The sequence below is a fragment of the Streptomyces sp. x-19 genome (genome assembly GCF_046549115.1).
Classification (GTDB): Bacteria; Actinomycetota; Actinomycetes; order Streptomycetales; family Streptomycetaceae; genus Streptomyces; species Streptomyces albulus_C.
The window spans coordinates 1-54,933 of record NZ_JAJPWK010000016.1; the positions used below are offsets into that span (position 1 = coordinate 1).

The 54,933-nt window shown below is 74.5% G+C and carries 54 protein-coding genes (1 of these 54 only partly in view); 27 read left to right on the plus strand and 27 right to left on the minus strand.

Annotated elements, in window-relative coordinates; all coding sequences use genetic code 11:
- Positions 1-323: 323 nt before the first annotated feature.
- Positions 324-1,037 (minus strand): lysophospholipid acyltransferase family protein, encoded by a 714-nt coding sequence (locus tag ACLJT4_RS28725; RefSeq protein ID WP_411126597.1) that lies wholly within the window; start codon positions 1,035-1,037, stop codon positions 324-326.
- A gap of 246 nt (positions 1,038-1,283) precedes the next feature.
- On the opposite strand from ACLJT4_RS28725, the gene ACLJT4_RS28730 reads away from it, so the two are divergent.
- From ACLJT4_RS28730 to ACLJT4_RS28745, 4 genes are all read left to right on the plus strand, one after another.
- Positions 1,284-1,664 carry a TlpA family protein disulfide reductase gene (locus ACLJT4_RS28730; protein ID WP_411126599.1) on the plus strand — a complete coding sequence of 127 codons (381 nt, stop codon included), beginning with the start codon at positions 1,284-1,286 and terminating at the stop codon, positions 1,662-1,664.
- A gap of 231 nt (positions 1,665-1,895) precedes the next feature.
- A complete protein-coding gene (locus ACLJT4_RS28735; RefSeq protein ID WP_016574898.1) occupies positions 1,896-2,402 on the plus strand; it encodes a flavin reductase family protein in 507 nt (168 codons plus the stop codon).
- A 212-nt stretch (positions 2,403-2,614) separates the two neighbouring features.
- On the plus strand, positions 2,615-3,403 hold the full coding sequence (locus ACLJT4_RS28740) for an electron transfer flavoprotein subunit beta/FixA family protein (RefSeq protein WP_411126601.1): 789 nt from the start codon (positions 2,615-2,617) through the stop codon (positions 3,401-3,403).
- Positions 3,404-3,549: 146 nt separating this feature from the next.
- Positions 3,550-4,512 (plus strand): electron transfer flavoprotein subunit alpha/FixB family protein, encoded by a 963-nt coding sequence (locus ACLJT4_RS28745; RefSeq protein ID WP_411126603.1) that lies wholly within the window; start codon positions 3,550-3,552, stop codon positions 4,510-4,512.
- A gap of 95 nt (positions 4,513-4,607) precedes the next feature.
- On the opposite strand, the gene ACLJT4_RS28750 is transcribed toward ACLJT4_RS28745, so the two are convergent.
- Positions 4,608-5,123: a DinB family protein gene (locus ACLJT4_RS28750; RefSeq protein WP_411126605.1), complete on the minus strand. Its 516-nt coding sequence runs from the start codon at positions 5,121-5,123 to the stop codon at positions 4,608-4,610.
- Between the two features lie 205 nt (positions 5,124-5,328).
- Here ACLJT4_RS28750 and ACLJT4_RS28755 point away from each other — a divergent pair, with 205 nt between their 5' ends.
- Positions 5,329-6,639, plus strand: a complete 1,311-nt coding sequence (locus ACLJT4_RS28755) for a DUF6986 family protein (protein WP_411126607.1) — start codon at positions 5,329-5,331, stop codon at positions 6,637-6,639.
- Between the two features lie 160 nt (positions 6,640-6,799).
- Here ACLJT4_RS28755 and ACLJT4_RS28760 read toward each other — a convergent pair whose 3' ends face one another.
- The gene (locus ACLJT4_RS28760) at positions 6,800-7,840 is read right to left on the minus strand and encodes a LacI family DNA-binding transcriptional regulator (RefSeq protein WP_411126609.1); all 1,041 of its coding nucleotides are present in this window, start codon (positions 7,838-7,840) and stop codon (positions 6,800-6,802) included.
- A gap of 186 nt (positions 7,841-8,026) precedes the next feature.
- Between ACLJT4_RS28760 and ACLJT4_RS28765 the strand changes: the two genes are divergently transcribed.
- From ACLJT4_RS28765 to ACLJT4_RS28775, 3 genes are all read left to right on the plus strand, one after another.
- The gene (locus tag ACLJT4_RS28765; protein WP_411126611.1) at positions 8,027-8,983 is read left to right on the plus strand and encodes an ROK family protein; all 957 of its coding nucleotides are present in this window, start codon (positions 8,027-8,029) and stop codon (positions 8,981-8,983) included.
- A gap of 130 nt (positions 8,984-9,113) precedes the next feature.
- Positions 9,114-11,186 carry a serine/threonine-protein kinase gene (locus ACLJT4_RS28770; RefSeq protein ID WP_411126613.1) on the plus strand — a complete coding sequence of 691 codons (2,073 nt, stop codon included), beginning with the start codon at positions 9,114-9,116 and terminating at the stop codon, positions 11,184-11,186.
- Positions 11,187-11,473: 287 nt separating this feature from the next.
- Positions 11,474-12,508 (plus strand): NUDIX hydrolase, encoded by a 1,035-nt coding sequence (locus tag ACLJT4_RS28775; protein ID WP_411126615.1) that lies wholly within the window; start codon positions 11,474-11,476, stop codon positions 12,506-12,508.
- A gap of 679 nt (positions 12,509-13,187) precedes the next feature.
- On the opposite strand, the gene ACLJT4_RS28780 is transcribed toward ACLJT4_RS28775, so the two are convergent.
- The gene (locus tag ACLJT4_RS28780; protein WP_411126617.1) at positions 13,188-14,546 is read right to left on the minus strand and encodes a dipeptidase; all 1,359 of its coding nucleotides are present in this window, start codon (positions 14,544-14,546) and stop codon (positions 13,188-13,190) included.
- Between the two features lie 180 nt (positions 14,547-14,726).
- On the opposite strand from ACLJT4_RS28780, the gene ACLJT4_RS28785 reads away from it, so the two are divergent.
- Positions 14,727-16,007 carry a geranylgeranyl reductase family protein gene (locus ACLJT4_RS28785; RefSeq protein WP_411126619.1) on the plus strand — a complete coding sequence of 427 codons (1,281 nt, stop codon included), beginning with the start codon at positions 14,727-14,729 and terminating at the stop codon, positions 16,005-16,007.
- On the opposite strand, the gene ACLJT4_RS28790 is transcribed toward ACLJT4_RS28785, so the two are convergent.
- On the minus strand, positions 15,973-16,854 hold the full coding sequence (locus ACLJT4_RS28790; RefSeq protein ID WP_411126621.1) for a class I SAM-dependent methyltransferase: 882 nt from the start codon (positions 16,852-16,854) through the stop codon (positions 15,973-15,975). The two genes, ACLJT4_RS28785 and ACLJT4_RS28790, sit on opposite strands and share 35 nt — an antisense overlap.
- Positions 16,855-17,021: 167 nt before the next feature.
- Between ACLJT4_RS28790 and ACLJT4_RS28795 the strand changes: the two genes are divergently transcribed.
- From ACLJT4_RS28795 to ACLJT4_RS28805, 3 genes are all read left to right on the plus strand, one after another.
- The gene (locus ACLJT4_RS28795; RefSeq protein ID WP_411126623.1) at positions 17,022-17,636 is read left to right on the plus strand and encodes a TetR/AcrR family transcriptional regulator; all 615 of its coding nucleotides are present in this window, start codon (positions 17,022-17,024) and stop codon (positions 17,634-17,636) included.
- Between the two features lie 90 nt (positions 17,637-17,726).
- Complete coding sequence (locus ACLJT4_RS28800) at positions 17,727-18,977, plus strand: sensor histidine kinase (protein WP_411126625.1); 1,251 nt, start codon at positions 17,727-17,729, stop codon at positions 18,975-18,977.
- Entirely contained in the window at positions 18,974-19,639 is a 666-nt protein-coding gene (locus ACLJT4_RS28805) for a response regulator transcription factor (protein WP_233662067.1), read from the plus strand. Before ACLJT4_RS28800 ends, ACLJT4_RS28805 begins: the two co-directional genes overlap by 4 nt.
- A 121-nt stretch (positions 19,640-19,760) precedes the next feature.
- Here ACLJT4_RS28805 and ACLJT4_RS28810 read toward each other — a convergent pair whose 3' ends face one another.
- Complete coding sequence (locus tag ACLJT4_RS28810) at positions 19,761-20,516, minus strand: maleylpyruvate isomerase family mycothiol-dependent enzyme (protein ID WP_411126627.1); 756 nt, start codon at positions 20,514-20,516, stop codon at positions 19,761-19,763.
- 198 nt (positions 20,517-20,714) lie between these two features.
- Positions 20,715-22,046 (minus strand): MFS transporter, encoded by a 1,332-nt coding sequence (locus tag ACLJT4_RS28815; RefSeq protein WP_411126629.1) that lies wholly within the window; start codon positions 22,044-22,046, stop codon positions 20,715-20,717.
- A gap of 17 nt (positions 22,047-22,063) precedes the next feature.
- Here ACLJT4_RS28815 and ACLJT4_RS28820 point away from each other — a divergent pair, with 17 nt between their 5' ends.
- Together ACLJT4_RS28820 and ACLJT4_RS28825 are read left to right on the plus strand one after the other, a co-directional pair.
- Positions 22,064-23,278, plus strand: coding sequence for an ROK family protein (locus tag ACLJT4_RS28820; protein ID WP_275465624.1), 1,215 nt, complete (start codon positions 22,064-22,066; stop codon positions 23,276-23,278).
- Positions 23,279-23,562: 284 nt separating this feature from the next.
- A complete protein-coding gene (locus ACLJT4_RS28825; protein WP_375926487.1) occupies positions 23,563-24,087 on the plus strand; it encodes a MepB family protein in 525 nt (174 codons plus the stop codon).
- 87 nt (positions 24,088-24,174) lie between these two features.
- Here the strand turns inward: ACLJT4_RS28825 and ACLJT4_RS28830 are convergent, their stop codons facing one another.
- On the minus strand, positions 24,175-24,429 hold the full coding sequence (locus ACLJT4_RS28830; RefSeq protein ID WP_016575911.1) for a hypothetical protein: 255 nt from the start codon (positions 24,427-24,429) through the stop codon (positions 24,175-24,177).
- 300 nt (positions 24,430-24,729) lie between these two features.
- Between ACLJT4_RS28830 and ACLJT4_RS28835 the strand changes: the two genes are divergently transcribed.
- Complete coding sequence (locus ACLJT4_RS28835) at positions 24,730-25,128, plus strand: hypothetical protein (protein WP_411126631.1); 399 nt, start codon at positions 24,730-24,732, stop codon at positions 25,126-25,128.
- A 53-nt stretch (positions 25,129-25,181) separates the two neighbouring features.
- Here ACLJT4_RS28835 and ACLJT4_RS28840 read toward each other — a convergent pair whose 3' ends face one another.
- The 3 genes from ACLJT4_RS28840 to ACLJT4_RS28850 are packed head-to-tail and all read right to left on the minus strand — an operon-like array spanning position 25,182 to position 27,408.
- Complete coding sequence (locus tag ACLJT4_RS28840) at positions 25,182-26,159, minus strand: phosphotriesterase (RefSeq protein WP_411126633.1); 978 nt, start codon at positions 26,157-26,159, stop codon at positions 25,182-25,184.
- Complete coding sequence (locus ACLJT4_RS28845; RefSeq protein WP_411126635.1) at positions 26,156-26,743, minus strand: DUF4865 family protein; 588 nt, start codon at positions 26,741-26,743, stop codon at positions 26,156-26,158. The genes ACLJT4_RS28840 and ACLJT4_RS28845 overlap by 4 nt, the downstream gene beginning before the upstream one ends.
- Positions 26,744-26,778: 35 nt before the next feature.
- Entirely contained in the window at positions 26,779-27,408 is a 630-nt protein-coding gene (locus tag ACLJT4_RS28850; RefSeq protein ID WP_411126637.1) for a TetR/AcrR family transcriptional regulator, read from the minus strand.
- 234 nt (positions 27,409-27,642) lie between these two features.
- On the opposite strand from ACLJT4_RS28850, the gene ACLJT4_RS28855 reads away from it, so the two are divergent.
- Positions 27,643-27,960, plus strand: a complete 318-nt coding sequence (locus ACLJT4_RS28855; protein WP_411126639.1) for an SHOCT domain-containing protein — start codon at positions 27,643-27,645, stop codon at positions 27,958-27,960.
- Between the two features lie 16 nt (positions 27,961-27,976).
- Here the strand turns inward: ACLJT4_RS28855 and ACLJT4_RS28860 are convergent, their stop codons facing one another.
- Complete coding sequence (locus ACLJT4_RS28860; RefSeq protein ID WP_411126641.1) at positions 27,977-28,477, minus strand: ATP-binding protein; 501 nt, start codon at positions 28,475-28,477, stop codon at positions 27,977-27,979.
- 175 nt (positions 28,478-28,652) lie between these two features.
- Positions 28,653-28,940, minus strand: coding sequence for a hypothetical protein (locus ACLJT4_RS28865; RefSeq protein WP_020963768.1), 288 nt, complete (start codon positions 28,938-28,940; stop codon positions 28,653-28,655).
- Positions 28,941-29,264: 324 nt separating this feature from the next.
- Here ACLJT4_RS28865 and ACLJT4_RS28870 point away from each other — a divergent pair, with 324 nt between their 5' ends.
- Positions 29,265-30,362 carry a PLP-dependent cysteine synthase family protein gene (locus ACLJT4_RS28870; protein WP_233659692.1) on the plus strand — a complete coding sequence of 366 codons (1,098 nt, stop codon included), beginning with the start codon at positions 29,265-29,267 and terminating at the stop codon, positions 30,360-30,362.
- A gap of 19 nt (positions 30,363-30,381) precedes the next feature.
- Here ACLJT4_RS28870 and ACLJT4_RS28875 read toward each other — a convergent pair whose 3' ends face one another.
- On the minus strand, positions 30,382-30,855 hold the full coding sequence (locus ACLJT4_RS28875) for an SRPBCC family protein (RefSeq protein ID WP_411126643.1): 474 nt from the start codon (positions 30,853-30,855) through the stop codon (positions 30,382-30,384).
- Positions 30,856-30,916: 61 nt separating this feature from the next.
- Positions 30,917-31,765 (minus strand): DeoR/GlpR family DNA-binding transcription regulator, encoded by an 849-nt coding sequence (locus ACLJT4_RS28880; RefSeq protein ID WP_411126645.1) that lies wholly within the window; start codon positions 31,763-31,765, stop codon positions 30,917-30,919.
- Between the two features lie 283 nt (positions 31,766-32,048).
- Between ACLJT4_RS28880 and ACLJT4_RS28885 the strand changes: the two genes are divergently transcribed.
- A complete protein-coding gene (locus tag ACLJT4_RS28885; protein WP_411126647.1) occupies positions 32,049-34,457 on the plus strand; it encodes a hypothetical protein in 2,409 nt (802 codons plus the stop codon).
- On the opposite strand, the gene ACLJT4_RS28890 is transcribed toward ACLJT4_RS28885, so the two are convergent.
- The 6 genes from ACLJT4_RS28890 to ACLJT4_RS28915 form a co-directional block, all read right to left on the minus strand.
- Positions 34,427-36,850 (minus strand): right-handed parallel beta-helix repeat-containing protein, encoded by a 2,424-nt coding sequence (locus ACLJT4_RS28890; protein WP_411126649.1) that lies wholly within the window; start codon positions 36,848-36,850, stop codon positions 34,427-34,429. The two genes, ACLJT4_RS28885 and ACLJT4_RS28890, sit on opposite strands and share 31 nt — an antisense overlap.
- A gap of 167 nt (positions 36,851-37,017) precedes the next feature.
- On the minus strand, positions 37,018-37,620 hold the full coding sequence (locus ACLJT4_RS28895) for a hypothetical protein (RefSeq protein WP_411126651.1): 603 nt from the start codon (positions 37,618-37,620) through the stop codon (positions 37,018-37,020).
- A gap of 169 nt (positions 37,621-37,789) precedes the next feature.
- Positions 37,790-38,248, minus strand: a complete 459-nt coding sequence (locus ACLJT4_RS28900) for an ATP-binding protein (RefSeq protein WP_020931230.1) — start codon at positions 38,246-38,248, stop codon at positions 37,790-37,792.
- Positions 38,242-39,132 (minus strand): MEDS domain-containing protein, encoded by an 891-nt coding sequence (locus ACLJT4_RS28905; protein ID WP_411126653.1) that lies wholly within the window; start codon positions 39,130-39,132, stop codon positions 38,242-38,244. Before ACLJT4_RS28905 ends, ACLJT4_RS28900 begins: the two co-directional genes overlap by 7 nt.
- A gap of 117 nt (positions 39,133-39,249) precedes the next feature.
- Complete coding sequence (locus ACLJT4_RS28910) at positions 39,250-40,074, minus strand: MOSC domain-containing protein (RefSeq protein WP_411126655.1); 825 nt, start codon at positions 40,072-40,074, stop codon at positions 39,250-39,252.
- 46 nt (positions 40,075-40,120) lie between these two features.
- On the minus strand, positions 40,121-40,576 hold the full coding sequence (locus ACLJT4_RS28915) for a DUF6643 family protein (RefSeq protein WP_411126657.1): 456 nt from the start codon (positions 40,574-40,576) through the stop codon (positions 40,121-40,123).
- 264 nt (positions 40,577-40,840) lie between these two features.
- Between ACLJT4_RS28915 and ACLJT4_RS28920 the strand changes: the two genes are divergently transcribed.
- On the plus strand, positions 40,841-42,211 hold the full coding sequence (locus tag ACLJT4_RS28920; RefSeq protein ID WP_411126659.1) for a TerD family protein: 1,371 nt from the start codon (positions 40,841-40,843) through the stop codon (positions 42,209-42,211).
- A gap of 4 nt (positions 42,212-42,215) precedes the next feature.
- Here ACLJT4_RS28920 and ACLJT4_RS28925 read toward each other — a convergent pair whose 3' ends face one another.
- Positions 42,216-43,364 carry a glycosyltransferase gene (locus ACLJT4_RS28925; protein ID WP_411126857.1) on the minus strand — a complete coding sequence of 383 codons (1,149 nt, stop codon included), beginning with the start codon at positions 43,362-43,364 and terminating at the stop codon, positions 42,216-42,218.
- 136 nt (positions 43,365-43,500) lie between these two features.
- Between ACLJT4_RS28925 and ACLJT4_RS28930 the strand changes: the two genes are divergently transcribed.
- The 3 genes from ACLJT4_RS28930 (at position 43,501) to ACLJT4_RS28940 (ending at position 45,579) form a co-directional block, all read left to right on the plus strand.
- Positions 43,501-44,298 carry a glutamate racemase gene (locus ACLJT4_RS28930; protein ID WP_411126661.1) on the plus strand — a complete coding sequence of 266 codons (798 nt, stop codon included), beginning with the start codon at positions 43,501-43,503 and terminating at the stop codon, positions 44,296-44,298.
- Between the two features lie 70 nt (positions 44,299-44,368).
- Entirely contained in the window at positions 44,369-44,983 is a 615-nt protein-coding gene (locus tag ACLJT4_RS28935; RefSeq protein ID WP_411126663.1) for a hypothetical protein, read from the plus strand.
- 98 nt (positions 44,984-45,081) lie between these two features.
- Complete coding sequence (locus tag ACLJT4_RS28940) at positions 45,082-45,579, plus strand: NUDIX hydrolase (RefSeq protein WP_411126665.1); 498 nt, start codon at positions 45,082-45,084, stop codon at positions 45,577-45,579.
- A 12-nt stretch (positions 45,580-45,591) separates the two neighbouring features.
- Here ACLJT4_RS28940 and ACLJT4_RS28945 read toward each other — a convergent pair whose 3' ends face one another.
- Entirely contained in the window at positions 45,592-46,116 is a 525-nt protein-coding gene (locus ACLJT4_RS28945; RefSeq protein ID WP_020931233.1) for a hypothetical protein, read from the minus strand.
- 169 nt (positions 46,117-46,285) lie between these two features.
- Between ACLJT4_RS28945 and ACLJT4_RS28950 the strand changes: the two genes are divergently transcribed.
- The 3 genes from ACLJT4_RS28950 to ACLJT4_RS28960 all read left to right on the plus strand — a co-directional run bounded on the left by ACLJT4_RS28950 (position 46,286) and on the right by ACLJT4_RS28960 (position 48,875).
- On the plus strand, positions 46,286-47,098 hold the full coding sequence (locus tag ACLJT4_RS28950) for a 3-hydroxybutyrate dehydrogenase (protein ID WP_037636984.1): 813 nt from the start codon (positions 46,286-46,288) through the stop codon (positions 47,096-47,098).
- Positions 47,099-47,215: 117 nt separating this feature from the next.
- A complete protein-coding gene (locus tag ACLJT4_RS28955) occupies positions 47,216-47,413 on the plus strand; it encodes a CsbD family protein (protein WP_411126667.1) in 198 nt (65 codons plus the stop codon).
- Between the two features lie 241 nt (positions 47,414-47,654).
- Positions 47,655-48,875: a 4-hydroxybenzoate 3-monooxygenase gene (locus ACLJT4_RS28960; protein WP_411126669.1), complete on the plus strand. Its 1,221-nt coding sequence runs from the start codon at positions 47,655-47,657 to the stop codon at positions 48,873-48,875.
- Positions 48,876-48,939: 64 nt separating this feature from the next.
- On the opposite strand, the gene ACLJT4_RS28965 is transcribed toward ACLJT4_RS28960, so the two are convergent.
- Positions 48,940-49,374: a CBS domain-containing protein gene (locus ACLJT4_RS28965; protein WP_411126671.1), complete on the minus strand. Its 435-nt coding sequence runs from the start codon at positions 49,372-49,374 to the stop codon at positions 48,940-48,942.
- A 466-nt stretch (positions 49,375-49,840) separates the two neighbouring features.
- Between ACLJT4_RS28965 and ACLJT4_RS28970 the strand changes: the two genes are divergently transcribed.
- Positions 49,841-50,956 carry a chemotaxis protein gene (locus ACLJT4_RS28970; protein ID WP_411126673.1) on the plus strand — a complete coding sequence of 372 codons (1,116 nt, stop codon included), beginning with the start codon at positions 49,841-49,843 and terminating at the stop codon, positions 50,954-50,956.
- Between the two features lie 135 nt (positions 50,957-51,091).
- Here ACLJT4_RS28970 and ACLJT4_RS28975 read toward each other — a convergent pair whose 3' ends face one another.
- The 3 genes from ACLJT4_RS28975 to ACLJT4_RS28985 all read right to left on the minus strand — a co-directional run bounded on the left by ACLJT4_RS28975 (position 51,092) and on the right by ACLJT4_RS28985 (position 53,932).
- Entirely contained in the window at positions 51,092-52,417 is a 1,326-nt protein-coding gene (locus tag ACLJT4_RS28975) for a phosphoribosyltransferase family protein (protein ID WP_411126675.1), read from the minus strand.
- Between the two features lie 83 nt (positions 52,418-52,500).
- The gene (locus tag ACLJT4_RS28980; RefSeq protein WP_411126677.1) at positions 52,501-53,214 is read right to left on the minus strand and encodes a histone deacetylase; all 714 of its coding nucleotides are present in this window, start codon (positions 53,212-53,214) and stop codon (positions 52,501-52,503) included.
- Between the two features lie 112 nt (positions 53,215-53,326).
- Positions 53,327-53,932, minus strand: a complete 606-nt coding sequence (locus ACLJT4_RS28985; RefSeq protein ID WP_411126679.1) for a TetR/AcrR family transcriptional regulator — start codon at positions 53,930-53,932, stop codon at positions 53,327-53,329.
- Between the two features lie 158 nt (positions 53,933-54,090).
- Between ACLJT4_RS28985 and ACLJT4_RS28990 the strand changes: the two genes are divergently transcribed.
- Positions 54,091-54,933 carry the 5' portion of a purine-cytosine permease family protein gene (locus tag ACLJT4_RS28990; protein ID WP_411126681.1) on the plus strand. 618 nt of this gene lie beyond the right edge of the window, so the window shows 843 of its 1,461 coding nt (coding positions 1-843); it begins with the start codon at positions 54,091-54,093; its stop codon lies off the right edge, out of view.

The window sequence follows — 54,933 nt, forward strand, 5'->3', positions numbered from 1 at the left end:
GGGGGGGGGGGGGGGGGGGGTGGGGGCCCCCCCACCCCCCCCCCCCCCCCCCCCCCCCCCCCCCCCCCCACCCCCGGCACCGCACCCGACCAGCCCCGCGCAGCGGCCCCGCGCCGCAGGCGCAAACAGAAAACCCCACGGCGGGATAGCCGGAGACGTACGACGACGCCCCGCGCAGCGGCCCCGCGCCGCAGGCGCAAACAGAAACCCCCACGGCGGGACAGCCGGAGACGTACGACGACGCCCCGCGCAGCGGCCCCGCGCCGCAGGCGCAAAACAGCAACCCCCACGGCGGGACAGCCGACAACGTGGGAAGCAAAAACTTACGCACCGCGTCCCGGCATAGGCGCCGAGCCGCCCAGGTGGGCCGGGATCCACCAGGTGTCGTCGGCGTCCCGGGGCCGGACGGGGTAGGCGCGCTGGGCCGCTTCGAGGAGGTCCTGGACGCGGGCCCGCAGTCGGTCGGTGATCTTCTCGGCCTGGTCGGCCGGGTCGGCCTCCACGGGTTCGCCGACCCGGATCGTTATGGGGAAGTGGTGGCGGCCCAACTGCCGCTTGTGCCCCTTGGTCCACAGCCGCTGGGTGCCCCACAGGGCCATCGGCAGCAGCGGGACGCCGGCCTCCTGGGCCAGGCGCGCGGCGCCCGACTTGAAGTTCTTCAGGGTGAAGGATTCGGAGATGGTCGCCTCGGGGAAGACCCCGATGATCTCGCCGGAACGGAGCGCGGACAGTGCGTGCTTGTAGGCGTGCACGCCCTGCGTCCGGTCCACCGGGATGTGCTTCATGGCCCGCATCAGCGGTCCCGACACCTTGTGCCGGAAGACCGACTCCTTCGCCATGAACCGCACGAGTCGCTTGGCCGGGCGGGCCGCCATTCCGCAGAAGACGAAGTCCAGGTAGCCGATGTGGTTGCTCACCAGGACCGCTCCGCCGCGTTGCGGGATGTTCTCCGTACCGGCGACGTCGAACTTCAGGTCCAGCGTCTTGAAGAGCGTACGGGCCGCGCCGATGACGGGCGGGTAGACGAGCTCGGCCATGTGCGGGGGACCCCTTCTCTGTGCCTGGGGAGGGTTCTCCCGGCGGAAACCTACGCAGTCGTAACTGTGCGGCTCCGGGAGATCGTGCCCGATGCGCGCGCCGGCGGCCAGCGTGCGGGGCCCTCGGGGCGCGAGATCCTCGTCACGTGCGGGGCGGAACCGGCAGGTGGGGCGGCTTCCACTGGCCGATGGGGGTGGTTTTCGGCCCGGGGAATCTTTGCGGTGGCGGGAGCGCTGCACCCAGGGATGGCGGGACGGACGGTGCGCCTCGTAGGGGCCGCGGTGACGGGAAGGACGACGGTGCGGGACGACCAGGTGCGGATGGGCGCTGCCGAGATCGGTGCGGAGCTGGGGGAGCGGGCCACGCTCGTCCAGTTCTCCAGTGCGTTCTGCCAGCCCTGCCGGGCCACCCGGCGCGTGCTGACCGAGGTCGCCGGGATGGTCGACGGCGTGGCGCACGTCGAGATCGACGCGGAGGAGCGGCTGGAGCTGGTGCGGCGCCTGGAGGTGCAGAGCACGCCGACGGTGCTGGTGCTCGACGCGCGTGGCACGGTCGTCCGCCGGGCCGCCGGCCAGCCCCGGAAGGTCGACGTCATCGCGGCCCTGGGGGAGGCGGTCCGTGATTGATCTCCCAGATGCCGGGCGACACTTGACGCTTCGGGTCACACGTCGTCAGCCTGACGTCATGCGGCCAGGTATTGATCTCCTTCTCTACGGACGCGCGCACGTCGATCTGGTGCGGACCGCCAGCGCGCGTTGTCCCGGCGTGTGAGCAGCGACGACACCTCCGCCGCCGAGTGCCGTTCGGCCGCCGGCGGTTCCGCCCGGGCGCGCAGCCCACAGCAGAAGGACAACTCCATGACGGCCTCGCCCGATGTCGGCACGCCCCGCACCGCTTCCCCCGAACTCCTGCGCTCCGTCTTCCGCCAGCACGCCGCGGGCGTCGCGGTGATCACCGCGGCGGGTTCCGGCCCCGTCGGTTTCACCGCCACCTCCCTGACCTCCGTCGCCGCCGAACCCCCGCTGCTCTCCTTCGGCATCGGCACCGGCGCCTCCAGTTGGCCGACCGTCTCCGAGGCCGAGCACATAGGCGTGCACGTCCTCGGGGAGCACCAGCAGGAGCTGGCCGCCACCTTCGCGCGCAGCGGCGCCGACCGGTTCGGTCCGGCGACGTCCTGGCGCACCGGCCCCGAGGGCGTGCCGTTGTTGGACGGGGTCCTGGCCTGGTTGGTGTGCCGGGTGGTGGCCCGCGTCCCGGCCGGCGACCACCGGATCGTGCTGGCCCAGCCGGTCGTCGGCGACCCCGCGGGTCCCGGCCGGCCGCTCCTCTACCACCAGGGCCGCTTCAACGCGTTGCGCGACTGACGGGTTCCTCCGTACCTGCTTCGTCGCCCGGTCGGGGCCGTTGAGAAGGTCACATTTCGGCGGCCTTGATTCGGGGCATCAGAGTGTATGTACTGGCGAGTAATATGGCGGTCGGCGCGGGGATCCGGATCCGACCGGGAGCCGCCCCGTGGGGCGCCTATGCTGCCAGCACAAGGCAGTTCTGAAGAGACGAAGCAGGTAGGAGAGCCGGCGTGAGCTTGAGGATCGTTGTCTGTGTGAAGTACGTGCCCGACGCCACCGGCGACCGGCACTTCGCCGAGGACCTGACCGTCGATCGCGACGACGTGGACGGCCTCCTCTCGGAGCTCGACGAGTACGCCGTCGAGCAGGCCCTGCAGATCAAGGAAGCCAACGACGGCGAGGCCGAGATCACGGTCCTGACCGTCGGTCCCGAGGACGCCACCGACGCGCTGCGCAAGGCGCTGTCGATGGGTGCCGACAAGGCCGTCCACGTCGAGGACGACGACCTGCACGGCACCGACGCCCTCGGCACCTCGCTCGTGCTCGCCAAGGCCATCGAGAAGACCGGCTACGACCTCGTGGTCTGCGGCATGGCGTCCACCGACGGCACGATGGGCGTGCTGCCCGCGCTGCTCGCCGAGCGCCTGGCCGCCCCGCAGGTGACCCAGCTCTCCCAGGTCGCCGTCGCCGACGGCAAGGTCACCGGCCGCCGGGACGGCGACACCGCCAGCGAGCAGCTGGAGGCCGCGCTGCCGGCCGTCGTGTCCGTCACCGACCAGTCGGGCGAGGCGCGTTACCCCTCCTTCAAGGGCATCATGGCCGCCAAGAAGAAGCCGGTGGAGACCCTGGACCTGGACGACCTCGACATCGAGGCGGACGAGGTGGGCCTGGAGGGCGCCTGGACCAAGGTCGATTCGGCCGACGAGCGCCCGGCCCGTACCAAGGGCACGATCGTCACGGACGAGGGTGAGGGCGCCAAGCAGCTCGCCGAGTTCCTCGCGGGCCAGAAGTTCATCTGAGGCCGCGGGTCCGGGGCGCGGCCCCGGACCGGCACCGCTCGGCGACCGTGGCCGAGGCCATCTCCCGCCTCCGCGCCCGCATCTGACGGTCCGTCGGAACTCTTCGTCCTCCCTTCGCCCGCACTCTTCCCGCAGGAGCAATTCCCATGGCTGAAGTCCTTGTCTACGTCGACCACGTGGACGGCGCCGTCCGCAAGCCCACCCTCGAACTGCTCACCCTCGCCCGCCGCATCGGCGAGCCGGTGGCCGTGCACCTCGGCGCCGGCGTGGACACCGCCGCCCCCGTGCTCGCCGAGCACGGCGCGGTGAAGGTCCTCGCCGCCGACGCCCCCGAGTTCGCCGAGTACCTCGTCGCCCCCAAGGTCGACGCGCTGCAGGCCGCCTACGACGCGGTCTCGCCGGCCGCCGTCCTGCTGCCCTCCTCCGCCGAGGGCAAGGAGATCGGCGCCCGGCTCGCCGTCCGGATCGGCTCCGGCATCATCACCGACGCCGTGGACGTCGAGGCCGGCGACGAGGGCCCGGTGGCCACCCAGTCGGTCTTCGCGGCCTCGTACACCACCAAGTCGCGGATCACCGAGGGCACCCCGGTCATCACCGTCAAGCCCAACTCCGCCGCCCCCGAGGCCGCTCCGGCCGCCGGTGCGGTCGAGCAGCTCGCGGTGACCGTCGCCGACGCCTCCAAGGCCACCAAGATCGTCTCGCGCACCCCGCGCGAGTCGACCGGCCGCCCGGAGCTGACCGAGGCCGCGATCGTGGTCTCCGGTGGTCGCGGCGTCAACGGCGCCGACAACTTCCCGGTCATCGAGGCGCTCGCCGACTCGCTCGGCGCGGCCGTCGGCGCCTCCCGTGCCGCGGTGGACGCCGGCTGGTACCCGCACACCAACCAGGTCGGTCAGACCGGCAAGTCGGTCTCGCCGCAGCTGTACATCGCGGCGGGCATCTCCGGCGCGATCCAGCACCGCGCGGGCATGCAGACCTCGAAGACCATCGTCGCGATCAACAAGGACGCCGAGGCGCCGATCTTCGACCTGGTCGACTACGGCGTGGTGGGCGACCTGTTCAACGTCGTCCCGGCGCTCACCGACGAGGTCACGTCCCGCAAGGGCTGACCCGGCCGGGCCCCGCGGTGGGCCCGTGGACACCGCACGGCCGAAGGCCCCGTACGCAGCGGACGTACGGGGCCTTCGGCCGTGACCGCGGCCCCTCAGGACCCGGTCTCGCCGTCCAGCGCCTCGCGCAGCAGGTCCGCGTGCCCGTTGTGCCGCGCGTACTCCTCGATCATGTGGACGTAGATCCAGCGCAGGTTCAGGGTGCGGCCGTTGACCGTGAAGGTCTCGTCCAGGCTCCGGTCGGCCACCACCGCGTCGCAGGCCGCGATCTCGGCCGTCAGGGCCGCGTGGTCGGCCTCGGCCCGCGCCGGGTCGAGGTCGTCGAAGTCGGCGTCCGGGGCGTCCGGGGTGCAGTGGAGGGCGTCGATCGCCTCGCCGGCGAACCGCTGCCGGAACCAGACGCGTTCGACGTAGGCAAGGTGGCGGACCAGGCCGAGCAGGGTCAGCGGGGACGGCGGGGTGCCGGGCCGGGCGAGCTGTTCGCCGGTCAGGCCCGCGCACTTGGTGAGCAGGGTGTCACGGTGGAAATCGAGCCAGCCTTGCAGCATCGCGCGTTCGCCCGTGGCGGAGGGCGTCCGGCGGCGTTCGGTCCGGGGTGCGATCCATGTCATGACGGGATTGTGGGGCCTGGCGGGCGGGCCGTGCGACGGAGTTGTCGGCCGGGTGCGGGCCGGTGACCTGCGTCGCCACGAGGAAGGAAGGTGTTGACCTCGTCTACCGACACCGTTAGCTTCGCTATACGGATTGTTGATTCCGTTAAGCGGAAATGCCTGAGTCGGCGACGGCATCGGGCACAAGCACCGGGAGGGTACCGAAATGGGGCAGCAGGAGACCGTGGCCACGAGCTTCGCGGACACCGTACGCGAGGGCATCGGAGCCGCCCTCGCCGAGGTGGACGCCGACCTGGCGCGGCGCTACCCGGGTGACCCCGGCACCCGTCAGCCCGTCCACACGGTCTACGTCCCCGGCGACGCCTTCACCGCCGGCACCATCCGCTCCTGGGGCGACCAGGCGCTGGCCATGCTCGACGAGCACGCCCCCGACGCCGGCGCGCTCGCCGCGGTCCTCGGCATCTCCGACGACCTCGCCGGCCCGGTGTACGACCGGGTCCGCGCCAAGCTGGAGCGCGAGCCCGTCGAGGACCTCCGGATCGACTTCGAGGACGGCTACGGCCTGCGCTCCGACGCCGAGGAGGACGAGGCCGCCGCGCGCGCCGCCGCACTGGTCGCCGCCGCCTATCGTGGGGACACCTCCCGGCCGGAGGCTGGGGGAGGCACCGCCGCCCCTTACATGGGCATCCGCATGAAGTGCATGGAGGCCGCCGTCCGCGACCGCGGCATCCGCACCCTGGACGTCTTCCTCACCGGCCTCATGGCGGCCGGCGGCCTGCCCGAGGGCCTCGTCCTGACCCTCCCCAAGGTGACCTACGTCGAGCAGGTCACCGCCATGGCCCGACTGCTGGAGGCGTTCGAGAAGGCCCACGCCCTCACGCCCGGCCGGATCGGCTTCGAGATCCAGATCGAGACCACCCAGTCCATCCTGGGCGCCGACGGCCGCGCCACCGTCGCCCGCATGATCGAGGCGGCCGAGGGCCGTGCCACCTCGCTCCACTACGGCACCTTCGACTACAGCGCCTCCTGTGGCGTCAGCGCCGCCTACCAGGCCAGCGACCACCCGGTGGCCGACCACGCCAAGGCCGTCATGCAGGTCGCCGCCGCCGGCACCGGCGTCCGCGTCTCCGACGGCTCCACCAACGTGCTGCCGGTCGGCCCCACCGCCCAGGTCCACGACGCCTGGAGGCTGCACCACGGCCTCACCCGCCGCGCCCTGGCCCGCGCCTACTACCAGGGCTGGGACATGCACCCGGGCCACCTGCCGACCCGCTACGCCGCCGTCTACGCCTTCTACCGCGAGGGCCTGGAGAAGGCCGCCGCCCGGCTCGCCGCCTACGTCGCCAAGGCCGGCGGCGACATCGCCGACGAGCCCGCGACCGCCAAGGCGCTCAGCGGCTACCTGCTCCGCGGCCTCGACTGCGGCGCCGTCGACAGCGACGAGGTCGCCCGCCTCACCGGGCTGACCCGTGCCGACCTCGACGGCCTGGCGGGCCGCCCGACGAAGTCGGCCTGAACCGGAGCCGGTCGAACCGGCTCGGGGGCGGCCGTGCCATCGGCCGCCCCCGTTGACCGCTGCCGGCCGTGACCCGCCCCGGGGCCCGGCCGGTTCGCGTGCGGCGTCACGGGGGAACGCCGCACGCGCGGGCACGCGCCCCGTCCACCGGCGGCGCCGGTCAGCCTCCGGCCGGCCGGATCTCCCCCGAACCGCGCGGGATCAGCCGGGTGGGGATCTCCCACCGCTGCGGCGGCTCGTCGACGCCGTCCAGCCGTCGGAACAGCAAGCCGGCCGCCGTCCGGCCGAGTTGGGCGGAGTCCTGGGCGACGACCGTGATGGCGGGGCGGACCAGATCGGCGAGTTCGAAGTCGTCGAAGCCGACCAGCGCGACCGGGCGGGAGTGGCCGCGCAGCACCCGGACGGCGGTGACGGTGACGCGGTTGTTGCCCGCGAAGAGGGCGGTGACCGACTCCGGCGCGGCCAGCATCGCGGTGGTCGCGGCGCCCACCCGGTCCGGGGCGGTGGAGCCCAGGGAGACCCAGGAGTCGTCGACCGGCAGCCCCGCCTCGGCCATCGCGGTGCGGTAGCCGCGCAGCCGCTCCTTGGCGGTGTGGATGCGGGGCTGGTCGCCGATGAAGCCGATCCGGCGGTGGCCGTGCGCGATGAGGTGCGCGACCGCGGCCCGGGCGCCGCCGAAGTTGTCGGAGAGGACCACGTCGGCGTCGATCCGGCCGGCCGGGCGGTCCACGAAGACGGTGGCGATGCCGGCGGCCATCTCGGGGGCGAGGTAGCGGTGGTCGTCGCCGGCCGGGATGACCACCAGCCCGTCCACCCGGCGGGCGCACAGGGCCAGCACCAACTCCTGCTCGCGGGCCGGGTCCTCGGCGCTGGAGCCGTTGATCAGCAGGGCGCCGTGGCTGCGCGCGACCTCCTCGACGGCGCGGCTGAGCGGCCCGTAGAAGGGGTCGGCGAGGTCCTCCAGGACCAGTCCGATGCTGGCGGTCCGGCCCTTGCGCAGGATCCGGGCGGAGTCGTTGCGCCGGAAGCCCAGCGCGGTGATGGCGTCCTGGACGCGGCGTTCGGTGTCCGGGGTGACGCCCGGCTCGCCGTTGACCACCCGCGAGACGGTCTTCAGGCCGACGCCGGCGCGCGCCGCGACATCCTTCATCGTGGGGCGGGTGCCGTAGCGATGGGAAGTGCCGCGGGCGGTCTCGGTCACGTGTGCGGTCCTGTCTGCCGGGGGACGGATGCGGTGTCGGGTGCGCCCGTGGGCGCCACGCGCCGACGGGTCGCCGGGTGGCGACGAGCATAGCCCCTAGACAACGTTGTCAAATGCCGGAAGACTGGCGTTCTCATGCCGGGCCGGTACTCCGGCCCCCCGGCCCACCAGGAGAATTCGACACCGATGCAGACGGACCTCAGCGCAGCGCTGGACATCGGCGGCACCAAGATCGCCGGCGCCCTGGTGGACGCGCGCGGCAGACTCGTCGTCCGGGCCGCCCGGCCGACCCCCGCCGACCAGGACGGCGCCACCGTGATGGGGGCGGTGGCCGAGGTCGTCCGGGAGCTGGCCGCCGGGCCCCACTGGGCGCGGGTGGCCGCCGTCGGCATCGGCAGCGCCGGGCCCGTGGACGCCGAGGCCGGCACCGTCAGCCCGGTCAACATCCCCGGCTGGCGCGACTTCCCGCTGGTCGCCGGGGTGCGGGCGCTGGTCGGGGGACGTCCGGTGACGCTGGTCGGCGACGGGGTGGCGATGACCGCGGCCGAGCACTGGCAGGGCGCCGCGCGGGGCCACGACAACGCCCTGTGCATGGTGGTCTCCACCGGGGTCGGCGGCGGGCTGGTCCTCAACGGGCGGCTGCACGCGGGGCCTTCGGGCAACGCCGGGCACATCGGGCACATCAGCGTCGACCTCGACGGCGACCCGTGTCCGTGCGGGGCGCGCGGCTGCGTGGAGCGGATCGCCAGCGGTCCCAACATCGCCCGCCGGGCGCTGGCCAACGGCTGGCGACCGGGCCCCGACGGGGACGACAGCGCCGCCGCGGTCGCCGCCGCGGCGCACGCCGGTGATCCCGTCGCGGTGCGCTCCTTCGAACGGGCCGGGCAGGCGCTGGCCGCGGGGATCGCCGCCACCGCCACCCTCGTCGAGATCGACATAGCCGTCGTCGGCGGCGGCGTCGCGGGGGCCGGGGACGTCCTGTTCGCCCCGTTGCGCGCCGCCCTCCGGGATTACGCCACGCTGTCCTTCGTGTCCGGGCTGGCCGTGGTCCCGGCCCAGATGGGCACGGACGCCGGCGTGGTGGGGGCCGCCGCGGCGGCCGCGCAACAGTCCCGTCTCGATGCGTTCGTCCCCGCCCCATAGGGGCACCGGTCGCACCCCTGCGCCCCTTAGTCTGGCTTCCGGCCGCCTGAGGGGTTGCGGCACAATGCCCCGGCGTCCAGGACGTACGGGCCGCTGAGGCACGCCAGACGGGTAGCGAGGGGAACGCACGGTGACTTCGGGGGAGCACGAGCAGCGCGGGGCGGACGGAACCGGTGCGGCGGACGGCGTGAACGGCCCCCAACCGGTCGGCGGGGCGCCGGCCGGCGGTGCGCCGCGGTCCGCGTCCCGCAGCGGCCCGCAGCGCGGCGTGGACGACGATCTGACCGGGCAGGTGCTCGGCGGCCGCTACCGCGTCACCGGCCGGATCGGCCGCGGCGGCATGGGCGTGGTCTGCCGGGCCGAGGACCAGGTGCTGGGCCGCGAGGTCGCGCTCAAGGTCCTGCGCGCCTACACCGACGCGTCCGCCCCCGAACTCGCCGACCTGCGGACCCGGATGCAGCGCGAGGCGCGGGCCGCGGCCCGGATCCGGCACTCCGGCGTGGTCACCGTCCACGACGTCATCGAGGAGGCCGGCCGCCCGGTCATCGTGATGGAGTTGGTGGACGGGCCGTCGCTGGACGACGCCATCGGCGCGCAGGGCCCGTTGGACCCGCAGGAGATCGCCCGGATCGGCGCCGCCGTCATGGACGCCCTGGACGCCGCCCACGAGGTCGGCGTGCTGCACCGCGACGTCAAGCCCGGCAACGTCCTGTTGGAGCGTGCCGGGCGGACCCCGGACCGGGCCGGCTCCCGCGGCGGCCGGGTGGTGCTCACCGACTTCGGCATCGCCAGCATCGAGGCCCCCGGGGACGGCGCCAGCACCAACATCACCCGCAGCGGCGAACTGGTCGGCTCGCTCGACTACCTGCCGCCCGAGCGCGCACAGGGCATGGACCCCACCCCCGCCTCGGACATCTGGTCACTGGGCATGACGCTCTACGCGGCGGTCGAGGGCGGCAGCGCGCCGTTCCGCCGCACGTCGGTGTACTCGACGCTGACCGCGATCGTCACCGAACCGCTGCCCGCACCGCGGCGGGCCGGGCCACTGACGCCCGTCCTGTACGCCCTGATGGCCAAGAACCCGGCCGACCGCCCGTCCGCCGCCCAGGCCCGCAGCATGCTCCAGGCCGTGGCGGAGGGCCGAGACCCGGGCGTCACGCCGCCCCCGCCGCCGTCGTTCCCGCAGCCCGGCTCGCCGTACGCCCCGACCGCCACCGACGTGACCGCGGGTGCCGGGCCGCTGCCCGGTCCCGCGGGTGCCGGGGTGGCGCCGGCCGGTTGGCTCGGCGGCCCGGGCGTCCAGGGCGGCGCCGTGCCGCAGCCGCCCGGCGCGCACCCGCCCCGGCCGGTCCACGACACCTCGACGGCGGCGGCCGGTTCCGCGACCGCCGCCACCGGCCCGCATCCGTACCCGACCGGCCCGGACGGCGACACCGCCCGACTGCCGGCCCGCCGGCGCCGTCGGGTGCTGCTGGCGGTGGCGGCGGTCCTGGCCGTGCTGGCCGGCGGCGGCGGCCTCACCTACGCCCTGGTCGGCGGCGGTTCCGGCGACCGGGACACCGCGAGCGGGCGGAAGCCGGCCGCACCGGCCAGCACGCCGGCGACGGGCCAGCCGAGCGTCTCCGCCGGCAAGGGCGGCGACGGCAAGGCCACCGGCGCCTCACCGACCGACACGGCGTCCCCCTCCGGGGCCCCCTCGTCCTCCGGTGCTCCCAAGCCCGGTGCGCCGGGCGGCAGTCCCGGCGGCCAGACCGGCGGAGCGGCCGCGGGCGGCAACCAGAGCGGCACGGACGGCGGCGCCTCGGGCGGAGCGCACGGCGGAACGTCCGGCGGCGCCCACGGCGGCACGTCCACCGGCGGCTCCGGATCCGCGGCCGGCGGTGCCAGCGGGGGGAGCGGCGGTGGCTCGCCGGCCCCCGGACCGGCCTGCACGAACATCGGCGGGGGCAAGGCCAATTGCCCCGTGTGGCGCACCGCGAACTCCTACACCGCGTCCTTCCAACAGGTCGGCCACCTCAACGCCGGCACCAACTACTTCTACTGCCAGGCCAAGTTGGGCCGTCGTGAGACGTACGGGAAGTGGACCAACGTGTGGTGGGCCAAGACCGACGACGACAGCGGCAACGCCGGCGTCTACGTCAGCGTCGTGTACCTCACCGGCGGGGAGAACGACCAGCCGGTGCCCGGGTTGCAGGTCTGCTGAACCGCGGTGCGCGGCCGGCCGACGGGGATCCATGGGACCCCGGCATATGCGACGTACCGCCCCGCCGCCGGCCGCCCGCAGACCGTGCGCGGGTGGGGGTTTCGGTGCTGGAGGGGCGGGGGAGCGCTTGGTTGCCGGGGCATCGCGGCGGGGGAGGCGGACCGGCGTCCCCCGTGCGGTGTGTTCCGCCAACGTGTTCCCGGCGCTGCGCGCGGCCCGTGGTCCCGAGCGTTTCCGTGGCAGGGTGTTGCGGGCAACTCACCTGGGTCTAGGGAAGAGGGGAAACCGTGATCGTCTGGCTGAACGGCACGTTCGGTGCGGGCAAGACCACTGCGGCTCATGAAGTGCTCGACCTGCTTCCCGGAAGCACGCTCTACGACCCCGAACTCCTCGGCACCGGGCTGCGGTCGATGCTGCCGCCCAAGCGCCTCGAAGAGGTCGACGACTACCAGGACCTTCCGTCCTGGCGGCGGATGGTCGTGGACACCGCGGCGGCCCTGCTCACCGAGGTGCCGGGCCCCCTGGTGACCCCGATGACGCTGCTGCGCCAGGAGTACCGCGACGAGATCTTCGGCGCCCTCGCCGCCCGCCGGATACCGGTCCGACATGTCCTCCTGGATGCGGAGGAAACGATCCTGCGCTCCCGGATAGCCCACCGCGAGGAAACCCCCGGTGACCCCGAGGGCAACGCCGCCGTCCGCCGCTGGTGCCTGGAGCACCTGGGCCCCTACGCGCAGGCCCTGGACTGGCTCAAGAGCGACGCCCACGTCGTGGACACCACGACCCTGACGCCCCGCCAGACCGCCGAACGGGTCGCCGAGGCCGTCCGCACCGGCGCCGGCGCCTGCGACATCGTGCAAACCCCCGAGCCGACCGCGGAGACCCTCGCCGCCGGAGTGCTGCTCTTCGACGACCAGGACCGTGTCCTACTCGTCGACCCGACATACAAGCCCGGCTGGGAGTTCCCCGGCGGCATCGTGGAACCAGGCGAGGCCCCCGCCCGCGCCGGCGTGCGCGAGGTCGCCGAAGAACTGGGCATCCAACTCGGCTGCACACCGAGGCTGTTGGTACTCGACTGGGAAGCGCCCAAGCCACCCGGCTACGGCGGCCTGCGCCTGCTCTTCGACGGTGGCACGCTCACCGAGGACCGCATCCAGGAACTCCTCCTGCCCGGCTCCGAACTCCGCGCATGGCGCTTCGCCACCGAATCCGAGGCGGAGTCCATGCTCCCGCCCGTCCGCTGGAACCGCCTCCGCTGGGCCCTCCGCGCCCGCGAACGGGGCTGCCCACTGCATCTGGAGGCCGGCGTCCCACTCGGCTAGCCGCTGGGGTTCCGCCCCACGTTGTCGGCTTTCCCGCCGTGGGGGTTTTTGCCGTTGCGCCTGCGGCGCGTTGCCGCTGCGCGGGGCTTTGACGTACGTGGTCGGCCGGCCCGCCGTGGGGGTTTCGCTTTTGCGCCTGCGGCGCGGGGCGTTGTCCGCTGCGCGGGGCTGTTGGGTGCCGGTGACGGGCCTGCGGGGGTGGTGTGCAGGACTGCTGCGCTTTACGTCCTGCACACCACCCCCTCCGGCCCGTCCCCTCCCGTTATGGGTGGGTGGAAAGACGGGTGGGTGGGGCCTGAGGCAAGTGGTCCTCGTTCGGTCGTTCCATGGCCATTACGGGCGCTTTGCTGTCAAACCTGGCCTAGTGGTCCCATATCGACGGCCCGCGCCAGCCCACCCACAGCATCACCCCTCCACCGTTTTCCCACCCTTCAACGGGAGGGGACGGGTCTGCGGGGTGGGGGTAGGGCGGACGTAAAGCGCAGCAGTCCGCCCTACCCCCACCCCGCAGACCCGGCACCGCGGCCGACCAGCCCCGCGCAGCGGCACCGCGCCGCAGGCGCAGAACAGCACCCCGCGGCGGGACGGCCGGCAACGTACGAGCACGCCCCGCGCAGCGGCAACGCGCCGCCAGGCGCAAACGGCAACCCCCGTGGCGGGAGAGCCAACAACGTGGGAATCAGCCCCGCTCGGCAAGGCGCTGAAGGAACAGTGCCTCCGCCAGTGACAGGCGTTCCAGTTCGTCGGGCGACACGCTCTCGTTGACGGCGTGGATCTGCGCTTCCGGCTCGCTGAGTCCGATGAGCAGGATCTCCGCTTCGGGGTAGAGCCCGGCCAGGGTGTTGCACAGCGGGATGGAGCCGCCGAGGCCGGACGTCTGCATCTCCTTGCCGTCGTACGCCTCGCGCAGTGCCGCGGCCATCGAGGCGTAGGCGGGGCTGGTGGTGTCCGCGCGGAACGGCTGGCCCTGGCCGACCTGCTCGACGCCGACCCGGGCGCCCCAGGGTGCGGCGCCTTCCAGGTGGGCGGCGAGCAGCTTGGTGGCGTCGGCGGCGTCGATGCCCGGCGGCACCCGCAGGCTGACCAGGGCGCGGGCCGAGGCGTGTACGGACGGTGTGGCGCCGACCACCGGCGGGCAGTCGATGCCCAGGACGGTCACGGCGGGGCGGGCCCAGAGTCGGTCGGCGACGGTTCCGGTGCCGATGAGTTCGACGCCGTCCAGGACCTTGGCGTCCTTGCGGAAGTCCTCGTCGGAGTACTGCAGGCCGTCCCAGGTGGCGTCGGCGGCGAGGCCGTGCACGGTGGTGGAACCGTCCTCGGCGCGCAGCGAGTCCAGGATCCGGATGAGGGCGGCCAGGGCGTCGGGGGCCGCGCCGCCGAACTGGCCGGAGTGGAGGTTGCCCTCCAGGGTGTCGACCTGGACGTGCACCATCGTCATGCCGCGCAGGGTGGCGGTGACGGTGGGCAGTCCGGCCCGGAAGTTGCCGGAGTCGCCGATCACGATGGCGTCGGCCGCGAGGAGTTCGGGGTGTGCCTCGGCGTACCGTTCCAGGCCGCCGGTGCCCTGTTCTTCCGAACCTTCGGCGATGACCTTGATGTTGACGGGGACGCCGCCGTGCTCCTTGAGCGCGCGCAGCGCGGTCAGGTGCATGATCATGCCGCCCTTGCAGTCCGCGGCGCCGCGGCCGTACCAGCGGCCGTCGCGCTCGGTCAGTTCGAACGGCGGGGAGATCCAGGCGTCCTCGTCCAGCGGCGGTTGCACGTCGTAGTGGGCGTACAGCAGCACGGTGGGCGCGCCGGCGGGGCCGGGGAGGTGCCCGTAGACGGACTGGGTGCCGTCCGGGGTGTCGAGCAGGGCGACGTCCTCGAAGCCCTCGGCCCGCAGGGCGTCCGCGATCCAGTGGGCGGCCCGCTCGCTCTCGCTCTTGGGGAACTGCGCGAAGTCCGCGACCGACTTGAAGGCCACCAACTCGGCGAGTTCGGTCCTGGCCCGTGGTTGCAGGGCGGCGACGGTCTGGGCGAGCTGGCTGTCAGGCATGGAACGCTCCTTGTGGGCGCGGCGTTGGGTACGTGGGGGCACGCGCGGCGGGGTGGGCCGGGCGGGCCCGGACGTACGCGTGGGCGTGCTCCGATCTTCCCACAGGCGGCTCGCCCGGACGCGGCCCGTAGGATGCGGGCGGTACGCGCAGCCAGGCATCGGACGGGAGCGGAAGCACAGGTGAGCAGCGAGCAGGCGGCCGAAGGCAACCAGCAGGTGTGGGACGTCGTGGTGGTGGGCGCGGGGCCCGCCGGTGCCTCGGCGGCACACGCCGCGGCGTGTGCGGGACGCCGGGTGCTGCTGCTGGAGAAGGCCGAACTCCCCCGTTACAAGACGTGCGGCGGCGGCATCATCGGCCCGTCCCGGGATTCCCTTCCGCCCGGTTTCGAACTGCCGCTGCGCGACCGGGTGCACGCGGTCACCTTCGCGCTCAACGGGCGGTTGACCCGCACCCGCCGTTCCAAGCACATGCTCTTCGGGTTGATCAACCGTCCGGAGTTCGACGCCGCCCTGGTGGAGTCCGCGAAGGACGCCGGGGCGCAGGTGCGGACGGGCGTGACGGTCACGCGGGTGGAGCAGCACGGGGCCAACGTCCCGGACCGCCGGACGGTCGCGGTGGTGCTCGGGGACGGCGAGGTGGTGCTGGCCCGGGCGGTGGTCGGCGCGGACGGCAGCGCGAGCCGGATAGGCGCGCACGTCGGCGTCAAGGTCGACCAGGTCGACCTGGGGCTGGAGGTCGAGATTCCGGTGCCGGAGACGGTCGCCGAGGACTGGGCGGGCCGGGTGCTCCTGGACTGGGGGCCGATGCCGGGCAGTTACGGCTGGGTGTTCCCGAAGGGGGACACCCTGACCGTCGGGGTGATCTCGGCCCGCGGCGAGGGCGCGGCCACCAAGCGCTACCTGGAGGACTTCGTCGGCCGGCTCGGTCTGGCCGGCTTCGAGCCGCGGATCTCCTCCGGGCACCTGACCCGTTGTCGGGCGGACGACTCGCCGCTGTCGCGGGGGCGGGTGCTGGTCTGTGGTGACGCGGCGGGCCTGTTGGAGCCCTGGACGCGGGAGGGGATCTCCTTCGCGCTCCGGTCCGGTCGGCTGGCGGGCGAGTGGGCGGTGCGGATCTCGGAGGCACACGACGCGGTGGACGCCCGGCGCCAGGCCCTGAACTACGCCTTCGCCATCAAGGCCGGGTTGGGCGTGGAGATGGCGGTCGGCCGCCGGTTGCTGGCCGTCTTCGCGCGCCGCCCCGGGGTGTTCCACGCCGCGTTGACCGGGTTCCGGCCCGCGTGGCGGGCGTTCGCGAAGATCACCCGCGGTACTGCGACGCTCGCCGAGATGGTCCGCACGCACCCGCTCGCCCGGCGTGCGCTGGATGCCTTCGACCGGGCGGAGGCGTCCGCTCCGACCGTGCCCGCCGACCGGCCGGTGGAGGTCAGCGACCCGGAGCCGGCGGCCGAACGGCAGTGACGAGCCAGCCGGCGCCCCGCAGCCGGACCGCGCCGCCGTCCTCGTAGGGGCGCAACGCCTCGGTGAGGGCCGCCCGGGCGCGGTCCCGGGATTCCGGGGCGGCCCGCTCCAGCAGGTGGCGGCCGGGGCCGGAGCCGAGGAGGAAGGCCGCCGCGTCCCCGGCGTCGCGGCCCCAGGTGCCGGGCGCGGTCACCGGCGTCACGGTGGTCCCGGCGAATCCGGCCGCGGAGAGCACCTCACGGACGCGGTCGGGGGCGGCGAGGGAGAATATTCCGGGCGCGCCGGGGACGCCGAAGCCGTCCAGCGGGACGTGGGGGCGCAGCGCCGCCAGTGCCTGGAACCACTCGCTGCGGTCGGCGGGGGAGCCGCAGACGAACGCCAGCCGGCCGCCGGGGCGCAGCGCCCGTCCGATGTTGGCGAAGGCGGCGACCGGGTCGGCGAAGAACATCACGCCGTAGCGGCTGATCGCGACGTCGAAGCCGCCCGCGGGGAAGGCGTGGACCTGGGCGTCGCCCTGTTCGAAGGTCGTGTTGGTCAGTCCTTCGCGGGCCGCCGCGGCGCGGGCTCCGGCCAGCATCGGCGCGGAGAGGTCCACGCCCCGGGCGTGCCCGTCGGCGGCGCGGCGGGCGGCGAGTCGGGTGGTGGCGCCGGCGCCGCAGCCGATGTCCAGGACGCGGTCGGCCGGGGCGATGTCCGCGGCGTCGAGCAGCGGCGCGTTGAACCCGCCGTTCACCGCGTCCCAGCGGTCCTGGTGGTCGGCCCAGTGGGTCCCTTCGTAGCCGTTCCAGGCGTGGGCCTGCGCGGCGTTGGGGATGTCGGGGAGCGCGGTGCCGTTGGGGTGTGCCATGGGGAGCGTCCTCCTGGGGGTGGGTTCTTGCCGGCGAGTGCCGGCCGCATGCGGCCGGGCCGGGGTGGACGGCGGCCCGGGCCCTAGGATGGGCGTGTGCCCAAACCGTGCGGGCCACAGTATGGGCGTGCGCCCAAACTGGCAATCCCCCGTCCCCGAGAGGTCCCATGTCACCGCGTGGAGTGGCGATCCCCGACGTCCGCGAACGGCTCTTCGCCGCCGCCGAACGCCTCCTGGCCCGGGCCGGGCCGGGCGCGCTGACCAGCCGTGCGATCACCGCGGAGGCGGGCTGCTCCAAGGGACTGCTGCACGCCCACTTCGCCGACGGACTGGACGAGTTCGTCGCCGACCTGTGCCTGGACCGGTTCGCCCGCACCGCGCACCAGGCCGCCCGGCTCCCGGAGAAGGCCGGCCAGGACAGCGTGGCCGCGAACCTCGGCACCGTCGCCGGCACCCTGCTGGACTCGGCGGGCCCGGTCATCGCCGGCCTCGCGCTCACCCGCCCGGCCGCCGCCCAGCGGATCCGCACCGCGCTCCGCGACGGCGCGCCGGGATTCGACGCGATGCAGGAGGCGATCACCGACTACCTCGACGCCGAACGGCGCCTGGGGCGGCTCGCGCCCGACACCGACACCGGTGCGGTCGCGCTCGCCCTCGTCGGCACCGTCCACCACCTGCTGATGACCGGCTGGGCCGGGGCGCCCGATCCCCGCGGACAGGCGGAACGGCTGGTGACGATGCTCGTCGGGCCGGCCGGGGCCGCGGCCGGCGACCCCGGCTGATCCGGCGGTCGGACGTACTCCCCGGGGAGTAGCCGGGACCACCGCCTCCGGCGGACGCCGCCGCGCCGCACCGCGGTCTAGCGTGGCGGCATGGACAACGCACGGCCGCCCTGGGCGCGGCGCCGCCACGACGCGGCCGGGGGCGGGTGGGCGACGGCCCCGGCGCCCGGCAGCCGCCCCCGCGGCCGACTGCCCTGGCGCTCGACGCTGGCGGTGGCCGTGCTGGTCACCGTCGGCAGCAACGCCGCCGCCCACGGCCAGACCGACCGGGTCCCGCTCGATCCGCTCGGCCATGCGCTGCTCCTCGCCGGGGCCGTGCTGCTGCTCTTCCGCCACCGCTTCCCGCGGGCCACCGCCGTCGGTACCGCGGCCTGCTGCGCCGCCTACTTCACGGCCGGTTACCCCTACGGCCCGGTCTTCGTCACGCTGGCGCTCGGGGCCTTCGCGGCGATCGTCGCCGGGCACCGGGTGGTCGCCTGGTGCGCCGTGGGCGGGGTGTGGCTGCTGCACCTGTTGGTCGCGCACTGGCTCTACCGATGGCTGCCCCCGTACCTCGGGCCGGCACCCTGGACGCAGGAACTGGTCGTCACCGCCTGGGTGGCGGCCGTGCTGGCGGCTTCCGAGCTGGTCCGGGTGCGCCGCGAGCAACTGGCCCGGACGCGGGCCGAACGCGCGGCCGCCGAACGCCGCCGGGCCGACGAGGAGCGGCTGCGGATCGCCCGTGAACTCCACGACGTCCTCGCGCACAGCATCTCGGTCATCAACGTCCATGCCGGCGTCGGGCTGGCGCTGCTGGACTCCGACCCCGAACAGGCGCGGACCGCCCTGACCACCATCAAGGCCGCGAGCAAGGAGGCGCTCGGCGAGGTCCGGCAGGTCCTCGACACCCTGCGTTCCCCGGGGGACGCCCCGCGGGCGCCGGCGCCCGGCCTGGACCGGCTGTCCGAACTGACCGAACAGGCCCGCGGCGCCGGCCTCGCCGTGGACGTCACCACCGAGGGCGACGCGGTCGCCCTGCCGCCCGGCACCGACCTCGCCGCCTTCCGCATCGTCCAGGAGGCGCTGACCAACATCGTCCGGCACTCGGGTTCGCGCACCGCCCGGGTCCGGCTCCGTTACGCTCCCGGTGCGCTGGAGATCCGGGTCGACGACGACGGCCCGGCGACCGTCGCCGCCGAGCAACCGACCGGCGGCGGCAACGGGCTGGCCGGGATGCGGGAGCGGGCCGCGGCCCTGGGCGGCACCATCGAAGCCGGCCCGCGGTCGGACGGCGGCTTCCGCGTCCTGGCCCGCGTCCCGCTCACCGTCGGGGGCCGTGCCGTCCCAGAGGAGGAGTCGTGATCCGGGTACTGCTCGCCGACGACCAGCTCCTGGTCCGGGCCGGCTTCAAGGCGCTGCTGGACGCCCAGGCCGACATCGAGGTGGTCGGCGAGGCGGCCGACGGCCAGCAGGCCCTGACCGGCGTCCGGGCGCACCGGCCGGACGTGGTCCTGATGGACATCCGGATGCCGGTGGTCGACGGCCTGGCCGCCACCCGGGGGATCACCGGGGACCCCGCGCTGCGGGACGTCAAGGTCGTCATGCTGACCACCTTCGAACTCGACGAGTACGTCTTCGAGGCGATCCGCTCCGGCGCCTCCGGCTTCCTGGTCAAGGACACCGAACCGGACGAACTGCTGCGGGCGGTGCGCGCGGTGGTGGCCGGTGACGCGCTGCTCTCGCCGGGGGTGACCCGCCGGCTGATCGCGGAGTTCGCCGCCCGCTCCAAGGAGCCGGCGCCGGCCGCCGCGCTCGGCGTGCTCACCGAACGCGAGCGGGAGGTGATGGCCCTGGTGGGCATCGGGCTCTCCAACGAGGAGATCGCCCGCCGGCTGGTGGTCAGCCCGCTCACCGCCAAGACCCACGTCAGCCGCACCATGGTCAAGCTGGGCGCCCGGGACCGCGCCCAACTGGTCGTCCTCGCCTACGAGTCGGGGCTGGTGCGGCCGGGCTGGCTCGGCTGACGCCCCGGGCCGGGCGGACGGGGGCCGTGGGACGGCCCGCGAGCCCGCCGCCACCGGCGCCCGTGGCGGGGCGTCAGCTCGGCGCGGCGGCAGCCCGCGCACACCGCGGACCCCGCACCGATCAGATGGCGCCACGCTCCCGCCACAGCGCCGGCAGGGACGGGTCGCCGGAGACCTTCAGGCCGTCCCACGGCAGGCGGTTCCACAGCGCGAGGTACAGCTCCTCGGCCGGGCCCTCGACCGTGCAGTCCGCGGTGGCGTCCGCCGCGAGGGGCGTGTCGTGCCGCTCCGTGCGCGGCGGGCCGTCGGGCGTGAGGTGCACCGTCCACTCGGCGCCGGGGGTGTCGTCGGCGCGCAGCCGCAGCGTGCCGGGCGTCTCGGGGCGCACACGGCTGCGGTCGCCGGCGTGGAAGCCCCGCAGGAGTTCGTCGATGCCGTCGGCGGCGAAGCGGGCCGGCAGCGGCGTCAGCGCGACGCCGGCCGCCTGCTGGGCGTCGGCGCGGTGCACCGACGTCTCGTGCGCCTGCCGGCGCGCCCAGAAGGCGAGCGGTGACGGGGCCGGCAGGAACGTCCACGTGCGCAGGTCCGCCGGTGCGGTGTGGAGCGCCAGGACGAGGTGGTGGTGGCCCTCGCGCAGCCAGGGCACCAACTCGTCGTCGGCCAGCTCCGGCAGCTCCGGGACGGGACGCCGCTGCTCCTGGGGCTCGGTCACCAGGCCCGTCACCCACCGGTGGACCGTCCCCACGTGCCGCACCAGGTCCCGCATCCGCCAGTCGGGACAGGTCGGCACCGGGGCGTCGGGGCCGGCCTCGTCCGCGGCGTCCGCGAGCAGCCCGCCGTCCAGCCGCAGGGTTTCGACGAACTCAGTGATCTCCATGCGTCCGAGTGTGCCAGCCGCCACTGACACCGGCCGGCGCCGGGGCGGTCGCCGCCGGACCGACGCACCGGACGCTCGGCGCCGCGGGCCCCGCACCGACCGGTGCGGACCCGTCACCGGCCGCCGCGCACACCGCCGTCCCGGAGCCGAACGCCCCCTCGCGCCAGCGGGGTTGACGCGGTTTCCGTTCCGGGCGGCTCAGGTGCCGGCCGGGCGGGGCCCGGCCGTGCCGCGGTGCGATCCGCGCGTCAGGTGCGCGATCAGCGCCGCCACCGCCGCCAGCAGCGCGAGCGTGGTCAACGCGACCGGCAGGCCCCACGCCTCGGCGAGGAAGCCGATCGCGGGCGGTCCCAGCAGCATGCCGCCGTAGCCGATCGTGGAGGCCACCGCGACCCCGTTCGGCCCGCCGGCCGCCCCGGCGCGCGCGAGGGCGATCGGGAAGATGTTGGCCAGCCCCAGTCCGGCGACCGCGAAGCCGACGCAGGCGCCCCACGCGGTCGGCGCGAGCGCCCCGAGCAGCAGGCCGGACGCCGCCGTGGTGCCACCCGCGACCAGGGCCCGCGCCGGGCCGAACCGCTCGACGACCGCGGTCCCGGAGAGCCGCCCGACGGCCATCGCCAGCGCGAACACCGCGTAGCCGGCCGCCGCGAGGCCCGGCGCGGCGGCCAGGTCCTGGGACAGGTGCAGCGCGCCCCAGTCGGCCAACGCGCCCTCGCCGTACGCGGTGCACAGCGCGATCACCCCGAAGACGAGGACGAGCCGGCGGGGCCGGCCGGACGCGTCGGTCCGCCGGGGACGGTCCGGGCCCGCCGCGGCGCGTTCCTCGGGGTGCGGCGCCGCACTCCCGGCCCCCGCGCGCTCCCGCAGCAGCACGGCGCCCGCGCCGACCGTCGCCAGCAGGCCGCACGCGGCGAGCCCCGACAGGTGCGCGGCCGGTGAGAGGTGCCCGGCGACCAGCCCGCCGAGGCTGGCACCGACCATGCCGCCCAGGCTGAAGGCGGCGTGGAAGCCGGACATCACCGGCCGGCGCAGAGTGGCGATCAGTTCGACGGCGGCGCTGTTCATGGCGACGTTGAGGGAGCCGTACGCGGCACCGAAGACCAGGAGGGCCAGGCCCAGCGCGGTCGCCGAGTGGGCGAGCGGGGGCAGCAGGATGCTCAGCGCGAGGGCCGCGCCGGAGGCGACGGTCACCGGGTGGCTGCCGAAGCGCCGGCACAGCCGTCCGGTGAGCATCATGAACGCCACCGCCCCGGCCGACACGCCGAGCAGGGCGAGTCCGAGGGCGCCCGCACCGGCGCCGGTCTGCGCCTTGATCGCGGGGATCCGGACGACCCAGCCGGCGAAGAGGAAGCCGTCGACGGCGAAGAACGCGGTGAGCGCGATGCGCAGCCGCCGGGAATGGTGACCGGCCGCCTCCGGGGCGGCGATCGCCGCCCCACTATGCGCCGGTCGTGCGGTTTTCGGAAGGTTGGTGGGCTTGTGGCCCCGATTGCGAGTCAAGGCCGTGCGTATTTTGTTTAGCGTCGGCACAAAGCCAGAATAGAAGGGTGACCCAGACTCGGACAACCAGGCTGGAGCGGGGCCGCAGCGCCCTCGGACCCGCACTGGAGCTCGTACACACCGGACGCGCGCCCACCCGTGCCGTGCTGACCACCGAACTCGGCGTGACCCGTGCGACCGCGGGGGCGGTGGCCGCCGAGCTCGAAGCGCTCGGCCTGATCACCGTCGACTCCCGGCCGCACGCCTCCGCGGGCTCCCAGGGGCGGCCCTCCCACCGGTTGTCCCTCAACGACGGCGGCCCGGTCGTGCTCGCCGCACAGATCCACGCCGACGGGTACCGCGCCGCCCTGGTCGGCCTCGGCGGCCGGATCGTCGCCACCACCCCCAGCTGCGGCATCATCCCCGCGGACCCCGCGCACGTCCTCGCCGAGGTCGTCGAGGCCGGCGCGGCCCTGCTGCGCGACACCGGGCGGCGCTGCCTCGGCGCGGGCCTCGCGGTGCCCTCCGCGGTCGCCGAACCCGACGGCGAGGCGCTCAACCCGCTCCACCTCGCCTGGCCCTCCGGCGCCCCGGTCCGCGAACTCTTCCTGCGCGCCCTGGCCGACGCCGGCATCCCCGGCGTCACCGAGAAAATCGGCTTCACCGGCAACGACGTCAACCTCGGGGCGCTCGCCGAACACCGGCACGGCGCCGGCCGCGGCGCCCGCCACCTGCTGTGCGTCGCCTCCGGACACCGCGGCGTCGGCGGGGCGCTGGTGCTCGACGGCCGCCTGCACAGCGGAAGTTCCGGCCTCGCCCTGGAAGTCGGCCACCTCACCGTCAACCCCGAGGGCGCGCCCTGCCACTGCGGCAGCCGCGGCTGCCTGGACGTCGAAGCCGATCCGCTCGCCTTCCTCGTCGCCGCCGGCCGCGAACCGGGACCGGAGTTCTCCCTGCTCCACCAGGCCGGCGAACTGCTCCGCACCGCCTACACGGACCCCGGCGTGCGCACCGCCGCCGACCTCCTCATCGACCGGCTCGGCCTGGGCCTCGCCGGCCTGGTCAACATCCTCAACCCGGACCGCATCATCCTCGGTGGCCTGCACCGCGCCCTCCTGGAGGCCGACCCCGAACGACTCCGCGCGGTCGTCGCCGACCGCAGCCTCTGGGGACGCAGCGGCGGGGTGCCGATCCTCGCGTGCAGCCTGGACCACAACAGCCTGGTGGGGGCGGCGGAGTTGGCGTGGCAGCCGGTGTTGGATGATCCGCTGGTGGTGCTTTAGCGGGTCTCTTCCCACGTTGTCGGCGGTCCCGCCGTGGGGGTTGCTGTTTGCGCCTGGCGGCGCGGGCGTTGTCCGCTGCGCGGGGCTTGTTGGGTGCGGTGACGGGCCTGCGGGGGTGGTGTGCAGGACTGCTGCGCTTTACGTCCTGCACACCACCCCCTCCGGCCCGCCACCTCCCGTTGGGGGGTGGGAAGGGCTGGGTAGGTGGTTGCGGTCGGTGGGGTGGTGCGGGGCGTGGAGAGGGGAGCGGGGGCTGCGTGGAGGGGCGGTGGCAGGATGGCGGCATGGTGACGGATCAGCCGTGGACGGGGCTGCACGGGGACCTTTTGACGGTGAAGGACGCGGTGTACGACCGGGGCGGGTTCGCCTGCTCGCTGCCGGTGCCCGAACCGGAGGGTGCCGCATACGCGGCCTGTGCGTTCACGTTGGACGGGCAGGCGGTTCGGTTCCGGGTCGCGAAGACCACGCCGACGAAGGTCGGGCAGTTCGTCACCGTGTGGCAGCGGTCCGCGCAGGGGCCGATCCGGCCCTTCGACGTCGAGGACGGGGTGGACCTGTTCGTCATCAGCTGCCGGGACGACGACGGCTTCGGTCAGTTCGTGTTCCCGCGCGAGGTGTTGTGCGGACGGGACGTCGTCTCCCGCAACGGCTCCGGCGGGAAGCGCGGGTTCCGTGTCTATCCGCCGTGGGTGACGACGACCAACCGGCAGGCTCGCAGCGCACAGGCGTGGCAGGTGGACCACTTCCTCGACCTCGGTGCGCACGGCCCGGCCGATCTGACGCGCGCCCGGACCCTCTACCACCCCTAGCGTCCGCCGCTCTCGGCGGTCGGGCCGGTGGTCGGCGCCGCGCGCCACGCCCGTCGCCGTCGGGTGCTTCCTGTGCGCGGGGGCCGGTCAGACGAAGTGGAGGCGTTCGAGTTCGTCGCCGTCGGCCGGCCTGGTGTACAGGGCGCCGCCGTCCTGGGTCACGCGCTCCAGGTAGGCGTAGATCTGGAGGGCGCGGTTGATGGTGTCCGTCTTGGTGTCGCCGGTGAGTTTGACGGCCTGATCGAGTGCGGCGGCCGCCTTCGGGGCGAGGTTGACGGTGATGCGGGTCGGGCCGGTGTTCTGCCACTCCTGGGCAGCGGCTCCCTTGGGCAAGGTGGACATGTAACGGCTTCCCCTTCGTCCGAACCGTCCGCGGCCTGACCCGGCCAGGCCCCAACGCCTCCACGATGCCCGGTCGTACATACGCTGTCAAGCAATCGTATGTACGGTACGCGCATCATGGCTGCATGAGGCGTGCGTTGCGTAGGGACGTCGTGCTGCACCGTCGCCGGCGCGTGGGGGATGAGTAACAGTCACGTAAGAGCACGGAACGTCACGTTGATGTGCCTCGCTGCTGATCGCTAGCGTCGGGGCGTGAGCGGTTTAGAAGAGCGAGGGCGGCTGAGGGGGGAAGGGCGGGACATGGGCGCCACGGACCTCGACCTCAGCCTGGAAGAACCCAGCAACCGGGCGGACGCGGCCGTCCTCAAGGAGAGCACCGGGCTGACCTTCAGGTGGGAACTCGGCCCCGCCAAGATGGAGGTCGCCACCGACGAGGCCCAATCGATGTCGCCGTCCGCGATCGGCATCGCCATGCTGTTGTTGTCCGCGGGAAGCAGTGTGCCGGCGGTGGTCCTGGCGCTGGCCAACCAGGTGCTCCAGGCCCCCGCGGTGCTGATGGCCATCGGCTCGATCGCGCTGTTCCTGGTGGTCTTCGCCACCGGCACGCTGCTGATGCTGTACGGCGGGGCGGTGCCGAGGTCCCGGTCGGCCGCCGCGTCGGCGGACCGGCCGGCGCCGAGCCGGCGGCGCATGCGCTGACGCCGGTCCCGGCCCCCGGCGGGATCTCCCCGCGGGTGGCCGGGGCCGCGTGGTCACGGCCAGTCCGCCGCGAACGCCCGGGCCGGATTGGCGCGCAGCATCCCCGCCACCGCCTCGGCGCCCACGGCGAGTTCCAGTCGCGGGCGGAGCCGGCGCAGCAGGTACGGCATGCCGGGGCCGCCGTTCACCGACCGGGCGCCGGCCGTCGTGGTGTCGCCGCCGAGCAGGATCCGGTCGGCGAACCCGGCGTCGCAGAGGGCCGCCACCGCGTCCGGCAGCCGCCAGTCCGTGGCGTGGTTGGCGCGCGACGGGCCGTCGAAGGCGAGGTACGCGCCGGCCTCGGCGGCCATCCGGTGCACCGCGGAGTCGGGGGAACGGTTGAGGTGGCCGAGGATCACCCGGTGGGGCGGAACGCCCAACGCGCCGCACAGCAGGTCGAGGACGTCCAGGGCCCCGGTGCCCAGCTCCAGGTGGATGCCGATGGTCGCGCCGGTCGCCCGGTGGGCCTCGGCGGCGGCCGTCATGGTGCGCCGGGTGTGCCGGTCCAGGCCGTGGAAGCCGCCGGCCACCTTGATCATTCCGGCCCTGGGGCGGGCGTGCGGGGCGTCGTCGTGGTCGGGGCCGATGCCTTCGGTCAGTTCGGCGACGAAGAGCGCGGCCGGATCCGTCAGCCCGGCCAGGAACTCCGGGGCGTAGTGCGCCGTTTGGTGGAGTCCGGTCGCGGCCACGACGGTCACGCCCGACTCCCGGGCCAGGCGCGGCAGTTCGGTCGCCCGCCGGCCCATGCCGTGCGGCGTCCACTGGATCATCGCGGCGCCGCCGGCCGCCCGGAACGCGCGCAACTCGGCGGCGGCCGCCTCCGGGTCGGCCAGTTCCTGGCCGGGTAGCTGGGGGCTGGCGAAGAACAGGTGGTCGTGCGCGTCGCAGACGCCGAGCCGCTCGGGGGCGAGGTCCCCGAGGACGGTGCGGACGGTGGGGCCGGCGGACGGCTCGGTGCGGTGGCCGGGGGCGGTGGCGGGCGTCGTGGTCACCACTGCCGCCCGACGCCGAGCCGGTCGGTGCCCGGCGCGGACAGGTGCAGCACGCGGAAGCGCGCCCCGCCCGCGGACTCGGGGACGGGGTCGGCCCAGAGGGTGAAGTGCACCAGCTCCCAGCCGCGGGGGTCCAGGCCGAGGGCCGTGGTGTGCACGCCGTCCGCGGTCGCCAACTTCGCGTGCTCGGCGAGCGCGTCCTCCACGGCGGTCGCCACGTCGACGCCTTCCGGGAGCGGCACGGTCCGCTGGGTGAAGGAGTCGGGGACGCGGTCGGCGGCGGGCCCCGGGCGGTGGTACAGGCCCTGCCAGGTGCGGACCGTCGGCCGCCCGAAGTCGCGGACCACGCCGCGGAACCCGTCGCCGGTCAGGAAGCGGTTCATGCCCTCCTGGTCGGCCCAGAGGTAGAACGGGGCGTACTGGTTGACCGGGGAGCCGTCGGTGCCGCGCTCCCGGATGCCGTACGCCTTCAGGCCGAGGCCCGTGAAGTCGTCCAGCAGGTGGCCCTTGGTCCGCACGCGGTGGCGGATGACCTCCATGTCGTAGTCGGCGGGCAGCGTGACGCGGTATTGCATGGCGTGCATGGGGCTCCGTAGGGGGAGGGGGCGGGGCGGATGCGTCAGGGGGTGACGGGCGGGGGTGGTGTGGCGTGCGTGGCCAAGAGGGCCAGCAGGCCGTGAACCGCGGCGTCGAACGGCGCGGGGTCCTCGGCGGCCCGGGCCAGTACGTAGCCGCCCTGGACGACGGCGGCGACGCTCGCCGCGGTGGCCGCCGGGTCGAGGCCGGCGGCCAGTTCACCGCGGCGTTGGCCCTCGGCGAGGACCTCGGTGATCCGGCGCCGGAGCCAGTCGAACATCGCGTCCAACGGGGCCCGCAGCGCGGGGTCCTGCACCACGTCGCGGTCCTGCGTCATCCGCCCGATCGGGCAGCCGCGCAGCACCTGCCGCTCCCGCAGGAGGTAGGCCGCCACCCGGTCGTACGCCGTGCCCGGGGCGGTGAGGATCGCGTCGGTCGTCGTGCGCATGTCCTCGGCGGTGCGCCGGATCGCCGCCAGCGCGAGGTCGGACTTGCCGGTGAAGTGGTGGTACATGCTGCCCTGGCCCACCCCTGCGCGCTGCAGGATCGCCTTGGGGCTGGTGCCGACGTAGCCGCGCTCCCACAGGAGTTCCTGGGTGCTGGTCACGAGCCGTTCCTGCGTGCTGGACGGGGCGGTGCCGACCGCCGTGCCGTCGTCCTGGTTGCTGCCCATGCCGTGACTGTACATACCAGTAGTTACAAAGATCAAGAGCGGGGCCGGGGACGGCGGGACTCGCGTACCTCCTGCCCCGGTGGGCGTACCTCCGCCGGCGTACGGGGAGTGCCGCCGGGCGTACGACGACGCGCGGGCCCGCGCCGAGGAGTCTCGAAGGCAGGCAGTCGGCGCGCCGCCACCCGGTCCACGGGCGGCCGGCACCCGGCACGTCCCATCAAGGAGTGGACCCCCATGAACGCACTGGCAGCACACTGGTCCGGCGGCGGCCCGGGCCCCTGGATCCTGTTCGTCCCGCTCGTCTGGGCCGCGGTGGTCGCCGGCGTGGTGACCCTGCTGCGCCGCACCGTGTGGCGGCACGGCGGCCCCGGTCGGTCCTTCCGCGGCCCGTGGCCCGGTGCCCGGCCCGCGGCCGGCGGTGACGCCCCGACCCCGATCGCCGTCCTCGGTCGCCGGTTCGCCGCCGGCGAGATCGACGAGGAGGAGTACTGGCGCCGGCTGTCCGTGCTGGAGGAGCACTTCGGCGGCGGCCGCAAGGCCGGCCCGGCCTGACGCGCGGCGCCCGCGGTCAGCCGACCCGCGCGCTCCGACTCCGGGGCCGGGGGTCGGCACCCGCCTCCTCCGCCGGGGCGGGGGCCCAGTGCGGATGCAGTGCCCGGGCCTCCTCCGGTGCGCTCGTCAGCGCGGGGAGGGTGAACCAGACGACCTTGCCCTGGGCGTGCGGGCGCACTCCCCAGTCCTCGCTGAGCGCCGCGATCAGGGCCAACCCTCGGCCGCAGGTCTCCCAGCTGGCGGCGGCCCGCAGGCGCGGCATCCGGGGATCGAGGTCGTGCACCGAGACCGTCAACTGGTCCAGCAGCACGCACAGTTCGACGGTGCACTGCTTGCTGGGACGGGCGTGCCGGTGGACGTTGGCGAGGAGTTCGGTCACCCCGAGGGCGGCCGGATCGACCAGGGCATCGAGGTGCCAGTACCGCAGCTGCGCGGAGACGATCCTGCGCACGTGCCCGATCCGGGCCGGGACGGCCTGGACTTCCACCGTGCAGTGTCTGCTGGGCTGCCTGATCACGACCGCGACTCCCTGATGAGGCCGGGCACCCCTCGTACCGGGGAGGGGCGAAGATCGGAACCGGCGATGCCCGCTGCCCAACAGCGTCATCGCTGGTGAACCCTCAGTGATACGTGTCCAGAGTCGTGCAGCCGGTGCACCCCCGCAACCGCACCACCCCGGCCGCACCCGGCGTTCACGCGCGTGGCCGACGCGCGGCCTCCACCGCGTTGAGGAAGCGGTCGCGGGCGCCCAGGGTCAGTGAGTAGCGGTTGCCGTTGAGGACGGCGAGCGCGCGGTCCCGGGCCGCGAAGAACGGTTTGTGGGCCTCCACCGCGCCGAGCGGGGCGCTGTCGATCTCCGTGCCGTAGCTGGTCAGCAGCGACAGCCGGCCGCCGCTGATGCGCACCTGCCCCGCTCTGGTCAGTGAGCGCAACGCCCGCTCGATCCGCACGCCGGTCGCGTTGTACTCCGACTCCGCCATCGTCACCACTTCCCGATGTCGTGGGCGGGTGCCGTCCACCGCCCCCCTAGGGAAGTTTGCCGCCACTGTGCGCCGTTCACCAGTGCCGTATGGGGCGCAGAGGCGCACAACACCCTTCCCCCAGGCCCTCCTTGGGGGCCCTCAAAGGGTTGTTTATGCAGGTGAGAAGCGTGCGCCGGGTGGTTATAGTCGAAACCTGCCCGGCCTTGCGGGCGGGCCCGTACACCCTGGAGGAGCGCGCCGGTGAGCACCGCACAACAGCCGCAGAGCCGGCCCGGACACCCTGGGCCCCAGGACGCGGCCCGCACGCCGCACCCGTCGGTCCTGCCGACCGTCGACGTGGACCGCTCGGATCCGGACTACCGGGACTGGCTCAAAGAGGCCGTCCGCAAGGTCCAGGCGGACGCCAACCGCACCGCCGACACGCACCTGCTGCGCTTCCCGTTGCCCGAGGAGTGGGGCATCGACCTCTACCTCAAGGACGAGTCGACGCACCCCACCGGCAGCCTCAAGCACCGGCTGGCCCGCTCCCTCTTCCTCTACGGGCTGTGCAACGGCTGGATCCGCCCGGGGAAGCCGGTGATCGAGTCCTCCAGCGGTTCCACGGCCGTCTCCGAGGCGTACTTCGCCTCGCTGATCGGCGTCCCGTTCATCGCGGTGATGCCGGCCACCACCAGCCGGGAGAAGACCCGACTGATCGAGTTCCACGGCGGCACCTGCCACCTGGTCCAGGACCCGCGGACGGTCTACGAGGTGTCCGCCCGGCTCGCCGCCGAGTCCGGCGGGCACTACATGGACCAGTTCACCTACGCCGAGCGAGCCACGGACTGGCGCGGCAACAACAACATCGCCGAGTCGATCTACGAGCAGCTGCGACTGGAGCGCTACCCCGAGCCCACCTGGATCGTCGCCACCGCCGGCACCGGCGGCACCTCCGCGACCATCGCCCGCTACGTGCACTACATGCAGTACGACACCCGGATCTGCGTCCCCGACCCGGAGAACTCCTGCTTCTTCGACGGCTGGCTCACCGGCGACGCGGCGACCGACTGCGCGACCGCCTCCCGCATCGAGGGCATCGGCCGGCCGCGCATGGAGCCGAGCTTCGTGCCCGGTGCGATCGACCGGATGATGAAGGTCCCGGACGCGGCGAGCATCGCCACGGTCCGCGCACTGGAGCGGGCGATCGGCCGCAAGGCGGGCGGCTCGACCGGCACCGGGCTGTGGAGCGCCCTGAAGATCGTCGCGGAGATGGTCGCCGAGGGCCGGACCGGGTCCGTGGTGACGCTGCTGTGCGACCCGGGCGACCGCTACCTCGACAAGTACTACTCCGACGACTGGCTGGCCGAGCAGGGGCTCGACATCGCCCCCTACACCCGGACCGTCGAGCACTTCCTGGCCACCGGCTCCTGGGACGCCTGAGCCGGGCCCGGCCCGTGCATCAGCTGCCGGTGAGTCGCCGGTCCAGCGCCCGCACCGAATCGCGGAAGGAGCGCGCCAGGGCCGGCCGGGCCATCGGCATCAGCCAGCGGAACGCCGCCGGACCGTCCGCCGCGAACGTCCACCGCAGCCGGGTCCCGGTGCCGGCCGGCGTCAGCCGCCAGTCCTCCACCAGGGCGCGCAGCACGGGGGCGTTGGTGCTGTCGACCCGGTAGGCGTAGCGCCCGCCCGGGTCGCTCACCAACACCGTCTCGTCGAAGTGCGTGCCGCCGGTCAGCAGCACGTCGCGGCCCTGGCCGTCGCGGGTCGGCGCCGCCCGTGCCACACCGGTGAACCAGTCGGCCCAGCCCGGTACGTCGCCCGCCAGCGCGGCATAGACGGTCTGGGGCGGCGCGGCGGTCTCGGCGGTGAACACCATCCGCAGCGGGGCCGATTCGACGAAGTCGAGCTCGACGGGGCGGAGCCGTCGGGACATGGGACGAGCACCTCCTAGGGGACGGGGCTGACCTGCGCCGGACACCCTAGCTGACGCGAAATCAGTCGTCCGCGTCGGCCACCGGCTCGCCCGCCACCACCAGCTCCGTAGGCCGGTCGGCGAACTCCGCCCGCGCCGCGGCGGACAGCCCGGCATCCGTCACCAGCACGTCCACGTCGTCCAGTGCGGCGAACGAACTCAGGCCGACCGTGCCCCACTTGGTGTGATCGGCGACCACCACCACCCGGCGTGCGGAGCGCACGAAGTGCCGGTTGGTCTCCGCCTCCGCCAGATTGGGGGTGGACAGCCCCGCCTCCACCGATATGCCGTGCACCCCGAGGAAGAGCAGGTCGAAGTGGAGCGAGCGGATCGCGGCGTCCGCCACCGGGCCGACCAGGGTGTCCGAGGGCGTACGCATCCCGCCCGTCAGCACCACCGTCGCCGCCTCGGCCGGCGGGCGCCCGTCGCCGCCGCTGGCCGCGGCCCGCTGGGCGTTGTAGAACACGTCGGCCACCCGCACCGAATTCGTCACCACCGTCAGCTCCGGCACCTCCAGCAGCCGCTGCGCCAGCGCGTACGCCGTCGTGCCGCCGGCCAGGGCGATCGCGCTGCCCGGCACCGCCAGTTCGGCCGCGGCCTTGGCGATCTCGGCCTTGGCGCCCGGCTCCAGCCCCGACTTGACCTCGAAGCCCGGCTCGTGCGTGCTGGGCTCGCTCACCGGGAGCGCACCGCCGTGCACCTTCTCGACCATGCCCTGGCGGGCCAGTGCGTCCAGATCGCGACGGACCGTCATGTCGGAGACGTTCAGCCGGCGGGTGAGTTCGTTGACCCGCACACCGCCCCGCCGCCGGACCTCTTCGAGGATCAGCGCCCGCCGCTGCTCCGCGAGGAGATTCTGGTTGTCGCCCACCGCGGCCCGTCCCTTCCGCCCCGGCTCACCGCCCCGGGTCCCTGCGCCGGCTCTGCGCCGCCTGCGATCTCTGGTGCCCTCATCCTCGCACGAGGGTCCGACAGCGGCCCCGGTCCGGGACCGCCGCGTTCACCGGGCACAACCGCCGCGCCGGGAACCGCAACCCGGGTGCGCGGGCTCCCAGAAGGGGGGAACAATTCCGAGGAGGGCGCACCGCACGACCGACCGCACCCGCCCGGAACCACACCACGCACCGCACCGCACTGACATCGGGGGAGAGCCAGTGGAGACCGCGGCCACCACACCACCACCCGCCCGCGCAGCGCAGCCGGGCCCGCAGACCGCACCGCCAACCACCACCGCACCGCAACCGCAGCTCGCCCTGGAACTCCTCGTCCACGGGGTGGGTGGCACGACGCCGCAGGAGATGCTCGGCGACCCGCGCGTCCAGCGGATCACCGGAGACGACACCGCCGCCTGCTACCGCCGCACCGACGACGCGGACGCCGAGCAGCGGCCCGAGGACTTCCGGACCCGCCCCGTCCGCGAGGCGTACTGCTGGTCCAACCTCACCTCCGGCAACGGCGCCCGCGCGCTCTGGCTGATCCTGCTGCCCTTCATGGTCGCCAACCTCGCGCACTGGATGCGGCCGGCCGCCCCGCCCGACCACCGAGGGCAGCGGATCTACGACCTCCTGGTGCGGCTGCTCGCCCTGAGCCTCACCGTCCTGCTGGCCGCGGCCGCCTGCGAGGTCGCCCTCGACCTCAGCGCCTGGCAGTGCGCCGGCACCCCGGTCTGCGTCACCGGCAAATCCTGGTTGGGCTTCCTCAACCCCGCGGACGGGGGCTGGTGGAGCACCCCGGGCCGCCGGCTGGTCCTCGCCTGCGTGCTGCCGCTGACCGTCATCGGCTTCCTGTGGTGGCTCTCGCACCGCACCTGGAGCGCCTACGAGTCCGCCTCGCCGCCACCGCGGCGCCCCGGCGCCTCCCGCGACACCCCCGCCCACGAACGCACCGCGCTCGGTCTCGACGGCTTCTGGTACGGCCGCCGCCTGGTCGCCCGGCTGCGCGCCGCGCACACCACAGCCGGCGTGCTGACCGTCACCGCCGCCCTGCTCGTGGCGTCCCTCCGCGCCGACCGGCGGGCCGGCGCCGGCGCGCTCACCGCCGTCGGCCAGACCCTGAGCGGGCTCCTGCTGCTGCTCGCCGCGGTCACCCTGGCCGTCGTCTGGCGCACCGCCCGCAGTGAAGCGGCCCGCGACGAGGAGTCCGACCGGTTCGCGGTCCGGGCGCTGCCGTACGCCGCGCTGGCCGCGTTCGCGCTCACCGCCGGCTACGCGGGCTGGGCGCGCCCGGCGGCCCACAGCGCCGGCCCGCTGCCCGGGGTCGCGGCGTTCGGCGGGATCGCCGTCTGCCAGGGCGCGCTGGTGCTGGCCCTCGCGGTGACGGCCTGGTTCCTCCAGCGCGCCTCCCACGACGAGGCCCGCACCGCCCTGCGCGGCATGGGCGGCCCGGCCGTGGCGCTGCTGTCCTGCGCGGTCGCCGGGGTGCTGTCCGGGGGCGTGGCCCAGCGGTTCGCGGACTGGATCGACGGGCCGGCGACCCCCGGTCAGCTGCACGCGCCGATCCCCGGGCCGCCGGTGCTGCTCTCCTGGCAGGCGTCGGTCCTGCCCGCCCTGTTGCTCGTGGTCGCCGTCGTCGTCGCGCTGGCCGGGATCCGGGTGCTGGTCGTCCGCAAGCAGGTCGCCGCGGACGTGCCCGGTCTCTACGACCCGCGCGAGCGCCCCGACGTGCTGCGCACCGAACGCATCGCGGGCACCATCGCCCGCGCCGGGCTCACCGACGCGGCCCCCGTCCTGGTGGCCGCCATCGCCGCCGTCACCCTCTTCCTGGGCGCCGGTGCGGTGGCCGGCGCCTGGGTCACCGACCTGGCCCCCGGCCGGGCCGCCGAGGGCGCGGCGCCGTTCGTGCACGCCGCCGCCGAGACCGCCGAGGCCCTCGGCTCCTGGTTGATGGGCGCCGGGGTGATCCTGCTGCTCACCATGGGCCGGCGCGCCTACCGCGACCATTCCGCCCGCCGCACCATCGGCATCCTCTGGGACGTCGGCACCTTCTGGCCGCGCGCCGCGCACCCCTTCGCGCCGCCCTGCTACGCCGAGCGCGCCGTCCCCGACCTGACCTGGCGGATGGCCACCTGGACCGAGCAGTGCGACGGCCGGTTGGTGCTCTCCGGCCACTCCCAGGGCAGCGTGCTGGCCGCGGCCGCCGTCTGGCAACTGGACCTCGTCACCCGCAGCCGGGTCGCCCTGCTCACCTACGGCAGCCCGTTGGAGCGCCTCTACGGCCGGTGGTTCCCCGCCTACTTCGGCCCGCCCGCGCTCACCGGCCTGCACCGCGAGATGGACGACTGGCGCAACCTGTGGCGCTTCACCGACCCGATCGGCGGCCCCATCCGGCTCACCAGCGAGGACGGCCGGGCCGTCGACGAGGGACCGCTGCGCGACCCGCTCGCCTTCGGGCGCACCCTGCAGAACCCGCTCCCCGCCCAGATCCTGGGCCACGGCGACTACCAGGCCGACCCGGTCTTCGACCGGGTGCGCGCCGACCTGCTCGCCCGGCTGGAGCCGGGCATCCCGGGCAGCCGCACCAACGAGGCCGATTCTCAGGGGAGTTCGGGCAGGTCCTCGGCATAGAGGAGGGTCAGGTCGTCGGTGCTCGGGTCGTCGAGCGCGGCGACCCGGCCCGCGTGCCGCTCGACCATCGCCTCGAACGTCTGCCGCGCGGTCCGGCCGTTGCCGAACGACGGGCCCTTGGGCAGCGTGGTGAAGTACTTGAGCAGCGCCTCGCCGGCGCCGTCGGCGAGGCGGTACTCGTGCTCCTCGCCCTGCTGCTCGACGATCCTCAGCAACTCCTCCGGGGCGTAGTCGCCGAACCTGATGGTGCGGGAGAAGCGCGAGGAGATACCGGGGTTGACGGCCAGGAACCGCTCCATCTCCGCGGTGTAGCCGGCCACGATCACCACCACCGCGTCCCGGTGGTCCTCCATCAGCTTCACCAGGGTGTCGATGGCCTCCTTGCCGAAGTCCCGCCCGGAGTCCTCGGGGGAGAGGGCGTACGCCTCGTCGACGAACAGCACCCCGCCGCGCGCCCGGTCGAACGCCTCCTGGGTGCGGATCGCCGTCGAACCGATGTGCTCGCCCACCAGGTCCACCCGCGACACCTCCACCAGGTGCCCGCGCTCCAGCACCCCCAGGGAGTGCAGGATCTCGCCGTAGAGCCGGGCCACCGTGGTCTTGCCGGTGCCGGGGGAGCCGGTGAACACCAGGTGCCGGCGGGCCGAGGCGGCCTTCAGACCGGCCTCCTGCCGGCGCCGCCCCACCTCGATCATGTTGATGAGGGTGCGCACCTCCCGCTTGACGCTGTCCAACCCCACGAGGGTGTCCAGCTCGCCCAGCACCTCCTCGGAGGGCCGGCCGGGCTCCGGCGTCTCCGTGGGCTCGGCGGCGGCCGGGGCCGGGCGCGGTGCCGGGACGTTGCCCAGCAGCCCGGCCGTCTGGGTCGCCTGCTGCACCGTCGGCGCGGTCACCGTCGGCGCCTGCGTGGTGCGGCTCTCGTCGCTGGTGCAGTCCTCGACGGTGGGGCCGGCGCCGGTGCCGTGCGCGTCGGCGAACTCGTAACCGCCGCGCGCACAGCGCTCCGTGCGGCACCGGGTCAGCGTCGTCCGGCAGCCGTCGATCACGTGGAAGCCGAAGCCGGAACTGCCGGTGACCCGGCAGTTGTGGAAGGTGCCCCGGCCCTCCGCCGAGACGTAGAAGCCGGCCTCGGCCGGCGAACTGACCGTGCAGCCCTCGATGTTCGGGTCGGCGCCCTTGGTGACGATGACGCCGGTCTGCGCCCCGTCGATGGTGCAGTTGGCGAGCGTGCCGCCGCTGCCGTGGTCGCGGAACCACGCACCGGTCGAGGTCTCCCGGATCCGGCAGTCGTCGAGTTGGACGGTGGCGCCGTCGCTCACCGACACCGCGGTGTTGCGGACCTGCGCGAGGTCGCAGTCCACGACGTCCGCCCGGGAACCCCGGTCCAGGACGAACAGCGCGTCGGGGACGTCGTGCACCCGCGTCGAGTCCAGCACCGCGGTCGCGCCGTCGCTGACCCACACCGCCGGATAGTCGCCGGTGCTGTCGTGGATCTCGCACTGGTTGGCGTCCACCCGGGTGCCCGGGTCCCACACCGACAGGCCGTTCCGGCCGAAGTGCCGCACGGTGCTGCGGGTCAGCGTCAGCACCGACCGGGACCGCAGGTCCACGGCGTTCTCCGGGACGTCGTGGATGTCGCAGTCGGCGAGGGTCAGCACCGCATCGGTGTCCAACGTGACGCCGTCGGCCGTGGTGCGGTGCACCGTGCAGTCGGTGAGGTGGCCGGTGGCCCGGGCCGCGATCTGGATGCCGGCGCCCTTGATCTCGTACAGCTCGCAGCCGACCGCCTCGATCGCGGTGCCGTCACCGGTCAGCGACAGCCCCGCGCCCGAGGCGTGGTGGATCCGGCAGTTCTCCAGCCGCGGGTGGGCGCCGCCGCGCACCGCCACCCCTGCCTGGCCGGCCGCCATCACCTCACACTCCTCGAAGAGCCCGCCGGCGCCGTCCAGGACGCTGATGCCGACCCCACCGGCGTTGTCGACCGTGCAGCGCCGCACCGTCGGCCGGGCCCCGCCGCGCACCTCGATCCCGGCCGCCGACCGGGTCACCACCCGGATGTCGGCCAGTTCGGGGGCGCCGTCCTCCACGAGCAGCGCCGGCGACGCCGAGTCGGTCGCCTCCAGGTGCAGGTCGTGGACGGTGGCCGAGGCCCGTATCGTCAGCGCCACCCCGTCGGCCGGCGCGATCCGCACCGAACCGCGCGCCCCCTCCGGACCGCGCAGCGTCACCGCCCGCTGGAGCACCAGGTTCTCCCGGTACGTCCCCGCCGGCACGGTCAGCACGTCGCCGTCCCCGGCGGCTTCCACGGCGGCGGCGAGCGAGCTGTACTCACCCGTGCGGCGCCGCCAACGCGATGTTCCGGAGTGCGTCACCTGGACCGAGCCCTGAGCCATGGCGGTGTCGTGTCCCCACTTCGTACGGCAGATGTCGCCCCGGCCGCCATCCGTCCGCGGATGTCCGCTTTGAGGTCTGCGGGGCACCAGCCGAGAGGCTGGATGCACCACCGTAGCGCGCTCGGGGGGCGCCAGTTGACACGGTCCACCGCCTGGTCAGCCACGCCTCAACTCCCGGCGCCGGCCCGGCCCCAGTCCTGCCCGGCGCGGGCCCAGGCCGCGTCCCAACGCCGGAACCGACGGGCCATCAGCCGCCGTACGACCAGCCGTCGACCGCCCTCGACCAGCGCGCCGGCCGCCGCCGCTGCGCCCCCGCCGGCCAGCACCGCGTGTGCCGCCGCGGTGCCCTCGTCCATCGGCCGGGTCACCGCCCGGCCCTGTGCGTCGGCCCAGATCCGGAACCGGTCGCCGGTGTCCGCCGGGCGCGGCGCGGTCACCTCCCCGCTCCGCCGGCGGCCGTCCGGTCCCGGCCAGTGGGCGAGGACCCGCAGGTGCGCGTCGCGCTGCGGGGCGGTCTCGGGGTCGGGGTCGGCGGGGACGTCGGACGCCGGCCCGTCCGCGGTCGCCCACACCAGGTGGCGCTGGTGCTGCTGGAGCCGGACGGCCTCCAGGAGCGCGCCGTGCGCGGCCCGGCCGGTGAACCAGCCGGCGGCGGGCGCCCCGACCGCGATCAGCACGGCGGCGGCCAGCGCCAACCAGGCTTCCCACCGATCGGTCCCGCGTCGCAGCGGGTTGCGCCGCCAGCGCCAGATGCCCTTGACCGCCCGCATCGTGCCCCCTCTCGTCGTCCGTGCACACCACGGCGCGGGATGCCGGTGCGTGCCCGTCGCGAACGCCGCCCCGGCCGCCCCGCCCGTCCGCCAACGGCCGTGCCGCCGCGTCCGATTGCCGGAGCCGGCGCCGTGCGTGGCGCCGTGCCCCGAACGCCCGGCGGCGCCGTCAGGACAGCCGGACCGCCACCGTCACCACCGCGCCCCGCCGGTCCGCCGTGCCGGTGCCGGGGGCGACCGCGAACCGGTCCGCCACCAGCCGCGCCAGCCACAGCCCCCGCCCCTTCGGGGCTCCGTCCAGGCCCGGCAGCAGTTCCGGGATCACCGCTTCGCTGAAGCCGGGGCCGGCGTCGCTGATCCGGCACTCCAACTCGTCGCCCACCCGCTGCAACACCAGGCGTCCGGAACCGCCGGCGTGCTCCACGGCGTTCCCCGCGATCTCGTCCACCGCCAGGACGAACTCCCCGCGCCGCGGTTCGTTCAGTCCCTCGCGGGCGGCGCACTCCTCGACCAGCAGCCGCAGCTGCGGCAGCAGCCGTGCGGTGAAGCGCCGCTGCAGCAGCCGGCGTCCGGGCTCCTCGGCCGGTACCTCCGCCTGACCGTGTCCGGCCGGTTCCGGGTTCAGCACGGCCCTACCACCTCCCTCGCCGCCAGCCGCGGCACCGCTTCGGCGCCGAGCCGGCGCAACGTCCGGTGCTGCCCGCGGTCGCAGCACACCTCGACCAGATCGTGGCCCGTGGCGCCCCGGACCAGGGTGAGCAGACCTACCGCGCAGCCCACCGACAGGAAGTGCAGCCGCGTCAGGTCCACGGTGAGCCGGCGGGTCGCCGCCGTGCGGGCCAGCGCGATCTCCAGCGACCGGACGAACCCGGCCCGGTTGGCGGCGTCCGCCTCGCCGACGAAGGCCACCGCCCCGTCCGGCCCGGGCACCGCCCGCAGACCGCCCAGCCGCTCCAGTACGGCGCGCGGGTGGGCCCGCTCCATGGCGGTCACCACCGCCGGGTCGAACCGGCGGCGGTCGTACGCGCAGACCTCGGTGTACGGCCGCCCGGCGAACAGCGCGTGGGCGCCGGTCTCCCGGCGGGCCACCGCGGCCACGTCGGCGCCGAGCGCGGCCACCCAGCCCATGTCGATGAAGGCCCGCAGGCCGCTGTACCCCTCGGCCCGCGCCCGGTCGACCGCCGTGTGCAGCCGTGCCATCTGGCGGTCGGTGGTGAACTCGGCGTCGGGTGCGATCAGTTCCCGCATGCTGGTGACCCGCAGCTGGCCGCGCTCGCGCGCCCGGACGGTGCTGCGGCTGGGGAAGTCGATCCGGGCCAGCACCTCTTCTTCCGGCACCGTCGGACACGGCAGGACCAGCACCTGTTCGCCGCGGGCCAGCCCGAGCCGGACGAAGGCCGTGACGGCCTCCCAGCGCACCTCGTCGTCGCCGTAGCCGACGAAGGCGTGGTCCCCGGGGCGCAGGCGTTGGACGGGGATGAGGCGATCGCTCAACGCGTCCCTGGCAGGCATCGGCACAGCAGCTCTCTGTCTCCCCCCGCGGCCCGTCCCGTCGGCGGCGCTGAGCGCTCACTGTAGGCAGCCGCCGACCGGCCCGCAACGGAGCCGGCGGCGGTCGCGCGCGGACCGTCAGTCGAGTATCTCGAACGGGTCGCCGATGCGGAGCGTGCCGGCTCCGCGGGGGATCAGATTCTGGCCGAACACCAGACCGCCACCGAAGCGTCGGTGGCGGGCGAGGGTCCGCAGCGGCTCCTTGCCGCGCTCGGCGGTGAGCTGGTCGGTGGTGGTCACCACGCAGCGACCGCTGGGCTTGGCCACCTGGAACTCGACCGCGCCGATCCGCACCCGCCGCCAGTGGTCCTCCGCCCAGGGCGCGGTGCCCTCGATCACCACATTGGGCCGGAAACGGTTCATGGGCAGGGGCCCCTCGGCGGCCCGGTCGCCGTCGGCGATGAGGGAGTTGAGGGCGGTGAGCGAGGAGGTGGTGGTCAGCAGCAGGGGGAAGCCGTCGGCGAAGCTGACCGTGTCGCCGGGCTCGCCGTACTCCGGGTCCACCGGGCGGCGCTTCTCCGGGGCGTCCATGTGCACCAGTCGGCACGCGACGCCCAGGAAGCCGTGCCACCACGCGGCCGCCTCCGGGCCCGCGGGCACCGCCTCGACCACGTCACTGAAGACCTCGACCGCAACCGTGCCCACCGGCTCGGGAACCTCGACCACCAGGGCCGGCATGCCCGGTGCGGTGAGCCGCAGGGCGCCGCCGGACAGCTGCTCGGCCCGGGCCAACGTCATGCGCGGCTGCTGGCGTTGGGTGATCTGCCGGCCCTCGGCATCGACCACCAGCCACCGCCGGTCCCCGGCGAGCCCCCACGGTTCCACCACCGCTTCGCCGGGACCTGACCCCGTGAGGGCCTTGACCGGGTAGACGTGCAGCGACTGGACCTGTGGCGTGGGCATGCCCCCATCCTGCCAGCCGCTTCGCACCTCCGCTCGATCGGTCGGCTCAGTACCCCCGTGGGTACTGGCGGCCGTACCCCGGGTCGTCGAACGGCGAGGCGGGCCGCGGTGCGACCGGGGCGGCCGGACGCATCGCCTCGTACCCGGTGCCCGCACCCGGAGCCGGGCGCTGGTGCTGCTGCGGGGGCGGGTAGCCGCGGTTCCCGGCCTGCTGCGGGATGTACGGCGCCGGGGCGTGTTGCAACGGTGCGACTGGTTGCGCCGCGGCGCCCGGATACCCGTGGCCGGCCGCCGGCGCGGAGGGCGCCGCGGGCAGCGCCGGCAGTGCCGAGGGCAGTGCCGGGAGTGAGGAGGAACCGGTCTCCCACGGGGAGGGGTTCACGCGGATCGGAGCGATCTGCGGGGTGCCCCGCTCCGCGACGAGGCTGTCGTAGATGGGGGTGTCCGGGAAGGAGGGCGATGCGTAGTAGCCGCCGCTGTAAGTGGAGCGGGGGGAGGTCATGCCTCATAAGTTAAGCCCACGATGTGTCGATTGGGGAGCCTGACAAGAGGGTTGTTTTACGGGTTCGGAGCGGCCCCGGGTCACCAAAGTGAGCGAACTTGTGAAAATCGGTCGCGATCACCCGTAGGGATCGTGTAAAGAGCCTGCTCCCGGAAGATGAACAGGGGGCGTTCGGGGCGTTCCGGGCCAAGTAGGTTGGAGGCAGCCACCGCTGACGGGGGCGCGGACGCTCCACGACGACGGGGACGACAGGAAGGTGCGGCGATGTCGATGCTCAAGGGCGGCAACGTTCCGGTTCCGGCGCCGGCGGTCCGGGTGGAAGTCGGCTGGCGGCCGGCGCCCGGGACGCCCGACGTGGACGCCTCGGCGCTCCTGCTGGTGTCCGGACGGGTCCGCGGCGACGCCGACTTCGTCTTCTACAACCAGCCGGAGCACGCCTCCGGAGCGGTGCGCCACGAGGGCAAGCGGCCGGCCGGCGCGGCGATGACCGACGTCCTGCACGTCGACCTGGCCGCCGTCGAGCCGGCCGTCGACTCCGTGGTGCTGGCCGCCTCCGCCGACGGCGGCACCTTCGGCGGCGTGCCCGGGCTCCACGTGCGGGTGCTGGCCGCCTCCGACGGCGCCGAACTGGCCCGGTTCGAGAGCCGGGACGCCACCACCGAGACCGCCTTCGTGCTCGGCGAGTTCTACCGCCGGCAGGGCGGCTGGAAGTTCCGTGCGGTGGGGCAGGGGTACGCCACCGGGCTCGCGGGGCTGGCCACGGACTTCGGCATCAGCGTGGCGGACGCGCCCCCGGCCGCGTCGGTGCCGGCGCCCGCCCCGGCACCTGCTCCGCCACCGCCGGCCGCCCCGCCGACGGTGCCCCCTGTGCCGTCCGTCGCCCCGCCGTTGCCGACCGGTCAACCGGTGGCGTCAATTCCGCCCCCGGCCGGCCACGGTGCGCCGGCGCCCGCGCCCGGTCCCGTCCGACTGACGAAGGTCACCCTGACGAAGGACGCTCCGGCCGTTTCGTTGACGAAGCAGGGCGGCACGTCCGGGGTGATGCGGGTCAACCTCAACTGGAGCGCGGGCGGCGCCGGCAAACGCCTCGGCAAGAAGCTCGGCCGCAAGGCGATGGAGGCACTGGGCGCCCGCGGCGCGCTGCTGCCGCCCTCCGGCGACCTCGACCTCGACCTGTGCGCGCTGTACGAACTCACCGACGGGGCGGCCGGGGTGGTGCACCCGCTCGCCCAGGCATTCGGCGACCTGCACGCCCCGCCGTACATCCAGCTCGACCGCGACGACCGCACCGGCGCCGTCGCGACCGGCGAGAACCTCACCATCAACCTCGACCACCAGGCCCGCTTCCGACGTGTCCTGATCTTCGTGACGATCTACGCCGGCGCCCGCAGCTTCGAGGGCCTGGACGCCACCGTCACCCTCCAGCCGCAGCACGGCGCCCCGGTCGAGTTCACCCTCGACGCCTGCACCGTGCCGGCCACCGTCTGCGCACTGGCCCTGATCACCAACACCGGCGGCGAGCTGGTCGTCCAGCGCGAGGCCCGCTACCTGGTCCCCGAGCCGGGCGTCAGCCCCCAGCGGACCGTCGACCACGCCTACGGCTGGGGCCTGAACTGGTCCCCGGCCCGCAAGTGACCGCTCAGGGCGCGCCGTAGGTGCGGCCCTTCCACGCGGCGCCGCGCCCCCGGTAGTGCTGCACGGCCGAGTCGACGGTCATCAGGAGGTAGAGCAGCGCGGTGAACGGGAGCAGCGGCGCCGCCCACGGGGGCTGCCGGTAGTACCGCAGCATCGGCAGGTACGTCCCGCACATCACCGCCCAGGCCGCGCCGCCCAGCGCGGCCACCACCGGGGCACCGCCCGCGAGCCCGGCCAACAGGGCGGCCGGCGGCGCCAGATAGACCAGTGCGAGCCCCAGGACCGTGCCCAGCAGGAGCAGCGGCCGGTGCCGCAGCTGGGCGTAGGCGCTGCGGGAGACCATCCGCCACAGTTCCGCGAGCCGCGGATAGGGGCGCACGCTGGTCACCCGGTCCGCCAGCCCCAGCCAGACGGTTCCGCCGGCCCGCCGCACCGCCCGCGCCAACGACACGTCGTCGATCACCGCGTGCCGGATGGCCTCCGGGACGCCGGCCCGCTCCGCGGTCTCCCGCCGCAGCAGCACGCACCCGCCCGCGGCCGCCGTGGTCCGGGCGCCCGGCCGGTTGACCCACCGGAACGGGTAGAGCTGCCCGAAGAAGTACACGAAGGCCGGCACGACCAGCCGCTCCCAGAAGGTCGCCACCCGCAGCCGGGCCATCTGGGACACCAGGTCCAGCCCCGCGGAGCGGGCCGCGGCGACCAACTCCCGCAGGCTGTCCGGGTCGTGGGCGATGTCCGCGTCGGTCAGCAGCAGGTACTCCGGTGCGGTGCGCTCCCGCGCCAGCGCGATGCCGTGCCGGACCGCCCACAGCTTCCCGGTCCAGCCGGGCTCGGGCTCGCCGGGGGAGGCGACGGTCAGCGGCAGCCCGCCCCCCGCGACGGCCAGTTCGCGGGCGAGCGCGCCGGTCCCGTCGGTGCTCCCGTCGTCGATCAGGAAGACCTCCGCCCGGCCCGGGTACTTCTGCGCCAGCAGCGTCGGCAGGCTCGCCGGCAACACCGCCGCCTCGTCCCGCGCCGGCACCACCACCGCCACCGACGGCCAGCGGTCCGGGTCGCGACGGTCCGGCAGCCGGACGTCGGTCCGCCAGAAGAAGCCCTGTCCCAGCAGCAGCCACAGCCAGGCCAGTAGCGACCCGGCGCCGATCCACTCCATCGCCTCCACGGCCGCAGTCTGCCCCACCGGGCCCGCCGCGGACCGCCGCTCGACACGCCCTCCCGGTGCCCGCGGCCCGGTGGTCGCCCCCGGCCCGGTATGACAAACGGGATGGGCTGTTGAGTAAAGTGTCCGGGTGAAGATCGCGCTGATGGACTCCGGAACCGGCCTGCTCCCGGCGGCCGCCGCCGTACGGCGCCTGCGGCCCGACGCGGACCTGGTGCTCTCCACCGACCCCGACGGCCTGCCGTGGGGCCCGCGCACCCCCGACGACGTCACCGCGCACGCCCTGGCCGTGGCCCGGGCCGCCGCCGCGCACCGACCGGACGCGCTGATCGTCGCCTGCAACACCGCCTCGGTGCACGCGCTGCCCGCGCTCCGCGCCGCGCTGGAACCGGACATCCCGGTCATCGGCACCGTTCCGGCGATCAAGCCCGCCGCGGCCGGCGGCGGCCCGGTCGCCATCTGGGCCACCCCGGCCACCACCGGCAGCCCGTACCAGCGGGACCTCATCGCCCGGTTCGCCCAGGGCGTCGAGGTCACCGGCGTGCCCTGCCCGGGCCTCGCCGACGCGGTCGAGCAGGCCGACGACGCCGCGATCGAGGCCGCGGTGACGGCCGCCGCGCAGCACACCCCGCGCGAGGTCCGGGCCGTCGTCCTGGGCTGCACCCACTACGAACTGGTCGCCGAGCGCATCCGCGCCGCCGTCCAGCAGGCCGGCAATCCGCCGCTGGTGCTGCACGGCTCGGCCGAGGCGGTCGCCGCCCAGGCGCTGCGCCGCGTCGGTGCCGAGCCGGCCCCCGCGGCCGCTCCCACCGGGACCCTCAGCGTGCTCCTCAGCGGCCGTCCGGGTGCCCTGCCCGAGGTGGTCCTGGCCTACGAGGAGGGCCGACTGCTCGCCGGTGCCGTCCCGGCCGCGCCGTACACCGCCTGACCCGACGGCCGGCGCACCGCCGCGCTCCGGCGCACTGCCCCTGGGTGCGAAGGCGCGTACGCTGCGTCTCATGAGGGACCACCCCCACGAGGGGGCCGCAGCCCCCGACGAGCACGGCAGCACGGACGGCGCCCCGGCCGGTGTCCGCCCGGCCGGTGGCTCCCATGCGGAGATTCCCGAGGTCTGGCACGGCCGGGCCTCCAACCGCGTCCAGTGGCTGTTGGCCGGCGTGGGCGCGGCCTGTCTGGCGCTGGGCATCGACCTCGCGGTCAACAGCACCTGGACCTCCGGCCTGGCGCCGCTGGTGATGGCGGTGGTCGGCTGCGTCGCGGCCGGTCTGCTGGTGCTCTTCGGCACCCTCGCCTTCGTCCATGTCGCGGTACGGGTCGACGCCGACGCCCTGGAGGTGCGGTGCGGCCACATAGGAGTGCCGCGCCGCCGCATCCCCCTGGACACCGTCGTCGGTGCCGACTTCGCGCCCCGCGTCACCCCGCGCCATTGGGGCGGTTGGGGCTACCGCTGGCGGCCCGAGCAGGGCACGGCCGTCGTCGTCCGGCGTGGCGAGGCGATGGTGCTCCGGCTCGGCGACGGGCGCACCTTCACCGTCACGGTCGACGACGCCGAGGGCGCGGTGCGGTGCGTGCGCGAGCGGCTCCGGCTGCGCCGCCCGGCCTCGACGGCGTAGCGGCGGCGGCAGCCGCGCGGGGCCCCGGGAGCGCCTCCCGGGGCCCTGGCACGTCCGGTGCGGGGGTGCCCTCCCGCCGGTCCCGTAGGGTCGGGTGCATGGCGACCCCCGACTTCATCCGTGACCTCCGTACCGTCATCGGCACGAAGCTGCTGTGGCTGCCGGGGGTGAGCGCGGTGGTGTTCGACGAGGCGGGCCGGGTGCTGCTGGGCAAGCGGGCCGACACCGGCGGCTGGTCGGTGATCGGCGGCATCCCCGACCCCGGTGAGCAGCCCGCCGAGACCGCGGTCCGTGAGGTGTACGAGGAGACCGCGGTGCGCGTCGTCCCGGAGGGCGTGGTCCTCGTCGAGACCATGCCGCCGGTCCGCTACCCCAATGGCGACGTGTGCCAGTTCATGGACGTGACGCTGCGCTGTCGGGCGGTGGGTGGCGAGGCGAGGGTCAACGACGACGAGTCGCTGGAGGTCGGCTGGTTCGCGCTGGACGCCCTCCCGCCGTTGGACGACTACGCGCGGAACCGGATCGAGAAGGCGTGGGCCGCCGGACCGACGTGGTTCCAGGGCGTGGCGCAGCCGGAGCCCGAGGCGGCCGGCTGACGACGGCCGGGGTCACAGCTCCGTCGTCGACGGCTCCTCCATCGGGAGCGAGGACTCGTCGGGCAGCCCGGGCAGCTCCGAGGCGTCCGGGGGACCGCCGGGGCCGCCGTCCTGCCCGGTGTCCTCGGTGTGCATCGCGCGTTCGCCCCGGCGGCACTCGGTGACCCAGGTGCCGGTCGGCCCGCCGTCGTACTGGCAGGACCAGCCGCGCACGGCCAGCGTCGGCGGTGGTCCGCCCGACTGCGGCGGCGCCTTGCGGAAGAACTCCGCCATCACCGTCCGTGCCTCCGTGCAGCCCACCGTGCCGGCGGCGCCGGGGTCCGCGAAGAGTGCCACGCCGTGCGCCTGCCCCAGGACTCCGGCGAGTTCGCCGCAGCTCACCGGCTGGCCCGGGATGGTGGGGGAGTCCTGCGGGGCCGGGGTGGTGTTCGGGGCCGGGGCCGAGGCGGCCGGTGCGTTCGCCGGGCCGTCCCCGCCCGCACAGCCGGCGGCTGCCAGGGCGAGCAGCACGGTCGGCACGGCGATCAGCCTGTGCATGGCGGCCTCCTCGTGGCGGCGGTGCGCGGTCGGCGCCCCGCGTCGTTCGACGCTAGGAGGCCGGGTGCGGCGGGGCGATCCGGGGCGGCCGTTCGGGTGACGTGCCGCGGACCGGGCGGCGTCCTGCGCGGCACTGTTCCGGCGCCGGATCCACTGCGATCATGCGCAGATGACCGCGATCAGCAATCCCGGCACGCCGGCCGCCCCGGGCCCGGTGTCCCTCGCCCTGCACGGCCGGACCGCACTGGTCACCGGCGCCGCCAGCGGTATCGGACGGGCCTGCGCCCGCCGGCTGGCCGCGGCCGGCGCCACCGTGCGGGCGGTGGACCGGGACGCCGCCGGGCTCACCGCACTGGCGGACGGGCTGCCCGCCGGCACCGCCGGCACCGTGGAGCCGCACCCGTTGGATCTCACCGATCTGGACGCCGCCGAGCGGGTCGCGGCCGGCAGCGACGTGCTGGTGAACAACGCCGGCATCCAACTCGTCCGGCCCATCGAGGACTTCCCGCCGGAGGTGTTCCACGAGGTGCTGACCGTGATGCTGGAGGCGCCCTTCCGGTTGCTGCGCGGGGCGTTGCCGCACATGTACCGGCAGGGCTGGGGCCGGATCGTGAACGTCTCGTCCGTGCACGGCCTGCGGGCCTCGCCGTTCAAGTCCGCGTACGTCGCCGCCAAGCACGGTCTGGAGGGGCTGTCGAAGACGGCCGCGCTGGAGGGGGCCGCGCACGGGGTGACCAGCAACTGCGTCAATCCCGGATACGTCCGCACGCCCCTGGTGGAGCGGCAGATCGCCGATCAGGCCGCGGCGCACGGCATCCCCGAGGAACGGGTGCTGACCGAGGTCCTGCTGGTGGACTCGGCGCTCAAACGGCTGATCGAGCCCGAGGAGGTCGCCGAGGCGGTGGCGTTCCTGTGCACCCCGCAGGCGTCGTACATGACGGGGGCGTCGCTGGCGCTGGACGGGGGCTGGACCGCGCACTGAGTGGTTTGGCGGCCCGGGTTCCGGATGCGGCCGGTGGCGTGCTGCGGCAGCGTGGTGGCGGAGCCTCACGCCCCCGCCGAGGCTCCGCACCCTCCCCACCGGACGAAGGAGTTCGCGATGGCCGACAAGGGCTCGATGGACAAGATGAAGGGCAAGGCCAAGGAGATGACCGGCAAGGCCACCGGCAACGAGCGGATGACCGCCGAGGGCCGCACCGACCAGGCCAAGGGCAAGACCAAGGGCGCCATGCACGGCGCCAAGGAGAAGGCCCGGGGCATGAAGGACTCGCTGAAGGACCGCGGCGACGGCTCCTGAGCAGACGCGGCGCACGCGCGCCGGCCGCGGGCCCCTGTGGATGCGCACCACAGGGGCCCGCGGCCGTTCTCGGACGGCGTTCCGGCGCGGTCGGGCGGGGGTTACGTGCGGAAATGGCGGCAGTGGTACGGGATTGCGCGGGCCCCGGGTGGGAGTCTCAACCGGGGCGCCGGGCGCGGGATTTCGGCCAACCGCCATACTGCGAGCGATCCTCCGCCCGGCCCGAAGGGAACCGCCCGCCGTGTCCTCGCCCTCCCCCTCGCCCGCCGCTTCGCCCACCGACCGTGCCGACGTCGTCGTCATCGGGGCCGGACCCGCCGGGCTGACCGTGGCCAACGTGCTGCGGGCCGCCGGCGTCGACTGCCTCGTACTGGAGGCGGAGAGCCGGGAGTTCGTCGAGCGGCGGCCGCGCGCCGGGTTCGTCGAGGAGTGGGCGGTGCGGGCGCTCGGCCGGCACGGGCTGGCCGAGCGGTTGTGGGAACGGGCCGAGACGCAAGGGGAGTTCGAGTTCCGTGTCGACGGCGCCCGGCACACCGTGCGGACCGCCCGGCTGTCGGGCCGGCGGCACTTCGTCTATCCGCAGCCGCTGTTGGTCGGCGACCTCCTCGCTGCGTACGCGGACCGGGCGGGTGGCGCGGTGCGCTTCGAGGTGCGCGACGTGCAGCTGCACGACCTCGACGGGCCGCGGGCCGCGGTCTCGTACCGCGATCCGCACACCGGCGAGCGGCACCGGATCGCCTGCGACCACGTCGTGGGCGCGGACGGGGCGCGCGGGGTCAGCCGGGCCGCGATACCCGACGGGCGGGTGCGGATGACCCGTCACGACCACGGGGTCGCGTGGCTCGCGGTGCTGGCCGAGGCGCCGCCGTCCGCGGACGGCGTGGTGTTCGGCATCCACCCGCGCGGATTCGGCGCGCACATGGCGCGCAGCGCCCGGGTCACCCGGTACTACCTGGAGGTCCCGGCCGGGGACGCGGCGGCGGACTGGCCCGACGAGCGGGTGTGGGGGGAACTGCGCGTCCGGCTCGCCGCGGACGGCGCCCGGCCGCTGCACGAGGGCCCGTTGAGCGAGAAGACCGTGCTGGCGATGCACAACTACGTGGTGGAGCCGATGGCGTACGGCCGGCTGCACCTGGCCGGCGACGCGGCGCACCTGCTCGCGCCGATCGCGGCGAAGGGCATGAACCTCGCGATCAACGACGCGCTGCTGCTCGGCGGGGCGCTGATCGCCCACTACAAGGGCGACGACCGTCCCCTGGCCGGGTACTCGGCGGCGGCGCTGCGACGGGTCTGGCAGTACCTGGAGTTCTCGCAGTGGCTCTCGGAGGTGTTGCACGGCGCGTCGTCCGGCGACCGGTTCCGGGCCGGGACGGCCGCGGCCCGGCTGCGGCGGCTGCTCGGTTCGGAGGCCGCGGCCAAGGCGTTCGCCGGGTTGTACCTCGGCGAGGAGGCCGACCTGTAGGGGTCGGTGGCGGGGTCCGCGGCGGCCGGGTGCGGGCCCGGCCGCCGGGAGTCCTGCGGTGGCGTCAGGCCGTGGCGTAGACGCGGGTGGCGAATTCGGCCACCTGGGATTCGGTGAGGGTCTTGGCGAGGTTGGCCTCGGTGATCATGCCCACCAGTTGGTGGCCGCCCTTGACGTCGATCACCGGCAGGCGCTTGATCTGGTGCTGCTCCATGGTGCGCAGGACCTCGCCGGCGTCCGCTTCGGCGTCGATCCAGTGGATCTTGCTCTGCAACGAACCGGCCTGCACCGTCGACGGGTCGATGCCCTCGGCGCAGCACCTGATGACGATGTCCCGGTCGGTGATCATCCCCGTCAGCCTGTTGTTGTCACCGCAGATCGGCAGGGCGCCGACCTTCAGGTCGCGCATCATCTGCGCCGCGTCCTTCAACGACTGGTGCGCACCGACGCATTGCACGCCGCCGGTCATGATGTCCCGGGCTCGCAGCTTGCCGGCCATGGTTCCTCCCGCTGTCACAGCGTTCTCGGCGATGGTGGTTCTTGACTGGTGGTCCGCGCGGCGTTCTCGGCCGTGTGCTGCCCGCCGGCCCGTCCGGTGTGCTCCGCCGCGTCGTTCCGGCGTGCCGATGCGGGCCCGTGCGGGGCGACGACCGGGCGCCTCGCGCGGCGTCCGCGCGTTCGCACGGCGTCTTCCCTTCGATGACACCACGGATGGCGCAAGGTCGCTTCCGGGGCCGCAGCGCCGCTGACCGGGCCGGAATCCCCCGCCGCGCGGGCCCGGGTGCGGTGCCGCGGCACCTGCTGCCCCACCGGGGAATCGGGCATATCGTTCATAGTGTGGTAAGGCGCCGGGGGTGGACGGGGTGCGGGTCCGGGAGCCCGTTCCGGACCCGTTCCGTGAGGTCGTGCCAGCCGATCCGCCCATCGAAAGCTCCGTGAATCCGCTCGTCGAAAGAAGGGTTCCGATGCATGCTGCGCTCAGCTCCGCTGACCTCGCCAAGCTTCGCCGGCAGCGGCCCTATCCGGCCGTGTCGGTGCTGATGCCCACGCACCGTCGTGAGCCGGACAACGCACAGGACCCGGTCCTGCTGCGGAACATGCTCGCCGAGGCGAAGGAGCGGCTCCAGGCCGATCCGAACGTCTCCAGGGAGCGACGGATCGACGTCATCGAGCAGTTGGACAAGGCGGCGGCGGAGGTCGACCTGGCACACGCCGAGGACGGCATGGTCCTCTTCGCCGCGCCGGGGGAGCACCAGGTGTGGTCGTTGGGTAGCACGGTGCCGGCCCGGGTGGTGCTCTCGGACACCTTCCTGACCCGCAACCTCGTCGCCGCGCACGCCGCCGAGCACCCCTTCTGGGTGCTGGCGCTCTCCGCCGACCACGTCACCCTGTGGAGCGGTGCGGTGGACCGTCTCACCGAGGTGCGGCGCGGCGGCTTCCCGCTGACCCGCAGCCTGGTCGACCCCGACCCCGAGGACCAGTTGCAGGTGGGCGACGTGCCCAGCACCTTCCGCAACGAGCACACCCGCAAGTTCCTGCGGGAGGCGGACACCGCGCTGGCCACCGTCCTCAAGGCCGACCCCCGGCCGCTGTACGTGGTCGGTGAGGCGCCCGCGCTCTCCCTCTTCGACGACGCGGGGACGGTCATGCGGGGCGGCACCGGCCTGAAGATCGCGGTGACGCAGGTGCCGCAGGCCGGGTTGGCCGCCGGACCGTCCGAGTCCCTCTGGCAGGCCGTCCGCCCGTACGCGGAGAAGCGCGCGGAGGCCGAAGTCGCCGACGTGCTGGCCCAGCTGGACCGGGCCCGCGGGCGGCGGACCTTCGCGGCGGGACTGGACGAGATCCGGCAGAGCGCCGAGAGCGGCCGGGTCGCCCTGCTGGCCGTGGAGGAGAACTACCGGGAGACCGTACGGGAGACCGGCGGCCACGTGGCGCCGGCCGACCCCAGTGCCCGGGACGCCGTCGACGACCTCGTGGACTCGATCGTCGAGCGGTCCCTGGACACCGGCGCCGAGGTGCGGTTCGTGCCGGACGGCGTGCTCGCCGAGGTGGGCGGCATCGCGGGGGCGTTGCGCTACTAGGGCGTGTCCGCCGGGCAGTGCCACGACGGTGGTCGACGGGGAGTCCGTCGGCCACCGTCGTCGTGCGGTCGCAGCGGTGTGGAGTCGTGGCGGGCCGGGCGGACGCGGCGGCGCCGGTCGGGCCGCGCCCCGGCGTCACGCCGGGAGCAGGTGGAAGTGCCGGGTGAACCAGTCGCGCGCAAGGGCGGACACCGTGTCCAAGGCCCCCCGTTCCTCGAAGAGATGGGTGGCTCCGGGGACGATTTCGAGGTGGTTCTCGCAGGTCAGCGCCGACTGGGCCTGGCGGTTGAGGTCGAGGACGAGGGTGTCGGCGCCGCCCACGATCAACAGCGTCGGGGCCTGTACGGAGGCGAGCAGGGAGTGGCCCGCGAGGTCGGGGCGACCGCCGCGGGAGACCACGGCGCCGATGTCCGCGTCGGGGTAGGCGGCGGCCCTGAGGGCGGCCGCGGCGCCGGTGCTGGCGCCGAAGTAGCCGATCGGGACGGCTTCCCGGGCGCGGAGCCAGCGGGTGGCCTCGGCCAGGCGGCGGGCCAGGGTGTCGATGTCGAAGACCTTGGCCCGGTCGGCCTCCTCGGCCGGGGTGAGCAGGTCGAAGAGCAGGGTGCCCAGGCCGGCGCGGTTCAGCGTCGCGGCCACCGCGCGGTTGCGCGGGCTGCGCCGGCTGCTGCCGGAGCCGTGCGCGAACATCACGATCGGACCGCCGGCGGCCAGGGTGAGGTCGCCGGTCAGCCGGACCGGACCGGCCTCGATCCGCACCTCCTCGGTGCCTCCCGCGCCGCGTGCCGCCCGCGGGCCGACGGCGGTCGCGCCGGCCCGTTCGGTGGTGCCGCCCGCCGCCTGGGACAGCAGCGCGATCACCTCGTCGTCCGAGGTCTGGGAGAAGTCCCGGTACCACTCGCCCACCGCGGAGAACGCGTACGGGGTCGACAGGCAGACGAACTCGTCGGCCGCGGTGCGCAGGCGCGCGGCCGCGTCCGGCGGGGCCACCGGCACCGCCAGCACGACCCGGGCGGCGCCCTGGGCGCGGACCACCCGGCAGGCGGCGGCCGCGGTCGCCCCGGTCGCGATGCCGTCGTCGATGACGATCGCGGTGCGGCCGTCGAGCGGCAACCGTCGCCGGCCGGCCCGGAACCGCCCCGCCTGCCGGGCGAGTTCCGCCTCCTCGGTGCGCTGCACCGCGTCGACGTCTGCCGGTCCGATCCGGCCCCGGCGGATGATGTCCTCGCTGAGGACCCGCACGCCGCCCTCGCCGATCGCGCCGAACCCCAGCTCCGGTTGGTACGGGACGCCGAGCTTGCGGACCACGATCACGTCGAGGGGGGCGCCGAGCGCCTGGGCCACCTGATAGGCCACCGGCACCCCGCCGCGGGGCAGCCCCAGGACGACGGGATCGTCCTTCGCCACATGGCGCAACGCCTCGGCCAGCTGCCGTCCGGCGTCCGCGCGGTCGGTGAACAGCACTGTGTGCACCCCCTACTCAGGGGAGTCGGAAGCCACGTTCACACCTAGAACCGGCATAACCCCATCCGAGGTCGTTCCGCAAGTCAGGGCGGGCCCGGCGGGACGGGGCCGGGGCGTGCCGCCGGGGCCAGCAGCTCCGCGATGGCCTGGACCGACCACCGTGGGTGCACCCCCGGGCACGCGGCGAGATGGGTCGCGGTTCGGTGCGGGTTCCAGCCGTGCGTGGTGCTGATGCCCGCCGCGATGTGCCGCAGGTAGGCGGCGGACGGCGGGTTCGGGGGGACCTCGGTGCTGCGCCAGGGCGCGGTGAAGGTCAGCACGGGGTGGCCGTCGAGCCGACCGGCGCAGACCAGCGTCTCGTAGCGGCCCGGCCCGAGCCGGTCGCGTCCGCGGGTGAGGACCCCCGTCAGGTCGAGGTCGCCCTCCGGGGTGCGGTACATCTCCTGGGCCGCGACGTCCGAGAACTGAGAGGGCGTCAGGAGGTAGCCGCGGGCGGGGAGTTCGCCGTCGACGTCAGGGTCGTAGAAGGCGCGACCGCCGGTCCACACCGCCGATTCGGTGGCGAAGTAGAGCCGGCCGCGCAACAGGAGCGGGGTGCTGCATCGGGGCGGGCGGGGGTCGCGGCAGCCGGGGAACTCCCGTCGCCCGCCCGGCGGGCGGCCCCCGGCGAGGTAGTGCCGGAACCGCTCCGGGTGGGTGTTGGACCCGTACGCCGCGTACCAGACGTGCGTGACGGCGGCCGGACGGGAAGGGCTCCCGTCGGCGCCGAGGGGTTCCGGGGCGCGGGGCGCGGTCACCCCTCCACGGTACCGCCGCCTGGCGCCCCGGCCGCCGGGGAATCCGGGGGTGCGGCCGGGGCTGGGGGTGCCGTCGGTGGTGCCTCCGGGCGGGCCGTGCGGCCCGCCCGGGTCACTCGGGCCGGCCGATCAGTCGGCGGGCCGCCGAACGGGCCACGGTCAGCGCCCGGTCGTGGTCCGTGCCGCGCTGTCCGAGGACCACCCGGGTGCTCAACCCGTCGAGCAGCGCCAGGAGTTCACCGGCCCGCGCGGTGGTGTCCATCGGGGCGAAGCGGCCGCGCGCCACCCCCTTGGCGAGCAGCGAGGTCAGATCGTCCTGCCACCCCTGGTCCATCTCCTCCTGCGCGCGGTGCAGCTCGTCGTTGGAGGGGGTGCGGGCCCACAGTTCGATCCACAGCATCCAGCGGGCGTCGCGCGGTCCGCGCGGCAGGTAGAGCTCCAGGAAGAGGTCGAGCTTGCGCTCCGCGGTCAGCCGCCGTGCCAGCAGCGCCGTGCGCTCCTCGGCGAGGGCGGCCTCGCTCCACCGGAGCGCCTCCAGCAGCAGCAGGTCCTTGCTGCCGAAGTAGTAGAGGATGTGGCCGCCGCTGGTGCCCAGCCGCTCGGCGAGGGCCGACATGGTGAGCGCGGCCAGTCCGTCCTCGGCGATGGCCGCCATCGCCTCCTCCAGCATGCGCTCCTGGGCGATGTGCCCGTCGCGCCGTCGTGCCGCCCGTCCCACCCGTGGTGCCCTTCGCTCGTGTTGCCCTCTGAAGCCGACCCTATCGGCGAATTCGTGCAGAGGTCTTGACGACCGGGGGAGTGGTCGCACATCTTGAATGCCGTTCTAGAACTTAGAACGGCATTCAAGATTTGTGTGGGTACGGAAGGGCAGGTGCGATGGCACAGCAGCAGCCGGACACCGCGGGTATCGGCACCGTCGATCCCGACGGAACCGCAGGTCAGCGCCGTACGGCCGGTGCCCAACGGGAGAGTGACGAGGTCTTCAAGGTCGAGACCCACGGCATCGACCCGATCCCCGACGACGAGCGGCACGGCAGCGCCCGCGACGTCTTCTGGCTCTGGTTCGGCTCCAACCTCACCTTCACCTACGTGATCAACGGTGCGCTCGCGGTCTCCTTCGGCCTCTCCTTCTGGCAGGCCATTGGCGTGATCGTGCTCGGCGGACTGGCGTTCTTCGTGATCAGCGCCGCCGGCCTGAGCGGCATCCGCACCGGCACCGCCACCCTGGTGATCTCCCGCGCCGCCTTCGGCGTCCGCGGCAACTGGCCCGCCGGCCTGCTCAATTGGGTGGTGAGCATCGGCTACACCATCGTCAACACGGTCGTCGGCACGCTCGCCCTGGAAGCCTTCTTCGTCGACCTGGGCTGGCAGGGGGGCGCCGCCGGCCGCGCCCTGGCGCTGCTGATCACCCTCGCCCTGACCTTCGTGGTGGCGATGTGGGGGCACGCCACCGTCCAGTTCGCCGAACGCTGGATGGCCTACGTACTGGCCGTCGGCTTCGCCGCGCTGCTGGTCCTCGTGCTGCCCGGGGCGCACGTCAACGCCCCCGGAGGCCCGGCCGGCGCCGCGGGCTGGAGCCTGGCGTTCGTGGTGATGCTGGCCGGCCCCATCTCGTACGTGCCGATGCCCGCCGACTACACGCGCTACCTGCCGCAGTCCACCTCGCTGCGCTCGCTGACCTGGTACGGCGCCCTCGGTGGCTTCGTCTCCTCGGTGGCG

What these genes read in the sequence shown, in the direction of transcription:
- ACLJT4_RS28790 (WP_411126621.1), bottom strand. Translation starts at nt 16,854, where the DNA reads ATGGCACACCCCAACGGCACCGCGCTCCCCGACATCCCCAACGCCGCG.
- ACLJT4_RS28945 (WP_020931233.1), bottom strand. Translation starts at nt 46,116, where the DNA reads ATGCACAGGCTGATCGCCGTGCCGACCGTGCTGCTCGCCCTGGCAGCC.
- ACLJT4_RS28910 (WP_411126655.1), bottom strand. Translation starts at nt 40,074, where the DNA reads ATGCCCACGCCACAGGTCCAGTCGCTGCACGTCTACCCGGTCAAGGCC.
- ACLJT4_RS28965 (WP_411126671.1), bottom strand. Translation starts at nt 49,374, where the DNA reads ATGGCCGGCAAGCTGCGAGCCCGGGACATCATGACCGGCGGCGTGCAA.
- ACLJT4_RS28865 (WP_020963768.1), bottom strand. Translation starts at nt 28,940, where the DNA reads ATGGCGGAGTCGGAGTACAACGCGACCGGCGTGCGGATCGAGCGGGCG.
- ACLJT4_RS28750 (WP_411126605.1), bottom strand. Translation starts at nt 5,123, where the DNA reads ATGACATGGATCGCACCCCGGACCGAACGCCGCCGGACGCCCTCCGCC.
- ACLJT4_RS28830 (WP_016575911.1), bottom strand. Translation starts at nt 24,429, where the DNA reads ATGTCCACCTTGCCCAAGGGAGCCGCTGCCCAGGAGTGGCAGAACACC.
- ACLJT4_RS28895 (WP_411126651.1), bottom strand. Translation starts at nt 37,620, where the DNA reads ATGCGGGCGGTCAAGGGCATCTGGCGCTGGCGGCGCAACCCGCTGCGA.
- ACLJT4_RS28950 (WP_037636984.1), top strand. Translation starts at nt 46,286, where the DNA reads ATGACCGCGATCAGCAATCCCGGCACGCCGGCCGCCCCGGGCCCGGTG.
- ACLJT4_RS28810 (WP_411126627.1), bottom strand. Translation starts at nt 20,516, where the DNA reads ATGGAGATCACTGAGTTCGTCGAAACCCTGCGGCTGGACGGCGGGCTG.
- ACLJT4_RS28875 (WP_411126643.1), bottom strand. Translation starts at nt 30,855, where the DNA reads ATGTCCCGACGGCTCCGCCCCGTCGAGCTCGACTTCGTCGAATCGGCC.
- ACLJT4_RS28845 (WP_411126635.1), bottom strand. Translation starts at nt 26,743, where the DNA reads ATGCACGCCATGCAATACCGCGTCACGCTGCCCGCCGACTACGACATG.
- ACLJT4_RS28755 (WP_411126607.1), top strand. Translation starts at nt 5,329, where the DNA reads ATGGGGCAGCAGGAGACCGTGGCCACGAGCTTCGCGGACACCGTACGC.
- ACLJT4_RS28825 (WP_375926487.1), top strand. Translation starts at nt 23,563, where the DNA reads ATGGTGACGGATCAGCCGTGGACGGGGCTGCACGGGGACCTTTTGACG.
- ACLJT4_RS28780 (WP_411126617.1), bottom strand. Translation starts at nt 14,546, where the DNA reads ATGCCTGACAGCCAGCTCGCCCAGACCGTCGCCGCCCTGCAACCACGG.
- ACLJT4_RS28970 (WP_411126673.1), top strand. Translation starts at nt 49,841, where the DNA reads ATGCATGCTGCGCTCAGCTCCGCTGACCTCGCCAAGCTTCGCCGGCAG.
- ACLJT4_RS28850 (WP_411126637.1), bottom strand. Translation starts at nt 27,408, where the DNA reads ATGGGCAGCAACCAGGACGACGGCACGGCGGTCGGCACCGCCCCGTCC.
- ACLJT4_RS28890 (WP_411126649.1), bottom strand. Translation starts at nt 36,850, where the DNA reads ATGGCTCAGGGCTCGGTCCAGGTGACGCACTCCGGAACATCGCGTTGG.
- ACLJT4_RS28915 (WP_411126657.1), bottom strand. Translation starts at nt 40,576, where the DNA reads ATGACCTCCCCCCGCTCCACTTACAGCGGCGGCTACTACGCATCGCCC.
- ACLJT4_RS28955 (WP_411126667.1), top strand. Translation starts at nt 47,216, where the DNA reads ATGGCCGACAAGGGCTCGATGGACAAGATGAAGGGCAAGGCCAAGGAG.
- ACLJT4_RS28795 (WP_411126623.1), top strand. Translation starts at nt 17,022, where the DNA reads ATGTCACCGCGTGGAGTGGCGATCCCCGACGTCCGCGAACGGCTCTTC.
- ACLJT4_RS28765 (WP_411126611.1), top strand. Translation starts at nt 8,027, where the DNA reads ATGCAGACGGACCTCAGCGCAGCGCTGGACATCGGCGGCACCAAGATC.
- ACLJT4_RS28800 (WP_411126625.1), top strand. Translation starts at nt 17,727, where the DNA reads ATGGACAACGCACGGCCGCCCTGGGCGCGGCGCCGCCACGACGCGGCC.
- ACLJT4_RS28735 (WP_016574898.1), top strand. Translation starts at nt 1,896, where the DNA reads ATGACGGCCTCGCCCGATGTCGGCACGCCCCGCACCGCTTCCCCCGAA.
- ACLJT4_RS28855 (WP_411126639.1), top strand. Translation starts at nt 27,643, where the DNA reads ATGAACGCACTGGCAGCACACTGGTCCGGCGGCGGCCCGGGCCCCTGG.
- ACLJT4_RS28730 (WP_411126599.1), top strand. Translation starts at nt 1,284, where the DNA reads ATGGCGGGACGGACGGTGCGCCTCGTAGGGGCCGCGGTGACGGGAAGG.
- ACLJT4_RS28925 (WP_411126857.1), bottom strand. Translation starts at nt 43,364, where the DNA reads ATGGAGTGGATCGGCGCCGGGTCGCTACTGGCCTGGCTGTGGCTGCTG.
- ACLJT4_RS28835 (WP_411126631.1), top strand. Translation starts at nt 24,730, where the DNA reads ATGGGCGCCACGGACCTCGACCTCAGCCTGGAAGAACCCAGCAACCGG.
- ACLJT4_RS28725 (WP_411126597.1), bottom strand. Translation starts at nt 1,037, where the DNA reads ATGGCCGAGCTCGTCTACCCGCCCGTCATCGGCGCGGCCCGTACGCTC.
- ACLJT4_RS28935 (WP_411126663.1), top strand. Translation starts at nt 44,369, where the DNA reads ATGAGGGACCACCCCCACGAGGGGGCCGCAGCCCCCGACGAGCACGGC.
- ACLJT4_RS28905 (WP_411126653.1), bottom strand. Translation starts at nt 39,132, where the DNA reads ATGCCTGCCAGGGACGCGTTGAGCGATCGCCTCATCCCCGTCCAACGC.
- ACLJT4_RS28920 (WP_411126659.1), top strand. Translation starts at nt 40,841, where the DNA reads ATGTCGATGCTCAAGGGCGGCAACGTTCCGGTTCCGGCGCCGGCGGTC.
- ACLJT4_RS28940 (WP_411126665.1), top strand. Translation starts at nt 45,082, where the DNA reads ATGGCGACCCCCGACTTCATCCGTGACCTCCGTACCGTCATCGGCACG.
- ACLJT4_RS28745 (WP_411126603.1), top strand. Translation starts at nt 3,550, where the DNA reads ATGGCTGAAGTCCTTGTCTACGTCGACCACGTGGACGGCGCCGTCCGC.